Source organism: Candidatus Protochlamydia sp. W-9, from assembly GCF_001950615.1.
Taxonomy (GTDB): Bacteria; Chlamydiota; Chlamydiia; order Chlamydiales; family Parachlamydiaceae; genus Protochlamydia; species Protochlamydia amoebophila.
This window is the reverse complement of the sequence record NZ_BCPZ01000179.1, coordinates 1-55657: the sequence shown is the minus strand read 5'-3', so window position 1 is coordinate 55657 and position 55657 is coordinate 1. Positions and strand designations below refer to the sequence as shown.

41 protein-coding genes, 2 tRNA genes and 2 pseudogenes are annotated in these 55657 nt (G+C 35.1%); 9 read left to right on the top strand and 36 right to left on the bottom strand.

The genetic code is table 11. The features are described 5' to 3' along the window. Positions 1-191: 191 nt before the first annotated feature. The 23 genes from BU804_RS05880 to BU804_RS05770 form a co-directional block, all read right to left on the bottom strand. Positions 192-455, bottom strand: a complete 264-nt coding sequence (locus BU804_RS05880; RefSeq protein ID WP_075883356.1) for a transposase — start codon at positions 453-455, stop codon at positions 192-194. Between the two features lie 89 nt (positions 456-544). Beyond that, a complete protein-coding gene (locus BU804_RS05875) occupies positions 545-2134 on the bottom strand; it encodes a protein kinase domain-containing protein (protein WP_075883355.1) in 1590 nt (529 codons plus the stop codon). 75 nt (positions 2135-2209) lie between these two features. Beyond that, positions 2210-3547, bottom strand: a complete 1338-nt coding sequence (gene sctQ, locus BU804_RS05870; protein WP_075883354.1) for a type III secretion system cytoplasmic ring protein SctQ — start codon at positions 3545-3547, stop codon at positions 2210-2212. Positions 3548-3850: 303 nt separating this feature from the next. After that, the gene (locus tag BU804_RS05865) at positions 3851-4888 is read right to left on the bottom strand and encodes a hypothetical protein (RefSeq protein ID WP_143298936.1); all 1038 of its coding nucleotides are present in this window, start codon (positions 4886-4888) and stop codon (positions 3851-3853) included. Positions 4889-4913: 25 nt separating this feature from the next. Continuing rightward, a complete protein-coding gene (locus tag BU804_RS05860; RefSeq protein ID WP_011175947.1) occupies positions 4914-5411 on the bottom strand; it encodes a hypothetical protein in 498 nt (165 codons plus the stop codon). Between the two features lie 13 nt (positions 5412-5424). Next, positions 5425-6741 carry a flagellar protein export ATPase FliI gene (fliI, locus tag BU804_RS05855; protein WP_075883352.1) on the bottom strand — a complete coding sequence of 439 codons (1317 nt, stop codon included), beginning with the start codon at positions 6739-6741 and terminating at the stop codon, positions 5425-5427. Between the two features lie 105 nt (positions 6742-6846). Then, positions 6847-7698, bottom strand: coding sequence for a hypothetical protein (locus tag BU804_RS05850; protein ID WP_075883351.1), 852 nt, complete (start codon positions 7696-7698; stop codon positions 6847-6849). Between the two features lie 145 nt (positions 7699-7843). Beyond that, complete coding sequence (locus BU804_RS05845; RefSeq protein WP_011175944.1) at positions 7844-8122, bottom strand: DUF5407 family protein; 279 nt, start codon at positions 8120-8122, stop codon at positions 7844-7846. Positions 8123-8432: 310 nt separating this feature from the next. Continuing rightward, on the bottom strand, positions 8433-9116 hold the full coding sequence (locus BU804_RS05840) for a galactosyltransferase-related protein (protein ID WP_079988629.1): 684 nt from the start codon (positions 9114-9116) through the stop codon (positions 8433-8435). 8 nt (positions 9117-9124) lie between these two features. After that, positions 9125-9589 carry a tetratricopeptide repeat protein gene (locus tag BU804_RS05835; protein ID WP_039359943.1) on the bottom strand — a complete coding sequence of 155 codons (465 nt, stop codon included), beginning with the start codon at positions 9587-9589 and terminating at the stop codon, positions 9125-9127. An 87-nt stretch (positions 9590-9676) separates the two neighbouring features. Further along, positions 9677-9919, bottom strand: coding sequence for a DUF5398 domain-containing protein (locus BU804_RS05830; RefSeq protein ID WP_075883349.1), 243 nt, complete (start codon positions 9917-9919; stop codon positions 9677-9679). A 46-nt stretch (positions 9920-9965) separates the two neighbouring features. Continuing rightward, complete coding sequence (gene sctD, locus BU804_RS05825) at positions 9966-11828, bottom strand: type III secretion system inner membrane ring subunit SctD (RefSeq protein WP_075883348.1); 1863 nt, start codon at positions 11826-11828, stop codon at positions 9966-9968. Between the two features lie 64 nt (positions 11829-11892). Beyond that, positions 11893-12279: a type III secretion system chaperone gene (locus BU804_RS05820; RefSeq protein ID WP_075883347.1), complete on the bottom strand. Its 387-nt coding sequence runs from the start codon at positions 12277-12279 to the stop codon at positions 11893-11895. 252 nt (positions 12280-12531) lie between these two features. Then, positions 12532-13614: a hypothetical protein gene (locus BU804_RS05815; RefSeq protein WP_075883346.1), complete on the bottom strand. Its 1083-nt coding sequence runs from the start codon at positions 13612-13614 to the stop codon at positions 12532-12534. 31 nt (positions 13615-13645) lie between these two features. After that, positions 13646-14605, bottom strand: coding sequence for a hypothetical protein (locus BU804_RS05810; protein WP_075883345.1), 960 nt, complete (start codon positions 14603-14605; stop codon positions 13646-13648). A gap of 21 nt (positions 14606-14626) precedes the next feature. Further along, complete coding sequence (locus tag BU804_RS05805) at positions 14627-15301, bottom strand: hypothetical protein (RefSeq protein WP_075883344.1); 675 nt, start codon at positions 15299-15301, stop codon at positions 14627-14629. Positions 15302-15303: 2 nt separating this feature from the next. Next, positions 15304-15897 carry a SycD/LcrH family type III secretion system chaperone gene (locus BU804_RS05800; protein WP_039359925.1) on the bottom strand — a complete coding sequence of 198 codons (594 nt, stop codon included), beginning with the start codon at positions 15895-15897 and terminating at the stop codon, positions 15304-15306. Between the two features lie 12 nt (positions 15898-15909). After that, on the bottom strand, positions 15910-18159 hold the full coding sequence (sctE, locus tag BU804_RS05795; protein WP_075883343.1) for a type III secretion system translocon subunit SctE: 2250 nt from the start codon (positions 18157-18159) through the stop codon (positions 15910-15912). A 118-nt stretch (positions 18160-18277) separates the two neighbouring features. Next, entirely contained in the window at positions 18278-18850 is a 573-nt protein-coding gene (locus tag BU804_RS05790) for a SycD/LcrH family type III secretion system chaperone (RefSeq protein WP_075883342.1), read from the bottom strand. 129 nt (positions 18851-18979) lie between these two features. After that, positions 18980-20281: a hypothetical protein gene (locus BU804_RS05785; protein ID WP_075883341.1), complete on the bottom strand. Its 1302-nt coding sequence runs from the start codon at positions 20279-20281 to the stop codon at positions 18980-18982. Between the two features lie 95 nt (positions 20282-20376). Next, positions 20377-21819, bottom strand: coding sequence for a hypothetical protein (locus BU804_RS05780; RefSeq protein ID WP_075883340.1), 1443 nt, complete (start codon positions 21817-21819; stop codon positions 20377-20379). Between the two features lie 99 nt (positions 21820-21918). Next, on the bottom strand, positions 21919-23157 hold the full coding sequence (locus tag BU804_RS05775; RefSeq protein WP_075883339.1) for a hypothetical protein: 1239 nt from the start codon (positions 23155-23157) through the stop codon (positions 21919-21921). An 80-nt stretch (positions 23158-23237) separates the two neighbouring features. After that, a complete protein-coding gene (locus tag BU804_RS05770) occupies positions 23238-25841 on the bottom strand; it encodes a hypothetical protein (protein ID WP_075883338.1) in 2604 nt (867 codons plus the stop codon). 193 nt (positions 25842-26034) lie between these two features. Here BU804_RS05770 and BU804_RS05765 point away from each other — a divergent pair, with 193 nt between their 5' ends. Beyond that, a complete protein-coding gene (locus tag BU804_RS05765; protein WP_075883337.1) occupies positions 26035-26958 on the top strand; it encodes a GNAT family N-acetyltransferase in 924 nt (307 codons plus the stop codon). Between the two features lie 4 nt (positions 26959-26962). On the opposite strand, the gene BU804_RS05760 is transcribed toward BU804_RS05765, so the two are convergent. The 6 genes from BU804_RS05760 to BU804_RS05735 all read right to left on the bottom strand — a co-directional run bounded on the left by BU804_RS05760 (position 26963) and on the right by BU804_RS05735 (position 32016). Beyond that, the gene (locus BU804_RS05760) at positions 26963-27856 is read right to left on the bottom strand and encodes a GNAT family N-acetyltransferase (protein WP_075883336.1); all 894 of its coding nucleotides are present in this window, start codon (positions 27854-27856) and stop codon (positions 26963-26965) included. A gap of 50 nt (positions 27857-27906) precedes the next feature. Then, on the bottom strand, positions 27907-29148 hold the full coding sequence (gene clpX, locus BU804_RS05755) for an ATP-dependent Clp protease ATP-binding subunit ClpX (RefSeq protein ID WP_075883335.1): 1242 nt from the start codon (positions 29146-29148) through the stop codon (positions 27907-27909). 237 nt (positions 29149-29385) lie between these two features. Further along, the gene (locus tag BU804_RS05750) at positions 29386-29979 is read right to left on the bottom strand and encodes an ATP-dependent Clp protease proteolytic subunit (RefSeq protein WP_039360024.1); all 594 of its coding nucleotides are present in this window, start codon (positions 29977-29979) and stop codon (positions 29386-29388) included. Positions 29980-30446: 467 nt separating this feature from the next. Continuing rightward, entirely contained in the window at positions 30447-31754 is a 1308-nt protein-coding gene (gene tig / locus BU804_RS05745) for a trigger factor (RefSeq protein ID WP_075883334.1), read from the bottom strand. A 30-nt stretch (positions 31755-31784) separates the two neighbouring features. Further along, a tRNA-Gly gene (locus BU804_RS05740) sits at positions 31785-31856 on the bottom strand. An 88-nt stretch (positions 31857-31944) separates the two neighbouring features. Further along, positions 31945-32016 (bottom strand) — tRNA-Gly (locus tag BU804_RS05735). A gap of 360 nt (positions 32017-32376) precedes the next feature. On the opposite strand from BU804_RS05735, the gene BU804_RS05730 reads away from it, so the two are divergent. Further along, positions 32377-35862 (top strand): DEAD/DEAH box helicase, encoded by a 3486-nt coding sequence (locus BU804_RS05730; protein WP_075883333.1) that lies wholly within the window; start codon positions 32377-32379, stop codon positions 35860-35862. A 234-nt stretch (positions 35863-36096) separates the two neighbouring features. On the opposite strand, the pseudogene BU804_RS12025 reads toward BU804_RS05730, so the two are convergent. Together BU804_RS12025 and BU804_RS15310 are read right to left on the bottom strand one after the other, a co-directional pair. Continuing rightward, positions 36097-36207, bottom strand: a pseudogene (locus BU804_RS12025) (IS982 family transposase); the annotation flags it as partial. Between the two features lie 714 nt (positions 36208-36921). Continuing rightward, positions 36922-37050 (bottom strand): hypothetical protein, encoded by a 129-nt coding sequence (locus tag BU804_RS15310; protein ID WP_255371571.1) that lies wholly within the window; start codon positions 37048-37050, stop codon positions 36922-36924. A gap of 576 nt (positions 37051-37626) precedes the next feature. Between BU804_RS15310 and BU804_RS05725 the strand changes: the two genes are divergently transcribed. Beyond that, positions 37627-38463, top strand: a complete 837-nt coding sequence (locus tag BU804_RS05725) for a site-specific integrase (protein WP_226996147.1) — start codon at positions 37627-37629, stop codon at positions 38461-38463. 164 nt (positions 38464-38627) lie between these two features. Here the strand turns inward: BU804_RS05725 and BU804_RS05720 are convergent, their stop codons facing one another. Beyond that, entirely contained in the window at positions 38628-40601 is a 1974-nt protein-coding gene (locus BU804_RS05720; RefSeq protein ID WP_226996146.1) for a BTB/POZ domain-containing protein, read from the bottom strand. 694 nt (positions 40602-41295) lie between these two features. Here BU804_RS05720 and BU804_RS12015 point away from each other — a divergent pair. The 4 genes and pseudogenes from BU804_RS12015 to BU804_RS14745 all read left to right on the top strand — a co-directional run. Next, positions 41296-41439 (top strand): annotated as a pseudogene (locus tag BU804_RS12015) (IS982 family transposase); the annotation flags it as partial. A 485-nt stretch (positions 41440-41924) separates the two neighbouring features. Further along, entirely contained in the window at positions 41925-42983 is a 1059-nt protein-coding gene (locus BU804_RS05715; RefSeq protein ID WP_162831837.1) for a rod shape-determining protein, read from the top strand. A 24-nt stretch (positions 42984-43007) separates the two neighbouring features. Further along, positions 43008-44783 carry a phosphoenolpyruvate carboxykinase (GTP) gene (locus tag BU804_RS05710; RefSeq protein WP_075883332.1) on the top strand — a complete coding sequence of 592 codons (1776 nt, stop codon included), beginning with the start codon at positions 43008-43010 and terminating at the stop codon, positions 44781-44783. Positions 44784-44793: 10 nt separating this feature from the next. Further along, a complete protein-coding gene (locus tag BU804_RS14745; protein ID WP_226996145.1) occupies positions 44794-46242 on the top strand; it encodes a LysM peptidoglycan-binding domain-containing protein in 1449 nt (482 codons plus the stop codon). Between the two features lie 238 nt (positions 46243-46480). On the opposite strand, the gene BU804_RS05700 is transcribed toward BU804_RS14745, so the two are convergent. The 3 genes from BU804_RS05700 to rpsD all read right to left on the bottom strand — a co-directional run bounded on the left by BU804_RS05700 (position 46481) and on the right by rpsD (position 48668). Then, on the bottom strand, positions 46481-47605 hold the full coding sequence (locus tag BU804_RS05700) for a glycosyltransferase (protein WP_075883330.1): 1125 nt from the start codon (positions 47603-47605) through the stop codon (positions 46481-46483). Positions 47606-47708: 103 nt separating this feature from the next. Further along, entirely contained in the window at positions 47709-47957 is a 249-nt protein-coding gene (gene yidD, locus BU804_RS05695; protein WP_079988626.1) for a membrane protein insertion efficiency factor YidD, read from the bottom strand. Positions 47958-48047: 90 nt separating this feature from the next. Beyond that, on the bottom strand, positions 48048-48668 hold the full coding sequence (gene rpsD / locus BU804_RS05690; protein ID WP_039359831.1) for a 30S ribosomal protein S4: 621 nt from the start codon (positions 48666-48668) through the stop codon (positions 48048-48050). Positions 48669-49424: 756 nt separating this feature from the next. Between rpsD and BU804_RS05685 the strand changes: the two genes are divergently transcribed. Together BU804_RS05685 and BU804_RS05680 are read left to right on the top strand one after the other, a co-directional pair. Then, positions 49425-50699 carry a two-component system sensor histidine kinase NtrB gene (locus BU804_RS05685; protein WP_075883329.1) on the top strand — a complete coding sequence of 425 codons (1275 nt, stop codon included), beginning with the start codon at positions 49425-49427 and terminating at the stop codon, positions 50697-50699. 24 nt (positions 50700-50723) lie between these two features. Beyond that, positions 50724-52049 (top strand): sigma-54-dependent transcriptional regulator, encoded by a 1326-nt coding sequence (locus BU804_RS05680; RefSeq protein ID WP_075883328.1) that lies wholly within the window; start codon positions 50724-50726, stop codon positions 52047-52049. A 180-nt stretch (positions 52050-52229) separates the two neighbouring features. Here BU804_RS05680 and BU804_RS05675 read toward each other — a convergent pair whose 3' ends face one another. Continuing rightward, complete coding sequence (locus tag BU804_RS05675; protein WP_075883327.1) at positions 52230-55607, bottom strand: RasGEF domain-containing protein; 3378 nt, start codon at positions 55605-55607, stop codon at positions 52230-52232. Positions 55608-55657 lie beyond the last annotated feature (50 nt).

The window sequence follows — 55657 nt, the reverse complement described above, 5'->3', positions numbered from 1 at the left end:
ATTCTTCGATACCCAAACCTTCTTCTTTCATGAGCTATCGAAATCATTTTATCCTTTACTTCTGTATCATTCTTCATTTTATGCTTATAGCGCCCAACAGACCTATCGAAAGCAAGTAAACGACAAGCTCTCCTTTGATTGATGCCATGGTCGATGGTTAGATCATTCATAGCCTTTCTTAGCCTGCGGGCCTACCACTTTTTTGACAAAAGATCCTTCAAAGCCAAATTATCAAGAGCATAATCAGCTACAAGCCTTTTTAATTTCTTATTTTCTTCTTCTAGAGTTTTTAATCTTTGTGCCTCAGATACACTCATTCTGCCAAATTTGGCTTTCCATGAGTCATAAGTGGCGGGAGCTATGCTGTATTTACGATAAACTTCAGCTACTGCTGAGCTTGCTTCTGCTTCTTTGAGTATTTGAATGATGTGTGCTTCTGAAAATTTTTTTTTCATTGGTTCGTTTCCTAAAATTTATCTATTTTAACACGAACCTCTATTTCTTCTTGGATGATTTTTAAGGGGCAAGGTCAATTAATAAAAATTTATTCGTTTCTTAGAAGATTAAGAAGAACAATAGAGCGTTCATCGGAGGTACGGCTAAGCTCAACCTTAGCTTTTCTAAGAATAGTATCTACTTGTTTTTGAGGAGATGTCATAGAAGCTTCTTGAAGGCTTGATAACAATTGCTCATTTGAAAATAAAGGTTTTTTGGCAAAAGTATCGGAAGAGCATAAGGAACCATAAAAAAGAATTGCATCTCCAACATTCCATGGATGTTCGATTTCTACAAATGAGTTTAAATGATTAATTCCTAGAGGAGAATTTTCAGAATTAATGAGTTCTAATTGCAATTTTTCTTTTGGGAGATACCATAAGTGTCCACATCCACAAGAAATAAACCGGAAGAGATTTTCTTGAGGAGAAAGAATAAGATAACTAAAAGAGAAATTTTGCTTCATAGGATCATTTAACAAGAGTGCATTGAGGACCGTAGCCATTTCTTCAGGCCTTTGAGTAAGTTGACAAAGAGCACGAACCATTCCTCTTAAAACTGAAGTATAGACAATTCCTGCTGAGCCTTTTACGGAAGGTTCTCCAATGATGATTCCATAGCCGTGATGGGGGAGATTAAAAAAATCATAATATAAACTCGATATTCCCAAACTTTTATAAGAAGCAAGCCCTATATCAATTTTAGACCATTTGGGAGGATTATCTGGAACTAAAGAATGCTGAGCGTGACGCAAGCTTTCTGAAAGATCGCTTAATGGATCTAATTCTTTGTTTTCTTTAAGCAGAGCTGGAGAATAAAGGTAAGCAGAGACATCTGTCATAAAATCAACGATATCTTGATACCGATCCTCGGGATTTAACTGTAAAGCTTTGGCTAATATTTTTTGAAGTCCTTTAGGCATGATAGAAAGATGAATTTGCCCATGGCTCAATTTTCCAAGCACGAGTTCATAAGTGATGATACCTAATGAGTAAATATCTGAAGGATATGAAGTTGATTCAGGATTGTTTTTTTGTTCGGGACTCATATAAATAGGAGTTCCAATTAAACGGCGTTGAGATTTTGGATCTGTTTGCCCTTCTGTTAAAAGCTGAGCAATCCCAAAATCAATAACTTTGACTCCTCCTGATTCTGTCACTAAAATATTTTCAGGCTTGACATCTCGATGAATCACACCATGAGCATGAAGGTGGCATAGAGCCATTGAAATTTCCATAACTAGCTCTAAAGCATGCTTAAGAGAAATTAGATTGCGTAAAAGATATTGCCTTAAAGAAATGCCTTGGATAAATTCCATGGCAATATAAAGTCCGCCTTCCCACTCTCCTTGCCCATACAACTTAACAATGTTTGGATGATCTGCAAGCCCAATAATTTCAGATTCACGCAGAAATCGTTGAACCATTTCTGGATTGGAAACAAATTCTGGAAAGAGAACTTTAATAGTGATAGGGTCCTTGGTATCTGGGTGTGTGGCCAGATAAAGAATACTCATACCGCCCTTTTCGAGTAGAGCTTCTACTTGATAAGGGCCAATTCTTTCAGGAATTTTAACAATATTTTTAGTTGAATCAAGGGCGGTTGGTAAAGTTATTCGTTTACTAGGATCTAATTCCACTGTATTAACCTAAAATATCAAAAATCAATTCTGAGTAAAATCTATGTCATTTATTCATTAAAAAATAATCGGTAATCAATGACCTAATTCTAAAACTCTTACACCTAAAACTTCCCCAATACGAAGTAACTCTCCTCGTCCGACAATTTTTCCATTAATCGTTAAATCGACGCCATCTTCCGGTTTAATGTTTAATTCAAGCATATTACCGGGTTCAAGTTTGAGTAAATGATCCATAGACATTTGGATACGGCCGACTTCTACAGTCAGATTGACCGGAATTTGGTTGGGGGTAATGAGACCTGTTTTTGTGTTTTCTGTAATAGAAGAAGCGGGACTACTTTGAGATGAATTGTTTTTGGGAGAAGTTTGTTCTTCTTCTGTTACTTCATCTAAAGTAAAATTTTCATCATCATCATCATCTTCAGCTTCTTCCTCGTCGTCTTCGAAATCAAAATCTTCGTCTTCATCTTCAGTAAAATTTAAGTCACTTAAATCATCATCATCTTCTTCTGATTGTTTTACCATAGGGAGTTCCTCTTGTGGCATATTTAATTCTTGTAAAGGTGTTTCAATTTCTTGGATGAGAGGAGTTTCTAAAATTTTGATAACACCATCTTTGATTTTTCCTCGATGGGCAGGTTTTCCGTTAACCGTCAACATAAGACGGCCTGTCAATTCTTGAGGATCTAATGAGCAGCTATCCAAAACAATAAAATCACCTAAGCAAACTGAAGACCACTCTTTTAATGAAAGTGTCGTCTTTCCGGCTTCTAAATGTACTTGAATATCAATAGCTTTGGCAAGTTCAGTCGTCAAATGAGAAGGGCCTCGGGAAGCAAAGTGCTCGACCCAGGAACGTCTCAAATCTTTTGAAATAATTAATCGACCCCAGACTATTTGTTCTTGAAATTGCAGACAGATATCTAGACATAAAGCGCTTTCATTAGGTAAAGAAGTTTGATTAGTGAGGATAGGAGTAATTGATTTATCGAAGTTAAGCTGATTGGTGTGGTAAAGAACTTCAAGAGCAAAAAATCGATAAAAGCTTTCACTTAATGCTCGATCTTGAAAACTAATAGGGTGAGACTCTTTAGTTAAAAGCCATGTCTCTAAAATAGCCATTTCCTGTTCCGGCATTATCCAACAAGCTTGTCCTTGTAAAGTTGGAATTGCAAAATGTAAAGGAAATGGGGAATCCCCTAGTCCTTCATATAAATTTTCTTGAGAACGCCAAACCAATTCTTTGGGTTGAATAAATAATCCTTCTCGATCAAAAGATTTTGCAATGCGTTGAGAAAGCTCTTCCCAGGGAAAAGGAGGAGCAGATCCTGTTAGGGGAATCTCATCTAAATTTTTTAATTCTGGATCAATTGTACGAATCCAATCATAGGAAGCTGAAGGAGTTGCCATTTTGTCTAACCTGAGTTTGTATTCCCTATGCAATTTATAGTAGGCGTTAAAATTAATTTTTTTAAAATACTATTTTCTCATATTTTTCTCAAAATTTGGAGAGAAATTTTGTCATTCATGTCAAATACTAATATGTACAATAAAAATGGATTAGAAAAAAGTGAATAACTTATCCATGCATGAAAAGTTTCTTTTTTTATCCATCCGTAGAAATGTCGGATGAGGGTTGTTTAATAAAAAAAGATAGCCAATAAATGCATTGGCTATCTATGAAAAAAAATAAAAATTTTTTAACAATTAAGTTTACTCTTCTTCTTTTTGGTCTTGGGCTTGTTGATCTCGTTTTTGTTCTCGCTCTTCCCTAGTGAAATATTTATAAGAGTCCGTATCAGCATTCGCTTCAGGAAGGGTCGTTGTGGTTAAAACGTTAACAATAATATCTTGCCGCGCAAGGTTTTCTACTAAAGAATCTTCAACAATTTTACGATCTAAAAATCGCTTCGCTTCATCAGTTAAGTTGGCAAAAGCGACATTGAATTCTCTCGCGGCTCCTTCAAAATTTGTTAAAGTGACTGTTGCTCCTTCAAAAATAGGGGGATATCGAAGTGTGACAACTGTATCTGTCTTTTCACCTGTTTTAATAATCTGCATTTTTTCTACAATTTGGGCGACGATATCTTTAATTGACGATGAAGTTTTTGGTTCTTCAGCCAATTCCGCTTTATCTGCTAAAAAGGCGATCGGACGCTGTTGTGAATTAATGGCTGATAAATCTACCTGTTCTTCTCGTGCTTCGAATGGAGTTCGGCTAAGTTTCTGTTTTTCTTTTTTAGGAGAGGGAGCAGCACTGTCAGTTGCTAAAGCAAAGGAGCTGTTTTTTTCTTTTTTTCCTTCAATGACAGATTCACGAACAATTTCTCCGTGAAGGAAAGTATCTTTCAAGGGTTTTTCAGTGGAGTTTTGCTCAAGTTGAGGATTCTTATTTTCAGCCATTTCCAAAATTGGCTGTTGGTTGTTTTCTTCTTTTATAAAAGGATTTTTTGCAACCATACTAGGGGATTTGCGGGTTGATTTATTTTTTGCTGACAGATCAAAAAGAGAGAGGGGAGCCGCTTCATTTTCTTCTTCCAGTCCGGCTAATTCTTCTTGTTCTTTTGAGGGATCTTCATCATTACGAACAAGTTTTTTAAAATTTTTATCACTGCGTGGAGTGCCTTCAGGGCGACTTCGACCAAGGCTTGAAGAATCAGACCTTGGATTAAATCTAACTGGGTTGATTTCATCAGATGATGGCATATTACACTCCTTTTCCGTTAAATAAGCTGCTAACCGCGCTTTCACTTTTTTGTTGCTTTCCTCAGAGAACTTAAGAATTGCGTCTTTGATTAGAGACAAAAATGATCGAACCTAATTCATCTTGTTCCCTGCCTTCCACAATTTCAAGTTCTTTACGCATTTCCTTTTCCCAGTCTTTTTTATGACTTAAGAGCTTATCTACTTCTTGTCTTTTTATACGTAATTCTTCTTTCGCTTGATCCAAATTTTTTTGAGCAATTTTAACCTGCTCTGCTTGGTCTTTAACTTTTTTTTCCTCGATTGCTAATTTTTCTTCCACGACTTTAATGTAAGCTTTCATTTGAATAACTTTTGGGCTAGTCGTTCCTTGATCTAATTGCTCTCTTAATTGATTCAATTTGTCTTGTTTGTGACTCTTTACTTTATTTCTTTCCGCTTCTCGTTCGGCTAACTTTTCTTTTTCTTTTTCCAGTGCTAATTGCTTTTGTTTAACATTTTTTTCGGCTTCTTCAACGCGCCTTTGTTTAACTTCAATGACTTGTTTTAAAGGATAAACGATTTTGCTCATAATTTAACCAATTTTATCTGAAGAGAGATTTCAGGAGTTGGACAGTCTCTTGAAATGAGCATTTTTCGTCGACACCTTGTTTGAGAAATTTTAAAACTTTTTCGATATAGTCTATGGCAAAATCTCCTGCTCTATCCGCCCCTCTTTTGTATTCGCCAATTTTAATTAATAGCTCGTTTTTTTTATAATTAGCTAAAACTTCTTTAAGTTTACCAACTAATTGCAAGTGTTCTTTGGGAACAATGGCATTCATGACACGACTTGCAGAGGAGAGAACATCAATGGCAGGATAATGATATTGACGTGCGAGTTCGCTAGATAAAATAATGTGACCATCCAGAATAGAGCGTACTTCATCAGCAACGGGTTCATTCATATCATCTCCAGCCACTAAGATAGTATAAAAAGCTGTAATACTCCCTTTATCAGAATTTCCCGCTCTTTCCAATAGTTTAGGAAGCGTTGAAAAGACTGAAGGAGTATAACCCGCTCTTGCCGGAGGTTCGCCTGCTGCTAAGCCTACTTCACGCAGAGCTCTTGCAAATCTCGTCACCGAATCCATCATTAAGATGACAGATTTACCTTGATCTCTAAAATATTCAGCAATCGCAGTACCAACGTAAGCTGCATTGAGACGAAGTTGGGAGGCTTGGTCAGAGGTCGAGACCACAAGGACAGATCTTTTTAGTCCTTCAGGACCTAAATCCTTTTCAATAAATTCTCTGAGTTCTCGCCCCCGCTCCCCAATTAGACTGATTACATTGACATCTGCGACTGCGTTGCGAGCAATCATTCCCAGTAATGTTGATTTACCACCACCTGCAGCAGCAAAAATTCCTACCCTTTGTCCGAGGCCTGTAGTTAATACGCCGTCAATAGCCCTTATTCCAACGGAAATAGGGTTATGAATAGGCATTCTTTTGACAGGGTCAGGAGGAGCTTGAATAACAGGATAGGTCTCTTCTAAGATTAAAGGGCCTTTGGTTTCTTCGTCTAAGGGTTCTCCTAAACCATTTAAAATTCTCCCAAGCAATTGAGGGCCGACTTTGATGTGTAAAGGGAGATGAGTGGGAATGACTTCAGAAGAGGGGCCGATACCAGTCATTTCTCCTAAAGGAGAAAGAAGGACTTCGTCTTTTGTAAAACCCACCACTTCTGCGCGTAAAGGGTCACCTGCTCTTTTGATTAAACAAACTTCCCCAATTTTTACTTGAGGCACTACAGCTTTGATTAACATTCCAACAATTTCGGTAATGCGGCCATTTACCGTCGTAAGTTGGAGTTCATCTAGATCATCCAGAAGTTTGTCAATTTGATCATTAAAAAACATGAAATTTACCCTTAGTTGGAAACAATAGTAGATAGAAAATAAGGACAAAATATTCCTTATATCAAGATATCAAGAATGAAGAAACCAACCAATATTTTTTTTGCTTTAGACTTGAACGTTCATGATTGTTTTTGTCGATTCTAAAGCTTTATTTAATAAACTAGTGAACAACTCAATTTGTTGTTGAATATAACCAACTTTAATTTGTATGGCGAGCATACTAGCAGGGGTCATCTGAACTTTAGTAAGATTTAAGTGTTCAATTGTTTGGTTCAAATGTTCAAGTTGATATTGGCTACTTGTTAAATATCCAATAAAGCGTTTAATAGGGTTAGGGCTGTTGATATCAGTAACTTGTGCAGCGGGAGGAGTGTATTCAACACCTGCTTTAGATAAAGCAATTTTTAAATTATCGTCGATATGTGTTAAGCGGTTACGGAGTAAATTTTGATAAGAAGGCTTTATTTCTGCTTGAGTTTGACTAAGTTGTGTTTTGACTTGGTCTATTTGAGCAATAACAGATTGAGCCTGATTTCTTAATTCTTCCGGCGTTAATGTAGAGATTTTCGCAACTTTTGTATTGAGTTTTCTAACCTCTTCTATGAGAGAAGAAGAAGTTGTTTTTTTATTGGTTGTGGCAGCTATCCCTTCAATCTCATCATTTTGAAGCTGTTTTTTCTTTTTGTTTTCCTGATCCGTTGCTGTTCCATTTCTTTGTACAGTGACATTTTCATCTCCAAAAATGGGATTTTCCACCGAATGAGCTTGTTCGGGCGCAACCACTGACCCATCTAATCGCTGAAAAGAGGGTTGAATTGTAGAAGGAGTATTTAAAAAGTTTTGAAAATGCTCTTTATTGGGAGCCACTCGTTCTAGTTCTTCATGAACTTGAGGCTGCTGCTTATTAAGTGCTTCGCCCACTTTTTTTACTGCTTCAATTTTTTGTTCTAATGCCATGGCAAGCTTCCTTCACCTTTAGTGTTTAAAAGAATAATGAATGACCCAAGAAAAATTCAAACTCCTAATTTTAGAAAAAACTTTGAAGGTTAAATCCTTCTTAGGGTCAAGTTCGGGGTTAGACTGAAGTCTAACTAACCGACAATTATCCTTTAACGTTACGAGCCATTGATGAGATTGCTGAATTGGATGCACTCACAACAGCCGTGGACATCTCTGATAATTGAGATAGGTGATTCATCAACATTTGCATGTCGAACATATCAGCAATACTGATAGAACTACGTCTTGCCTTCAAGATTTCCAGTTTTCTTTTTGCACTAACTGTCGCATCGTTAACGATGCTAATCAAAAAGTCAACTTTAAATCCTTCTCCTACATAGTTACCTTGAAAATCACCACTACTTCCTCCACCAGTCGCCATATTTCCTCCTACTACTTCTGCTTATTAATGTTAATAAGTTCAGTAGGGAATTCAGATTTGGGAAATTACACTTCCTGAAGTTTAAAGAGAATTAGAGTCTCTTAACCCACTTCTTTTCTGAAACGCTACAACACTTAAATATTTTACCAAATTTTTTGAGGACTTGTATTCGAGGTCTTTTAAAACCTCTTTCTTCCTACTTTTAATGATAGCAAATTCTAATAATTAAATCAATATAGTGAATATTTTATTAAATAAATAATTTGTTTTTAGATAATTAAAATTTATTTAAAAACAAACGATTAATATTTTAAATATCTACTAAATATTGGGTATAATTAGAAAATATTTTGCTGTTTAAAATCTGATACTTGAGATCAGATAAACCTGACAAATCTTCTTCTAAATTTTTTAAAAGATTGATGAAGCGAGTTTTATTTGCTTGATGTTCTGGGGTACCTCCTGAATAAGCATGAGTGAGGCTTTCATACACACCTGGTTTACGAGCCCACTGTAAGTTATTTTCAACCACACGAACTATTAAATCATCGTCTTCAACTCCATATCCCCAATAATGATTAGAATACCCATTAACTTTAACAAAATCTGCTTTGTTGAATAAAACAACTCCGCCAAAATAATTTTTATAGGCAAGTCCATTACCCATCCATTCTCGAAACTGACTCACGTCAGCTGCAAGATGAGTAGGAACAATTGGATAAGAATAGTCTGAGGTAGTTGGTAACATATCTACATCATGAAAGCAGAAATAATCAAAATTTTCTTGTGTTAATGTATATCCAACATTTAAAAGTTTACCTCGATTAAAAAGTTTACCCTCCGCTTGCTCGATGATAAAAATAGTATATTGAACATGAGGAGATATTTTTTGCATCTTCTCTGGGAACTCTGTGAGAAATATTTTTAGATGCTCTTCTCGATTACGATAAGGAATGATAAGAGCCATCTTTTGCATCATTTCACCATAACCCAAAAAAGACCTTATTCTTCGCTTTCATTTTTTTCTTGATTTTGTTTGGTGAAAAAGGGAGCTTTTGAAACTTTAGATAAATCTTTTTCTGCCCATTCGAGTGAAATTGCTCCTAAATTTTTAATCGTAGGATCAGTTGTTTTCTCAATGGCTTCATTGATCAGTTTTTCCCCTTTTTTTCTCTTTGTTTTATTTAAAAGAAAACACATTCCTAAAAATGTTTGAGCGAGATAATTATCAGGTTCTGCAGCTATAATGCCTTCAAAGATACGTGTTGCTTCTTTTAACTCAAGCTTGTTTAAAGCAATGTATCCCAAACCAATTTGAGGAGCTGTGTTATGAGGGCTTAAAGCTTGAGCAGCATGAAAAATGCGAGTTGAACTTGTTTCATCTAATTGTTTTACGGCCAAAAAACCTGCTTCGATTAGTAAAGCAAAATCATCTTTAAATGCATTTATTTTTTCTGGATCCATCATCAAGTCCTTTTGTTTCCGTCTATGATAAACTCTAATAATATCTTTAAACTAGATCATAACACCAATCAACAACCTTTATACCTATACCTATTTAGGATTAAAGCGAGAAATTACTTTCAGCAATGAAGTATATCCATGGAGAAGTAATCCAAAGCGGTCAAATTCTTCTTGATTTTCGCCGGATCTTAAAGCTTCTTTAATTTTTTGAATTTTTTCTTCCACTTGCTGTCGAATTTCTTTATTTTTTTTGGGATTCTTTAAATCTTTCTCTAGCTCAAAAACAAATTCTTCTGAAGTTTTTTTCTTTTTTTGATCTTCTAAACCAAACATTTTGACCTCACAAGTTGGGCTCTAAATTTTTACTTTTGTAACAAATCTACTTATAATCAATTCTGTATTTCGTTCCATCTTTTTCTAAAAAAATAACTTTCTCTTTGATAGAAGTAATTGTCATACTATCTAAATTATCTCCTTGAGATAAAATACGTCCATTAATGACAACAGTATAACGATTTCCAAGTTTAGATTGCCCGGTCACTTCATATCTATCAGAAAGATTAATAATACCCATTTCTGGAGCATCCGCTTTGATATAGTTATTAACGATTCTTACTCCGGGAAGGCCTTTAATTTTAGAAATCAAATGAGTTATTTCTCCTGCTTTATCAGAAGGGGCATTTCCTGATAAAGTAATTTCTCCACCATTTCCCATTTTAACCGTTACACCGCGAAGATTATAAGTTTGCAACCAAACATTAATTTGTCCAATCACATCTTCTTCTACAATGACCTGTTTCTTGAGTAGATCTAAGTAAGGAAAATTAACGCTAATATAGTCGGAGAGCTTCTCAGCTTGTTTACGAGTTTCTAAATAACCGGATAAAATAAATTGCCCAGCTTCAGGAGAATGAACGGTAATCCCTCTCCAAGAGGGATCTTTAGATAATATCGAATTAATTTCTCTCCAAACATATTCATCAATAATAATGCCATTGTCATCAATATGTTTAATAAATTTTAGACCTTGCAGGTTATACATCAGCTGGTTTTTATCTGCAGAATTACTAACGTGTCCTAATAACAGAAGATTTCCTGCGTTTTTGTTAAATGAGTAGCGAACGGCCGGAAAGGGGGCAATTGCTTGTTGGACTACTTCAGCTGCATTTTCTTGTGTATTGACAACCACTGGTTCGCTTTTAAATAGAAAATATATTCCAATCCCTGTCAATAAGAAGAGACCTGATATAATAGCTAGCAAAACATAAGGCCCAAATTGTGATAGTGTTGTTTCAGGGGTGGTTGGAGAAGGAAGCATTTTTTCAGAAACAGGAATTGTAGGCTCTTCTTTCGGCTTGGCTACTTCTTCTTCATTTTGTAAAACTTTAACAATAGAGGGGAGGAGAGGAGAAATAATTGTCTGCATTTCTCCTTCTCGATCATAAATAACAAAAGAAGTTGTACCTAAAGTAACAATTACACTAGGAGAAAGATTTTGTTTAATCTCTAATGGTGAACCACTAACTAAAACGCCATTACGACTTTTCAAATCTTCAATTGTCAAGGTATCTTCTAACGAAACCGCAATTTTGGCGTGTTGGCGGGAGACACTTGTATCATGAAAGACAATATCACATGTATGAGGATCAGTTCCAAGAATATAACTATGTCCTGCTTGCATATAAAATTCAGCGCCATTATTTGGTCCACCGATTACCTTAAGAAGCCAGCGCCCTGTTTCTGCAATTCCAAAATTAATTTCTGCTAAATTTGAAAAATTATCTTCTTCGTCAAAAATCGTATCAATCTCTCCTTCATTTTCAAACAAAGATTGAGAAGAAGCTGGGTTGGGGCGATCTTCAATTTCTATAGGTAGAGGTTGTTCTTCTCCATTCGAAGAAATTTCTGAGGGAAAATTTTCATCTAGTACATTGGCTGTGAGGTCTGCATAATAACGAAAAATTTGATTTCCAATTTTGAGTGTATCTCCTTGTTGAAGAAGGCGTACTTGTTCACCAATTTCTTCTTCATTAATTTGGATAGGATTTGTGAGGCTTAAATTTTCAACGGAAATACCTTCAGATGTTTGTCTTGCTACAAGATGAGTACGCGAAGTTAACGGATCTTCAATAACGAGCTGGCAAGCATCAGGATCTCTCCCAATAATCCAGCTCTCGCCATTTTCTAATGACAGAACTAATCCTTTCAAGTCACCTTCTTCTACAACTAGTCGCGCTACCATAATTTACCCATTGAGTTAAAGAAAAGTATTTTTAAGTCAGCTTATCACAGTGATAAGAAAGAATCTATCGATGTTTTAACGCTTCTTTTCGCCAGAAATCTAAAATACTTATGAAATCTTCCAATCGTTCTCTAAAATTTTTATAAGAAATATTGTAATCTAGCTCAAGTGAAAGCGTCAATAAATTCTCTTCTTTGTTCAAACCTATTCCTGCCCCTCTCGTGCCGCGACCAAATAAATTTGCTTCCATTACTTTGAGAAAATATTGATCCAGATTGTTTTTCGGACAAGCTCCAATATTTCCTTTTAATAAATAACTTTGGTGAAACTGCGTCACATCAACCTGAATATCATCTGCAAAAGGGATAGTAAAATAATTAGGCTCTGGAGAAATAATTAAATCTTCTATTTCAAGTTCACGAGCTAACTGATGCACAAAAGAGTCTAACATAAGTTTTTCCTAAGACATCATAGGTAAATGATATTATAGACTAGAAAGTCTAGAAAATTGGACAGGCAAAAGTTCTCCCCATAAGCTTTGCTCGGCTTTTTATCGATAAAGTCCCATTTTACAATGGCTTATCTACGTCTGCTCATCTTATGCAATAAATAAATATATTGTTAAGCTCAAATTTGATTCGCGCGAAAAACCCTGTATTTAAAAAGTTTAGCTTAACTAACTTGTTTAAATACAGGGCAATTTTTAAGCAGGGCCTAAAGAGTGAGCCTTAAATACTGAATCTACAATTTTATTCACAAAATCTAGAGTTTTGTCAAAATCAGCTTTTGCTTCATCTCTTGATTTAGCTGTTGAATCAGCATATTTTCGCAGCACATCTAAATAGCCGTCATTCATAGTTTTTAAGGAGTCGATAGCTCCTTGTTCGCTAATAAGGCCGGCTTGCAGGGATTGACTAATCCCATTCACAACGTTTTTCAAAATTTCATTTTTAAATTGAGTTTGCGTGTTCAAGATTTGTCTTTCACTTTCAAGAACTTGCCTAAAGTAACCAGGTTTTTCAAATTCTTGAATATTTTCTTGGTGTTTGGCAATTTTCTTGTCTAATGCAGTATTTTCTTTTTCAATTTCTTTTAATCGAGTTTTTTCTGCATTAGTATAGGGACGAGGGGTCATATTATTTGGATCTGTTCCAACTAAAGGCCTATTTTCAATGCCAGCCTTTTCAGTAGCAAGCGCTGCTTTTTTGTCCTCTGCGGATTTCATTAAGCTTCGTTCATGGCTAATATTGTTATCGACTGTTTTTTGCGCATTTCCTCTCGCAATTCCCGTGTTTGCCCATGTTTGAGCTAGTGAAAGGCCCGCAATTCCTGCTTGCACGAATGAAGTAATCGCTTCAATCATTTTTTCTTCGGCTCTAGAATCATAAAGCGCTTTGGTCAATTCGGATTGGGTTGTGCTAATGGTAATAATCAAACTGCGTTGTTTAAGCTCGACTTGAGCTTCCAGATAATGGGTGTTGCGTTGGAGATTCAATAATTCATCCATGATTGATTGAAAACTAGCCAAAAAAGAGGGATTAAAAAATGGATTAGATTTTAAATTTCCATCCACACTAGTATTAAAAGTCATTGTCAACACAGGAACTGAAGGATCGCCTGTTGTGCGTAAATTCTGACTTATATTAAAATCGCTTCTTTCTGTAGTATCCAGTGTACCCTTATCTTTTTGGATATTAGTATCTTGAGTTGTTAGATCGCTTGGGTCAATACCAAGATTTTCCATAACAAATGAACTTCTATTAAGATTACTATCAATTTCTGCCATACTTATCTCCTTTATAAACGACAACTCTTATTTATGCCGATTGTGTCATGCTTGTCGTTGTTAAAACTGATTGATAAAAAATATTTTTTAAACTCTCATTCAATTGTTTACAGATTGTGATTAATACCTGCATGTCAGTTTTTAACTGTTCATATGAAATTTCAAAATCTTCAAAACTAGTTTTTAAAGCCTGTTTAAAAGATTGTATATCTTGCAAATCAACGCTATTTATTAAAAATCTCAAAGCCACTAATAACTTTTGCTCTTCAGGAGTTGGATGGGGATTTTGATTTATTAATGTTTCCATATTTTTTAAACTAGGACTCATAAAACTTTGAATAACGAACAAAAAATCGTCATGAAGTTCCAGAACATCCTTCACGATGATCAATAAAATGAGAAAATGGCAAAGTCCAATATCACTTAAATGCTTTTGAGCTTGATCATCTAAATTTAAATGATCGCCAAGTTCTGCATAGAAAGATGGAATTGCTTTGGATCCAAGGATAAAAGTAATTCCCAGTTCCCTTAAAAGTTCGCCCCCCTCCTTAGCTGTGCCGAAATCATTTAAAGGAAATAGATCTTTCCAATTTCCTAAAGTTTGAGAGGAAACAAAAACCATTGCCCAAGTCATGGCTTGAGAAAAATGCAATAGCAAAGGGCAAAGTTTTTTATCAGTAGGTTTCAAAAATTTTTCAATTAAAACTTTCATTCCATATTCTAATTTTTCTAAGGCAGGGCCTATAAAACCTGCTTGAGAATCGCCTGTTTTATCTCCAATCAACGCTAATTCAAACGTTTGACTAAATCGTGATAAGGGCCCCTCTCTTGACCAATCAGTTTGTCTTTCAAGATGATGTAAAAATGTCTGTAGAATTATTAAACGGTTTCCCACTGAAGGATGGTCTGCAAGTATCTTTTTATTTAAAGATAATTGATTGCCTAACCTTTTTAATATTTCTTTGTATTGGTTTGCATCCATCTGCGCCATCGTAATAACTCCAAACTTGATCTAATCAGACATGTCTTTAAGCTTGAGCAAGTATGTGGTCTCCTTTATAAGATTTGAAACATTTAATAAACGGTCATAATCAGGATCGTTAGGTCCAATCTGACTTAAATGGTCATCTAAAAAATTGGTAATGGCACCACTAGTTTTTATCATTTCTTGCCCGATAGCGTCTGGTAGCCCTAAATATTGCTGGGCTGCTATCTGTATGGATTCATCTGTCTTAGAAACTGAAAAAGAGTCCCTAAAAGCAAGTAGCTGAGCATCAAATTTTAAACTAGCATCTAAAGCTAATAGATCCGGATCGCGATCTTCAAACTCCTTTTGTTTATCGAGAGTTAGCCTGGCCTGTAGTTCAAAGGGTAAGCCTTCGAATCGACTTTGGTAATAGCTTAAAGCTAAATTCTCCGTTTGATTATTTTCGTCAGCAAATCGAGAACGAAATAATGGAGAAAGAGTAGGTCTTCCAGCACTTGCTCGATCAATATTGATACCAAAAGCCACTTCTAGAGGTACTTCTAAACTATCTTCTGTTAAGATTACTCCAGGATTAGTTGGAGCGCCTTGTTTCATTTTTGAATTAGTGAGGGTTTGAGATTTCGAAAGCGCGTTTAAATCATTATAATCGGGTGATGTTGGACTATTAGAAAATCCATATCCTACTGAAGGATTATTCATAATTAATCTCCCTCTATATCAACGAAATCCTTGTCTAAATTCTCTTTGTCAAAATTTTCTTTTAAATATTTTTTTAGATCTTTTTTGAAAGATTTGTACTCTAATAAAGCTCTTTCTTTTAATTCGCTATCTCTAGGATTTAACTCGGCTAAAGCTATTGTTTCTTTGATGGCTTTTAAAGCAGACATAGGAAAGTTTAATTTGACAAAACAATCGTAAAGATGAAAGTGGGGAACAGGATTTAATCGATCAATGTAAGTGCAAATAATGTAATTGGCTGCTGCTTCTGAGTATTCTTGTTTAAATTGGTGGCAAGCTGCAATAGCAAAGGAATAGTCAAAATTTCCTACATCAATTTGTCTAAGAAATGTAAAAATTTTTAATGCTTCATCGTAGCGCCCTGCTTGAAATTCATTGAAACCGTGGCGATAAATTTGATTCATCGCATTTTCATCGAATCCTAAAGCTTCTTTAGGAGGGATATTCCCTCCTAAAATTTTTCCGATGGCTTCTTCTGTTTTTTTCTGCATATTAGGAGACAGATTGATGTCAGCTTTTTCAATAGCTTCACGAATTTGATCTTGTGAAATTGTCATAATTTTTTCTCCTTATCCCTGAAGGGCATTGAACATTTGATTTTGAGTTTTTGCAGCGGCATCATAAATGCTTGTGTACATTTGTTGTAGCTGAGCAATAAAGTCATCTCGATTATTCATTCCTTGCTGAATATTTTTTAAAAGTTTTTCTAAAGCTTGAATTAACCCTTCAAGTTCCTCTTCCGCAGATTTTATTTCACCCACTTCTTTTAATAAACGGCTGACTTTAAGTTGCATAGATCCTGTTATGCATCCTCCAGTCATTTGAACAGCTAATGGAGCACTTTGTGCAACACCGTTTAAAACGTCCCATTTATCAATATTTTTAAAACCTTGCATCATTGATTTAAATTCTTGTTGCATAGTCTCTGGAAGTTTTTTTATGGATTCTTTTACGTTGTCTAATTGCGATTTAAAATCTTTTAAAGCGTCTGTGGCTCGCTGAGTCACAGTTTTGGCGGCTTCTTTTGTGACTCCTTCCGCGGCATCAGCAGCTTTTTGCTCAGTTCCACCCGTTTTTGCACCTCCAACTTTTGCCATAGCAATGACACACGCAATAAGAGTGATAGCCATGACAACCATCTCAACAATTTGTTGAGTTTTTTTATCCACCCCAGAAGCTTTTAAAATGCCTCCGACTAACTCTGGTAAAACATTACTGCTCATAATAGCCATCATCATTGCCTGCATAGCCATTTGTTTAATCGCTTCAGTAACTGCTATACGAATGGTTTGTTGAACAGCTTGAGATGCCGCGTTAGTTGCTGCTCCAGCTCCACTACCTGAAGCCATAGCAAGAACAATAATGACAGCTAAAATAGCTACAACAACAGCGACAATTAAAGCTTTAACAAGAGCTTTAGCCCAATCCGGTGAATCAGGCATCAGTTTATCCAAGGCATCTTTAAAGGCGGTGATAATTTTTTGGGTGACACCAGTTACAGAATCTGCGATTGCATAGGCTGTCATTGCAACACCCACTGTAACTCCAGCTGCAATTATAGCGACCGATGCAGCTGTTGCTGTTCCTAAAGAAGCAATGGCAATGAGGGTTCCTATAATAACTGATAAAGCAGCAATAATAGGCCCGATAATTTTCATCGCAATGCCCATTGATTTCATTTCCTTTTGCTTCTTCATCATTTTTTCCATTTTTTCTGCTTGCTCTTGCGCTCGGAGGCGCCTGTCAGCCAACTCACCAAATTTGGCTTTTGCATTTTGTTTTGATTTTTCAGCATCGTGGACTTGGATCTCCCGAAGAGTTGCTTTTAAATCTTTGATAGCATCACCAATAATCTTTAAAAATTCTGTTAAAGCAACTCTTCTTGGATCATCCGCAGGAATAGGAGGAGGGCCATCTAAAAGCGCATTTGCTGCGGCGGAAATGTCTGTGAATACGGCTTCAGCATTTCCAAGTAATCCTTCTAAACGAGCATTAGCGACTTTGGAAGGAGTGATTAGGCCTACATTAATAGGTTTCCAATCATCTACAGAGGTTGTGCCTTTAAACCAACTATTTGGTAACCCAAAAGCTTGTTGAGTTTCTACTCTTGCTTCAGCAGTTAATTGAATGTATATGTCTGCAATATCAGAAGATACTTCTCCTGTTTGAACAGCTTTCATTAAATTCATGGCTTGATCAGGATCTAGTTCTAGGGCATGCTCTTCTAAATATGTTGTCACTTTATTTAAAACAGTTTGATCATAATATTCATTAACTTGAGCTTGCTGATCTGATCCATAAGGAAGAATGGGTAAAGGAGTCCAGTCTTTAGCGTCTGTGGAGGTTAAAGTCCAAGAAGCAGGTAAATTACCTTCGGTAATTGTTTTTGCAGTGACATTTTTGCTAATTTTTTTTGCAATTTCTGCAAGGTTTGGATCAGCAGGAACTGTTCCACTCATAATTGCTTCATAAACAGTCTCAGCTTGTTCAGGAGTTAACCCTTGTCCCTTTAAAGCAGAGATTACTTGATCTGAAAAAAACTTTTTAATCATCCCTTGTTCTGTTGTTCCGTAAGGGAGCTGTTCACCGGTTTCTTCGGTTTCCGGAGAAGCAAGTGTGGGAACAGAAGCATCAGCAGTGTAAGTAGTCGGTACAAAAAATTGAATACTTGAAAAGAAATCTGCAGACGCAATTGTATCGTCAGTGAGAACAAATTTAAATTGAACAGAATTTGATGTTTCTGTGCCTGTATTAGGAGGAGATTGAAATGCATAATCAGCAGATTGATAGTTATTGCCATCAGAAATAGTATTTCCCATAGTTAACCTCTTTTAGGGTTAAGTAAATTTATGATTGTCTAACCAGATAAATTAATGATGATTGTAAAGACTTAAATTTTACCTTTAATTCATCTGTATAATATTTTAAGCAGTTTATTTAAAATTCGTCTTCTTCCATTTTTATGGGTTGTGATGGGAGATTTTGTTGTTTTAAACTTTCTAAACTTAAAATCGCACGTTCTTTAATTTTTGCAAATTCAGGCTTATTTTGAGATTTATCAATAGCCAATTGTAAACAAAGCATCGCTGATAAATAATCTTTCATTTGAATAAAGCAATCAGAAGAGTGATAATAGGGGATAGGTGTATTAGGATCGATCGCACTACACATCGTATAAGTTTGTATGGCATTTTTATATTCTTTCATCATATGAAAACAAGCGGCTAGTCCTAACACATACTTCGATTCTGCATAGTTCATCATAATTAAAACACGAAACAAATGAACGGCTTCAATATATTTTCCTGTATTATATAGGCGGTAAGCTTGTGCATATACACTTTCTAAAATGTTGCTGTTTACCCCCATGGCATCTTTGGGTGTCATTCCTTCATTGAACATACGTCCCATGATATCCCCATAAGCTTTTTTGAACTTCTCATCTTCAACCATCGAAGCATTTAAGGCATCTTTTTTCATCTGACTTTTTACTCCACGAGAACCTTTCATGGTCTCCTCCTATTTCTTATTCTTATGTCTTTAATTTAATGAGAAAGTTCTTTTTTACACTCTGAATGCTTCATATCATTAATCTAGTGAATTTTGCGTTTATTGAGTGAATGCTTAATTTTTTATTTCTTAACGTAAAATTGCGTTTAAAAGGGTTTGCATTTGTTGAATAAACGTTGATACCATATCTGTCTGTTGGTTTACTGCATCGTTAGTTGAATTAACTTTGGATTGCAATTTTTTAGCATTATCCTCTTGAATTCCTCTTAACGATCTTAAATTATCAGTTAAAATACCGTTAAAAGAAGAGTTTAAGTCATTACGAGTTTGCCCAGCTTCTGTTGAGGAACCTCCTAATGGATTGGAACCGTCTTTTAAAAAGACAGGTATTTGTGTTTGTAAAGCTGTATAAACGTTTTGATATTTAGTAAGGTACGTTAGTCGATTAGCTTGCGCAATCCCCACATCCTGTAAAGTTTTTATAAGTGAAATCAATAGCAATATAATTCTATTAAGAACAAGAGCTTTTTCTGAACTATTTCCTGCTAGAGAAGAACCAATTAATTCCAAATTCATGTTGACATTGTTTTCATTACGAATGGCGGTGACCCAATCTGTCAAACTTTGGCTAGGCATAAAATATCCTTTGGAACTCATTTCTTCTTGGTAAAATTGTTTTAAACGTATTTTAAATGCTTCATCTGATGGATCTTTGGCATAAGCTTTGTAAATCGCTTCATAGCTTATTAAATTTTGAAAGTTGGCAGGAGTGCTTGAATCAGGAGTATTGAGTAAACTAATATTTGATAAATAGGAATGCCATTGATCTAGAAAGTTTTTATAATAAGCTAGATCTCCTGATAAAGGCGATTGCGGATAAGTATAAGTACTCAAAAAATTGTTGAAAGCGCGAATAAAAGGATTATTTGCACTGGAAGCACTAAAATTGACAGCAGGGCTGACAGCAGGGGTACCGGTCAAAATTTGCCAATCACCCCCTGTAACGTTTCCTGAGCTATCAATTTGAATGTTTAATGCAGAGGTAAATTCTTGTAATAAACTGTTGTATAATCCATCTTTTGAGCTACTTTCATGCATAAAATCCACATACCAAGCTGATGCTAGACCGGATAAACTTGTAAACGTTTTAGTCGGAATAACAGCTCCTGGAGTATTTGGAAGGCTATATTGTGCTAAAAAACCATCAAAATCTTCTGCCGTAGTACGGGGAGTTTGGCCTGGAAATTCTGTCGCTAGTTTGTATGGTAAGATACTCGTAGGTAAAGCTGTAAGATTATTACTTGCATAATAACCAGCAGGTAAGCCCGTAATGGGAATATCATTACCCAGAACGGCATTAGGGGTGTACTGCAGACCATCTAAAAAACTTGTTTGATTATATCCATCGTCAAACGTAATATTATCAGCCATATTCATCCTCCTTAAGGACCTCAAGGAAATAGCTTTATTTCAATTTTCATATTTTTAATTTCTAAAGCCTGTTAATAATCCAAAAAATATGTTAATTATCTAGATATTCCTTGCGCTAATTTTTCTACAATTTGGGTCACTTTTTGTAAAACAGTACTTGCGGATTGATAGAATTGTTGAAAAACAAATTGATAGTTTCTAACGTTTTCTTTTTCTGTATCGTTTAAAGATTGTGCGGCTGTAATTGCCTGCGTAATTCGATCTTGGATCGAACCTACATTATTTCCAGCCTGTGAGCTAATTTTTTGATTTTGATTATCTATAATCCATTTGGAAACTGCAGTTTTTAGTTGTTCTGGCGTTGCTGTAGATGCATCGAGCCCAAGAAAAGCGGAACTAATGTCTTGTACCACTTTAAAGATCATACTGGCTAATGTGCCCTCGACAGAGCGTGTGTTAGCTGGAGAAATAGCTTCTAAGTCTACCAGGCGCTGATATAATTTTTGTTTGGCTGCCAATAGCTCTGTTGCTGCTGTACTAGTCGGTGTAGCAACTGGAAACACTTGAGTAAATTGTGCACTTGCAACAACTTTATAAATTTTTGTGTAATATTCAATTTTCATGTTTTCTGTAGAACTATCTTTCCCACTTCCTTCGGATTTTGTCCACTCATGAAGGACAACGTCATTCATAATCTTAGAGGCATTAGTTAACTTACTAAATTCAGTGCTAAATGTCGTTCCATTTGCAGCAGCATATTGTTTGGCAGCGGCTACAGCACTGTTATAAGTTTTTTGGAAATTTTTCATTCTGTTAATCAGATCACTCGAATCTTGTCCGTTTGCAATTTCATTGAAAGCTTGTTGAATTTGTGCAACGGCTGTAGAAGGAATTTGCCAGTTATTCGTAGGAGGAAAGGCAAAATCTCCTTTATTTGTAATAGTAACTTGATTTGAAATTCCTTGAATGAGAGCTAAGGTATCTAAAATTCCTTGGGTTGTTTTCAAACTTTGCTCTAAAGCCTGAAATTTTACAGCCAAAAGGTCATTACCTTGTTTGACATATTCTAGCTCTACCATACTTTGCAAAGTGCGAGTGGAGCTTGTGGAAACACTTGTAGCTGCATTCATGATTTGCTGAACGCCAAATCCAGCCAGGCTTTGCCAACTTTCTAGCAGAGTTGTTTTGTCAGAAGAATAGGTAACATCAAGAACGATGCCTGCTGCTTTTAAAGATTTAAAAACTAAATCGAGATTGGTGGCCATTTCTGCAGTTAAATAGAATGTCAGAGGAGGATTCCCATCAGTTACCCCATTCTTAGCCAAATCTCGTAGCTTATTCATAGCTGCAATTAAATTATCAAAGTCTGTATCACTTAAGGGAGAATTACTACTGTTTGGATTGCTACTGCGTCTATTGAAAATTTCTGCAATAATATTGATACTTTCAAGATATGCTTTGACAACAGACCCACTCGTATATTCTGCAACATTCGAAGGAACGGAACCAATTCCATCAATTGTAAAGTTAGCACTCATATTCAAACTCCTTAAATTACTTACTTATTAACATGTAAGTAAATAATTAAAAATTTCTATAATTTTATTATATTATTAATTATTTAATTAAACAAATAATTACTCTTTAAATATTCCTTTATTAATTTTGTCAAAAATAGTTCCCAGTAATTGAATCATACTCATGGCAGATTTATAAAATTCTTGAAAGAGTAGTAAATAACGGCGAACATCTTCTCTTTGGCTCTCTTCTAAATTTTGAGCAGTTGTCATTGCAGAGGCAAGTCGATCTTGAATTGCACCTGCATTTTTATTACTTCCCGCTTCGTCAATGCGAACATCTTGGTTATCCATGATCCATTTTTTTACAGAAGCAAATAGTTGATCCTGAGCATTGGCAGCAGTTAAATCAACCCCGACAAAAGCTGCGCTAATATCTTGAACAACTTTGTAAACTGCATTAGCAAGTGAACCTGTTACATTGCGTCCACTAGTAGGGTTCGCAGCTTCAAGGGCTACCATTTGATCCCATAAGGTTTGTTTGAGATTTAAAAGTTTTTGAGCAGAATCGGCAACTGGTTCAGCGGTAGGAAAAATTTGAGCAAAATAGGCACTTGCTTGTTGTTTATACTGTTTTTTATAGTCATCTAAATCGGCAGTATTGGGTAATCTGAAAGGAATTTTATTGTAAACTTGAATTTGGTTAGAGATATTTTGAATTCCTGTTAAAGTCGTCAAAATCTTTTGAGATAAACTTAAAGCTTGCTCCAAATCAGCCATTTTACCAGCCATTTGAGTATTGCCTGCGCCTATATACTCTAATTCAAGCATACTTTGCAGAGAGCGTCCTGGCGAGGCTAATACTGTTAAGGTCGAAATAATTCCTGTCCCCGGATTTTCAATATTGACAGTATATTGATGAGCTTCTAATTGTATCGATAACGCTGCATTCAGTGGCCCTAGAACATCAATTTGGAAATTAGGTAAGGATTTCCAACCCATGAGAGTGGCTATTTTTGCTGAATCACTTAAGGGTCCAGCATTGGGATCTGGAGGAATTCCTACTATCGATAAAGTTTTCATAATATCATTTAATGGTGTGACCATGGCCTGATTCATAAAACTTTGATAAGTATCAGTTCCGTTTGTGTCTTGGACACCTTCTTTTGCTAACTGTTTCAGACTATCCACTTGTTTTAAAATTAAATCATAATCTTCAGCCGTTAATTCGGAAGAGTCTTTTGAAAATATCGTTTTTAGAGGGGTGATCAAATCTGTATACTTTTGTAAGACATTGATACTATAATACTCTGTGAGGCTGACAGAGGCGGCACCTAGTCCTATAATGGCCACTTCCATACACACCCTCCTTACATTATGATTTATGCTTTGTTTTATGCATTGTCAATAAATTATTTTATTTATTACATCTCCATTTATTAGACAATGATATCTATAGATTTTCTGTAATTTTCCGGCTCTTGCCCTGCATACATTAAGCCAGTTCCAACGGAATAAACTAAGGAATAAGCGGGATCCATTACTTGTAATGAAAAGGCATAAAAATCTGTCGTTGTTAACAAAGTTGCCTTAAATGCTTCAGAGACTGCTTTTGCAGATTCGTTATTTTGATCAATTTCAAGTTTATTCAATTGATCATTGACTAAATTAATCAAAGACAAAGGAGATTTTAAATTGGCAATATCTCTAGTATCTGGATTAGAATGGCCAAACAAGGTATTTGCAATTTCTGCGCTAATAAGTTTAGCTAGTTGTCCTCCACCTAGCGGAACAAGCGAACTGACAGATTGCTCAATCAACTGAGTCAAATTAAGCTGTTCTTGATTAAATGCATTTTGAGAAGACACTAAAATAACATCTTTTAAAATTTCATCAATCTGACTAGAAGGAATATTCAAATCTCTTAAATTCGATTCAAGATTGGCTTTAAATTGAGTCGAAGAAATAATAGCTCCTTCACTATCACTTAGTGTTCTTGAAACAACTTCATTTGCAATTGCATCAGCTTTAGCCAAATCATAAATTTTAGAATCGGACAAAATTAAACTTGCCTTGATTGAATCCGTTAATAATTGCGTATTTAAATTATCCTCAGAAATAGAAGTTGGCGAAGGTCTTAAAATGTCATTTTTAATCATTTCTTGCCCTAGATTCGCTAAAAAAGCAGCTTGATCTTCTGCAAAACCTTGTTGGATAAAATTAGCATTAATCTGTGTTTTTAAATCGGCATTCAGTTGATCACTTTGTATAGAAGCTTGACTAATAATGCTTGAAGATAATTCAGGAGGAAGTTGAGAAAGAATAAGTTGTTGAGAAATGCCTGGTAATCCTAAACTCGATTCTAATAATTTAGAAGAAGTAAGTAATAAACCTAAATTTAAATTGGCTGTTAGGGTGGCAATATCTGCTTTACTTAAATTTTGAAGAGCTGGGATGCCACTTAAAAATTCTTTAAGGGATTCTTCTGTCAATCCATGGCCAGTTAATTCATTAATACGGTTAGCAAAAGAAAGGGAAAATGAAAGGCTAAAAAGAGGACTATCTTGAGGAGTTGTTTCTAGCTGAGATAAAATAGGTGCTAAACTTGGTAAGAGTGCATCAATGCTACTTTGAGCGATTAAATCCGAGGATAAAAGCACAAGATTATTTGAATATTCTTGGATTTGCTCTTCCGTTAAATTTAAGTTTGCATTTCGAAGAGCTTGTGCGAAGGCTGCTTGCCCTAAAATAGCTGTAATGTGAGGATTATCTAATCCGGCTGATTCAACTGTAAGCCCTCCTGCTCCTTGTGCATTATTTCCTTGAATGGGTTGCATAGCTTCCACAATTGTGTTAGGTGAGATTTTCTTGGCTAATGGTTTAAAATTTAGCAAAGGATCCGGAACATAATCTCGATTAGGATTAAAAATGCTCAAGACTCGTAAAAAACCCCAATATTGGGAATTATAAATGATATCGGAGTCCACAGGTTTAACAATTTGCGTATAATATCCATCTTCAATGACTGGTTTGACTTCATTTTCATTAAGTTCTTGATAGTCAGGAACTTTCCCAATAGCCAACGAACGGGTTCCATTGGCAACTGAATAAGCATAGGCAGATGGAGTAGGAATGGCCACAACTCCTGCGGCAGCAGCAGCGGTAGGGGCTGCTTCTTGAGGAATTTCTGTGGTATTCCTAGTACCAGCTGCCGCTTGTAAAGGAACTGTTAGTTGATGTTTATCTAAATATTCTTGTAGAGCAAGATCTTTTACTAAGTTATTGATCCATTCATTATTCGCAGTTGCCGTTTGATTATAAGAATTGGTTGTGTTGTTATAATTATTCAATTCGTTTTTGCGGGATCCTATATAATTATTGAATCCAGCTACTTGTCCAAAATAAGTCTGTGTGAGGGAGTTAAAGATATTAACCTTGCCATCAGGAATTGTAGCGGTTCCATTGCCATTGATCGTAATGCCATTTTCAGCAAGTTTAGCTACATAAGAGTTATAATTATTAATCAACTCTTGGTATTTTGATTTTTCTTGGCTATTTCCATTGTTAATATTATCAATGGCATTATTTTGACCATTAATTTGATTTTTTATCGCTTCATTAAGATTGTGAATTTCTGCCATTTTTGCTTCAGTGGCTTCTTTTGTTTGCTGCAAAGCAACTTCTCTCCTTGCAAACTCACCGACGAGGCCTAAAGCTTGAAGACCCGCTTCTCGGCTATCTTGTCGTCTTGTTAACTGGTCAATAAATTCAGCAGTACGAAATTGAAGATTAAGCTGTACTTTTGCTTCACTTAGTACTTTAAAAAAGTTGTCTAATGAACCAGAAATATCATTAGGAGCTAGAAGTGAAGGGATACTAACGGTTGCATTTGCAAATCTTTCATTTAATTCTTCTTTTGTGAAAGATTGAATTAGGCTATCTTGAACCGAGGATGGAAGGCTTTGAAAAACGGGATTATCTGTATAAGAAGAGTAAGATTGCAGGCCTTGAGTAGTTCCCCCAATGTTGTTAATATCTGACATGACCATTCTCCTTGTGTATGTGTCTCAGATTTTCCTCGCCAATCAAAAACAATGTCTATTATGAACGAGTAATAAAATTAATTAATTGTCAGAAATAATAATTCTATGCGCTTATTTTTATTTTAACATAGAATTAATTTTATTTTAGTTAGTTGTGCGAAAATAAATAAAAATATTAATATTTAATAAAATTATGAATATCAAATACAGTATAATTATATTTTCTCAACAAAACCCTTCTGAATTATTGAACTATCAAGTTTTAACAATTCCCATAGCAAGAAATCATTTAAAACAAAAAAACAATTATATAGGTATTGAAGCATGTTTTGAGGAACAAAAAATTGGTTTTATTTTTGCTCAACTATTTAAAAATCAAACAGCTCAAATTTTTTCTTTATTCGTTCAAGAACTTTTTAGAAAACAAAAGGTTGGACAAACTTTATTCGAACACTTAATTGATCTCTTAGTAAAAGAAAAAAAAATGGTGGCAGTCGGTTTTGAATATGAAGACCTATTTCCAGAATCTCTCATCATTGAGAAAATTTTGGCAAGACAAAAAAATTGGCATGTGACTCAACCTTACTTAATTCGTTACTATTTTGACAGTTATCAATTTGATCCTTCCTGGCTTTATTTACCTTTTCACCCTTTAGAGACTATAGAATTTTTTAAATGGAGTGATTTAACAGACAAAGATCATTACATTCTCCAAGAAATGAAGCAAAACAATGAAATCCCTTCTTTACTTTGGCCATTTCGTGGAGAAGAAAAAATTGAATATCGGACTAGTGTAGGTTTGCGCTATAAAACCCAGCTTGTCGGTTGGTGTGTAACTCATCGTTTAGAAAATACTCTCCGTTATTCCATTTTATACGTACAAAAAAACTTGCAACGTTTTGGTTATGGGATTCAGTTATTAATTGAGTCTATCAAATTACATGACCAATTGATGCATGGAGAGGATCCTATTCCATTAGCTTTGTTTGAAGTGAGACCTGAACAAATCAATTCTACGTGGGCTCGTTTTATAGAAAAACGACTCCTCCCTTATGCCATTAAAGTTAGTAAAAAAAAATGGGTCGTGAAATTCTATAATGAAAATATTTTGGTTTGAAGAATTAAACGTAGCTATTAAAAGCCCATTTGAGTCGTTCTACACGATAAGAAAGAGGAATTAGTCGTTTTTTTATGAAACGAAGCCATGAGCGATCGATTTCTTCAATATTTGCTTCAAAAATAGCTTGTGGAATGGGTAAACGTTTGTGTCTGCGGATAGACTCATTAAGGATTTGTATTCCATACCCAGAATGTAAAAATGCATGGTCGATGTAAAGAGTATTATACCGGATGGTGTTAAGATTATCAGAATGAGTGATACACCATCCAATAATGGTGTCCAAATAGCGCAGGCCTACACTAGTTCCTAAATGAACGTGCTCCTCTTCTTTAAAAGGCGAAAGGCTAGGTAAGAATTGTCCTTGCTCTGCCTTATATTGAATATATTCTTTCTCTTTAAGAGTGAGCTCCTGCCAACTAAAAAGTTTGAATGTCGATGGCAAACGAGTGGGTAAATGAATCCAAGGTGGATCGAAAGTATAAGCATCAAAATGGCAACGAACCAGATAAAGTTTGGGGGGAAGCCACTGTTGATAAGACAGAATTTTTTCTATGGCGGGGGTAAATAGATCATTCTTTTCGTATTCAAAGCCAAAGGCATATATCTTATTTTCTTGTTTGAGATCGTTTTCTAGAAATTGAAAAAGAGCAAACCCAAGTCCCTGTTTTCTAAACTCTTCTTTGACAAATAAAGAGTATAGTTGTGCTGTTTGATTGATAAAAAATACTTGAGCTACCGCGCATCCTACCATTTCATTTTCTACAAAAGCGGCGCAGGGGACAAGGTATCCCTCCTGTGCGGAAAATTGGTTGAAAAAGGGAAGGGTAGCAGGAACAATTAGATAAGACGGGATGGAAGAGAAAGGAATTTTTTTAATTGAAAAAGAGTGTATCATGATCACTTTTTTTAAGGAACGCTGGACTATATCCAGCGCCAGGAAAACGGTTAAGCTATTTTTTGATCATGTCGTTTAATAATAGGAAGTTTTTTCTCTGTAACTGTTTCTTTTTCAATCAGAATTTCACTGATTGTTTCATCGGAAGGAATTTCATACATTAATTCGCGCATCAAGTTTTCTAAAATGAGGCGCAAAGCTCTAGCTCCTGTCCCTGCTTCAATTGCTTGTTGAGCAATAGCCGCTAGTGCATCTTCAGTGAATTGGAGTTTCACTCCTTCGGCTTCAAACATAGCTATAAATTGCTTAATAAAAGCATTTTTTGGCTCTGTTAAAATGTTAATTAAATCAGGCAATTGCAACTCATTACAATTCGCGATGCTATTAAATCGGCCGACGAACTCAGGGATCATTCCAAATTGAATAAGGTCTTCAGGTTCGACTTTGGAAAGTAGTAAACTTTTTTGAGTTGGATCAACCACTTCTCGATTGCTTCCATCAAAACCAATTGTATTTCGTCCTAACCTTTTTGCAATAATTTTTTCTAAATTAACAAAAGCACCACCTACAATAAAGAGAATATTTTCTGTATTCACTTTAATATACTCTTGATTTGGGTGCTTACGGCCTCCTTTAGGAGGGACATTAGCAATTGTTCCTTCAACAATTTTGAGTAATGCTTGCTGAACACCTTCTCCAGACACATCCCGGGTAATTGATACATTTGCGGTTGTTCGATTGATTTTATCAATTTCATCAATATAAATGATTCCTTGTTCAGCCTTGGCTACATCGTAATCAGCTGCTTGCAAGAGGCGTAAGATAATGTTTTCTACATCTTCGCCGACATAGCCTGCTTCTGTTAATGTCGTGGCATCTGCAATCGTAAAAGGAACATCTAAAATAGAAGCTAAAGTCTTTGCGATCAAAGTTTTACCTGAACCTGTTGGGCCAAAAAGTAAAACATTAGATTTGCTAAATTCAATTCCATCTGCTTCTTTATTTCTAGACCGGATTCTTTTGTAGTGGTTGTAGACACCTACTGAAATAGTTTTTTTTGCGCTTTCTTGACCGATAATGTACTCGTCGAGCTTCTCTTTGATTTCTTTAGGCTTGAGAATTTTAAATTCATAAGTGGAAGGAGCTTTTTTATCTAAAATTCCTGTGCATAATCGTACACATTTATCACAAATATATACATTAGGTCCTGAAATGAGTTTTTCAACGGCCTCTTCAGTTCTGCCACAGAAAGAGCAGCTAGCAAGTTCTTTTGTTAAAGACTTTTTACTCATGGGTGATTACTTTATCTAAAGGTTAAAAATTAAACTCTTTGTATTTATCGTTTAATGTGTTCATATAAAAGAAAGAGCTTCATTTGGAGCGGTGTATTTAAATTTATGTAAAGAGCAGCCGATCTCAAAGACAGCCGTAGAGTTTTTATTTAAAGCAAGTTTGAGGATTTCTAAAACTTGCTTTTGAGAAAGAAGATCAAATTTTGTTTTCAGTTTATACACCCTAGGTAAATTCTATCATGTTGTCTTTTTTTTGGGGACGACAACTTCATCAATTAGGCCATAATCTTTAGCTTCCACAGCACTCATGTAAAAATCTCTCTCTGAATCCGCAGCAATTTTTTCTAAAGGCTGTCTTGTGCTATCAGCCATGATATGATTCAATCTTTTCTTCAATTCGAGAATTTCTTTAGCTTGCAATGCAACATCGGCAGAAGTTCCACCGACACCACCATAAGGTTGGTGAATCATGATACGGCTGTTTGGTAAAGCAAATCGCTTACCTTTTGTTCCCGCGGTCAAAAGTAAGGCTCCCATCGAGGCTGCTTGCCCAATACAATAGGTATTGATATCACATCCAAGATATTGCATAGTATCGTAGATCGCAAGGCCTGAAGTGATATATCCACCTAAAGAGTTAATATAAATATGAACATCTTTCTTAGGATCTTCCATTTTCAAAAAAAGTAGTTGAGCTACAACAACGTTTGCCACTTGATCCGTGATTTCAGTTCCAATAAAAATAATGCGGTCTTTAAGTAAACGAGAGTAAATATCCATGGAACGTTCGCCACGGCCTGTATCTTCAATAACATAAGGAGTTAAAGACATTTCAGGTCTTGGATGAGAAGAGTGTGACATATGAATCCTCAATTAAAATCATTAGCTTCAGATAAGTATTGAATGTGTTTTTAACAACTGTTCAATCATCTACGATGTATATGATTGCCAAACAATAAAAGATTTGGGTGAATTTATCAAGTTGATGGTGAATTTATCTGAAAAATAGCACCTATTAAAAATCATTAGCTTTAAAAAAAATAGAATTGGTGATTTTCTTTAAAAAAACAGGCATTGTCTAAGCAAATTAAAGTTTATGCAGTTTTTTCTGAATTTCCTTTCCAGTTTACTTGTACGTTTTTATCAAGGTAAAAAATTCTCTTAATTTTAAATCATTTGAAAAATTTGATTGATTAGATTTAGTCAATTTGTATTTTTCAAATGATTCCTATTTAGGTTTTTCCAGTTTTTCGTTTAAGTTTTCCTGTCTAAATCAGTATCTAAAATTTAATTAATAATTAAACCCATTGTGCTTGATCTAGTAAGAATTTTTTAATTTTGCGATCTAACGCTAAATTATAAAGCTGCTCACGCAATTTCGATTTATCACCATAAATATCAATTTGACTTTTTCCGCTAGGAATAAGAGCAATTTGCTTTGATAATTCTTGAGAAACTTCTTCTTCTGAAACTTCAAGTTTGTTATCTGCCGCCACGCGACGGAGCAGGAAGTAAAGTTGAAGACCTCGTATCGTGCTATTTTCGATCATTTTCTCAATTTCTTCGTAATTTTGCGGAAGCTGACTTTCTTGACCTAATTGCTTCAAGTAGTCATCTAAACGCGCCTGTTTATTGGATTCGATATAAGAAAGGGGAAGATCGAAGGGATATTTTTCGATAAGCTGATCTTCTAAATGATGAATGTGTTGTTTATAAATTTCTTCTTGAGCTTCTTGTTCTAAACGTTCGTTTAATTTTTGATATAATTCATCAACGGTTTGTAAACCTACTTTTTTAGCTAGTTCGTCATCAACCGTAGGCATGTTTCCTTGCCATATCGTTTTTACAGTTACACGAAAAGGAACAGATTTAAAATCTGGATCCGGGGATTTTTCGTTAGGCTGAGTCATTCCTTCAGCGCTAGCTCCCGCATTTAATCCAATGACTTTTTCTTGTATCCAAGAAGGTAAGCCAGATTGATTAACTTGAGTGCGTTGATTGTCGATAATGAGACGAGGTGTTTCTTCTAAAATTGTGACATCAACATTAATAAAATCTCCTTCTTGAACAGGGCGGTCTTCAATTGGTTGATAGGTCGTAAATTGTAAAAGAACTTGATTAAGAGCGTTCTTTCGTTCTTCGTCTGTCACCTGTACAGGAGCTTGGTGGTGTAAATGTAATTCTTGTGGTTGAACAGAGGGGATAGTGGGGCGTGCTTCAAACTCTAAAACAAAATGGGCTCCTTTTTCTTGAGTGCAATAATGCACGATAGGGCGTTTTATATGGCCGTCTTTTAACGGGTGGATATGAGTGAGTTGTAAAGCATCATTGAATCCAGTTTGTAAGACGATATCGACACATTCTTTTTGAACATTAGATCCATATTTTTCTAAGATTAATTGCTGAGGAGCTTTTCCCTTCCGAAATCCTGGAATATTGATTTCTTTATTGATCGTTTTCAAAGCTTTTTGATAAGCAGCGACAACGGCTTCAGGTTTTACTGTGATGTCAAATTTGACTTGACAATGGGTGCCTCGGGTAATCTGAACGTTAAGATTATCATTATTAATGGTTTTTGAACCAGCTTCAGTCTCTTGATTTGACACGGAAAACCTCTTTGCTATAGATCTTATAAAAGCGGGTGATGAGATTCGAACTCACGACTCTCACGTTGGCAACGTGATGCTCTACCACTGAGCTACACCCGCATGTCATTAATAGATGTGAACAAATTTAGCTGAACTAGCTTAAATTTGCTTCAAAAAAGATCACAAGTATGATGTGATCTTGACTTTTAGCGGGTGATGAGATTCGAACTCACGACTCTCACGTTGGCAACGTGATGCTCTACCACTGAGCTACACCCGCAGATTCTTAATAAAATTCAGTTTAAATTAAACATAAGTCTCATGTGGAACGCATAATATAAGAAGGTAAGCTTTTTTCGGCAAGTAAAAAGTCTTTTTTAAAATTTTCAAAAAATAGACCAATTAAGCCAAATTTAATTCATTATTCTTGGAAAATTACAGAGAGGAAAAAGGAAAATATAAATTTTTGTTCGCATATTTAATGCTTTTTCGCTAATAACGAGCTTCCATCAAGAAAATGCTTTTTTAGTACTAATTTACAAACTCAACTTAAATATGCGAAGAGGAATAAGAAGCAAAAAATTTTGTTTTTTGTCACCTGCTTATGTTTAAAATGAGTTACAAATTGAGATAATCACATATGTTAAATTTTCGAAAGCTAAAACACGATTTTTCACCCTCCGTTATTAAAGAAGGGAAAACACTTCAAGATAAAGGAATGGTCGTTTCTGTTAAAATTTTAAACTTAAAACCCGATGTAGTGCGATTGAGCTGTCGCGTGATGGGGAGTTTTGATAATTCGTATGAATCAGAGCTTGAAATTGATAGAAATGAATCAGTGATTATTGATTCCGATTGTGACTGCACTTATAAATATGATTGTCAGCACTTAGCAGCTGTTTTGTTTTATTTAGAAGCTCATTTTAATGAAATTCTTGTTGCTTATTCTAAAGAAACAGATTTAGAAAAAGATGTTAGTGTTGATGACCAGGAAAAAGAAAACTTGAGAGAAACATTTAAAGAAGCAGAAACTAAAGAGCATGCGAGGCAAGGTAAGAAATTCCAAAAAGAACTTTTAGCAGAATATATCAATGCTTCTCAGGTTTTAGGGCAATCTTCATTTTTTCTTCCTGAAGAAGAGATTATCCAAGATAAGGCGGAATTGGCTGTGATCTTTTTAAACCCTCAGAAAATGACTGAACAAGTTGAAATTCAATTAGCGCTACGTCTCCCTTTTCGCTCAAAAGCTTTAAATATCTCTCAAATTAAACTTTTTATCGATGCTATTCGTTATAATGAAGCTCTATACATTGGTAATAAAAGATACTTTTTTTCACTTAGTTCTTTTGATGAAGCCAGTGCAGAAGTTCTCAAGCTGATTATTGATTTTGCCAGATTTATTGATAAAGGAGATAAGCAACAACGATCGGCATTTATTGATACGGAAGCTTTTGGAACCCTATTAGCTGTTTCTTATGGGATTGCTGAATCAAAGTTTGCTTTAGCAGGCTCTTTGAATGAATTAGAAACAGAGCTTTATCCGATGCCTTGCATGTATCGCGGTACTTTAGAAGAACCTCTTCGATTAGCAATTAGTCCAGCACTTCTAAGATTTGAATTAAACTATTTAGAAGTTAATGCACCAAAAGTGTTATTGAAACCAAAAATTGTTCTACAAAATGAAGCGGTTATCGATTGTGATGAAGCGATATTATTTGAATGTGCAAAACCAGGTATGATTCACGGAAATACCTATTATCGTTTTCAACCTTTGATAAAAAGGAAACATTTGCGTAACTTACCTTCTATCCGAGATATGACGATTCCGGAACCATTATTTGGTACTTTTGTAGAAAATTCTATGACAGAGCTTTCTCGTTTTGCAGAGATTGCTAATAAAGAAATGATCGAGCGGTTTGTAACACTTCCTTTTGTCGAAAAAGTAGCAGCAGAATGCGATATTCAATATTTAGACGGAGAATTAGAAGCTTCTTTAAATTTTGTCTATGGAGGTGTCAAGGTTCCAGCAGCTTCTTCCCAATTAAAAGTATCTCATATTTCCACTTTTGTGACTCCTGAAGGGATTTTAGCACGCAATTTAACAGAAGAACAAAAAATTATTGATCTTCTATTTCAAGATTTCGTTTATGATCCATCTCAGGGCCTTTATAGTGCTAAAAATGATAAGAAAATTGTCGAATTTATGACAGAGGTTATTCCCGCTCACCAAGATCAAGTAAAATTCAACTGCCCTGAAAATCTTTTGGATCAATTCATCTATGACAATTCCGTATTTCATTTGAATTTAAAAGAATCGAATCGAATTGACATGTATGAAGTCGAGGTCAAAGTTGATGGTTATTTAAATAATGTGACGGTTGATTTGCTTTGGGATTGTTTGTCATCTAAACGAGCTTTTATTGAATTGTCAGTCAAAAAAGGAAGTAAACGTAAATCTAAAACTGAAGAAAAAGGAACATACAAAATTCTCATTTTAGATTTAGAAAAACTTGCTCCTGTTGTTCAAATTTTCGACGAAATGGGAATTAATCGTTTAGATGAACATAAAGAATTACGACCTCTTTGGAGTTTAGCTAGTTTAGATATCGAACAATTTGCTAATTTGCCAATTCATTTTTCCATGTCTGATAAACTAAAAGAAATTCAACAACAAATGTTAGGAAATCTTCCTTGCCCTTCAAGAGAGATACCAAAAACGATTAAAGCATCTCTTCGTAACTACCAAATTGATGGAATCCACTGGTTGAATCGATTAAGAGGCATGCATTTGAATGGGATTTTAGCTGATGACATGGGACTTGGTAAAACCCTCCAAGCCATTATTACCTTAACGCAATATAAAATGGATCATCCGAAGCAGCCTTCGATTGTTGTATGCCCAACTTCCTTAGTTTATAATTGGCAGGAAGAGATTACTAAATTTAATCCTAAGCTAAAAGTTTTGCCAGTTGATGGGAATCCGAGCCAAAGGAAAAAACTTTTAAATGATCTCGATTATTATGATGTCATTATCACTTCTTATACCCTTCTTCAAAAAGACATTGAATTTTATAAGACAGTTCCATTTGGCTATATCATCTTAGATGAAGCTCAACACATTAAGAATCGCGGCACTCGAAATGCCCAATCAGTCAAAATGATTCAAGCAGCTCATCGCTTGATTTTAACGGGTACCCCTATAGAAAACTCTTTAGAAGAATTATGGAGCCTTTTTGATTTTCTCATGCCAGGACTGCTCAGTTCTTACGATCGTTTTGTGGAAAAATACATTCGACAATCGACAATATCGCAAGGGGGTAAAAATCTGGATAATTTACGTCGTAAGGTGGCTCCATTTATTTTAAGAAGAATGAAAAAAGATGTACTAGATGATTTACCACCGGTTTCGGAAATTGTCTATCACTGTCATTTGTCTAATATTCAACAAGAACTTTATCGTTCTTACGCGGCTTCTGCTCGTGAGGAATTGTCCCAGCTCGTGAAAAAAGAAGGATTTGAGCGCGTTCAAATTCATGTTTTAGCGACGTTAACAAGATTAAAACAAATTTGTTGTCATCCAGCCATTTTTGCCAAAGATCGGCCAGAGAATGGGGATTCTTCTAAATATGAAATGCTTCTTGAATTGTTGCAAACTTTGATGGAGAGTAAGCATAAAACAGTTATTTTCAGTCAATATACTCGAATGTTGAATATTATGCGTGAGGATTTAGAGAAGCAAGGCATTCGATTTGAGTATCTGGATGGTTCAAGTAAAAACCGATTGAGCATCGTCAAGAAATTTAATGAAGATCCGAATATTCCTATCTTCTTAGTTTCTTTAAAAGCCGGAGGATCTGGACTTAACTTAGTCGGAGCCGATACTGTCATTCATTATGACATGTGGTGGAATCCAGCTGTCGAAAATCAAGCAACCGACCGTGTTCATCGTTTAGGACAAAAAAATTCTGTGTCTTCTTATAAGTTGATCACTTTAAATACAATTGAGGAAAAGATTTTAGAACTTCACAATCGCAAAAAAGGATTAGTTAAAGAAGTGGTTAGCCGTGATGAGGACATGATGGCTAAATTGACTTGGGAAGAAGTCTTAGAACTCCTTCAAACTTAATCATCAACCTTTTAAATTTATTCTTCTCCATTCTTCTTAGCAGATCTTTTTGATTATCAATAAGATCTGCGTATTTCCAATATACGATGATAAATTAAACAAATTAGTTAAACTGAATTTTGGGTTTCTGCCTTTGGTAATGAATAAGAAGAATAAAATTTAAATGACAAAAGACTTCCACATGATTTAAAACATTTGTTTTCATTAAAGTTTAATAACCTGAATTTTGGGTTTTTAGGCAGCCATTAACAACAAGTGATGCTGCTCTGATAAATTTATAGATGGCTTTTTAGGTTGGTGAGTATAAGCAACAATCCTAGCTAATAGATTAATTAAAAAATTTCCGGTTTGCAGCATCTAGATTTAAGCCATTGCGGAGGACTTACCGATGCAGGATTGATCCATTTGAAACTCTTGACGGCTTTGCAGCGTCTAAATTTAAACAGTTGCGAGAACTCACCGATGCAGGATTAGCCCATTTTAAAATTTTAGCAGATTCACTCAATTTAAAAATTATTAAAACCTTCAGTTGAGATTTTAAATGGGTTAGGAAAAAATCATAGATGCTTTACAAATTACTTTGAATATGAAAATTGCAAGTTAACTTTTTATTTTTTGCGTCATTTTTGGAAAAATCTGAGAAGCATTCATTCTTAAAAAGAAGAGTAGCTGTTTGATACAATCCCACTTTATTATAAGAAGGAAAGGGCTAAATATTGAGTGAGATTCAAAGAAACAGCCTTATTTAATTTATAAAGAAGAGATGAGCCAATCACTTTAAACAGAGGCTTAGCTTTGATCTCAGCAAGTGTTACTTTGAAGCCCTTTTTGATAAAAAACAATCTGCTTCTTGGATTGCTTTTTTATAGTCAAATTGTACGTCTTATCAGACAAGTATAAATTCTACGGGCTTTTTCTGTTATGCTCTAAAGACTAATGCTATTTACCTTAAAATTTCTTTAATCTATTAATAATTAAAGATACATATCATCACAGTTAATTCATTCAGTTCAGGTAAGAAAAAAGCTCTCTAGAGATAAATTAAACCCTTTTGTTATTTTAAGGTTCAAATTCTGAGCTTATTTCATCAGTAGCTGTGTCAATAGTTACATTATTAAATGCATTAATTTTTTCTAAATCTTCTACAGGGACAAAAGCACCTACGGTTTTTCCATTACGAGTAATCAAAAATCTTTAGCCTTTATATTTTGCTAAGTTAACACATTCTGATAAGTTTTGGCGGAATTCTACGAAGCTCATTACTTTTGCTTTTCCATATCATTAACCTATATACTTTTTAACTAAATTTAACTATTTATTAGATAACACGTTTATGAATATAAAAATATAGTAAATAATTGCATTGGTAAATAGGTCATCATATCTCAAATGATATAAATTGTATTTAGTGATAAGGTAAACTATTTAACTAATTACATAAGTGTACATATTTAGCAATCTCTAAAAAATTATTCTAAGTTCCGATAATCCATTATTATCGGTAGTTAGAAAAAATAGAAAAATAGACAATGAAAAATCAAAGTGTTAGCAAAATTTAGGTCGGTAAAGATGGTCAATATGGAAAATCAGTTAACAATACAAAAAATTGAGAATTTTGAAGTTGGCGAATATCTTGATTTGGTCAAAACAGCAAAAGAATAGGCGACTTTTGCAAGGTCTTTTAATACTAACAAATCTTATCGATCTGACTGGAATGATTTTGTTTTTTGGTGTCAGGAAAAAAATTTAAGGTCATTACCAGCTTTGCCTCAAACGATTGTCGTCTATTTGATTAGTCGAGCAAATAACGCATGGGTCAATCAACAAGGGAAATTACAAAAACCTCTCAAAATTTCTAATTTAAGCCGAAGACTTACCTCTATTAGCCAAGCTCATAAATTAGCTAAACAGCCTTTCGACAAAAATTGCCCCGAAATACAGGAAGTTTGGAAAGGAATAAAAAATAAATTAGGATCTGCCCAAACCCGTAAAGACTCGATTTTACTAAATGATTTACGCAAGATGATCGAATCAATCAATAATGACAATAGTAAAGCAAATTCGTTGTCAGGAATGCGTGACAAGGCTTTATTGTTACTGGGATTTGTAGGCGCATTTCGAAAATCAGAATTAGTTTCTTTAACGATTGATGACACTAAATTTGTTAGAGAAGGCTTGCAAATTACGCTTAGGAAATCGAAAACGGACCAAGAAGGGAAGGGGAGAGTCATTGCTATTCCTTATGGATCAAACATTCTCACTTGCCCTGTCAGAACTTTAAAAAATTGGATTAATTGTTCTAAAATTAGCGAAGGGCCATTATTTCGACCGATCAATCGGCATGGTCAAATCATGGATAAAGCTCTAACTTCCAAATCCGTCGCATTGATTATTAAGAGGAACAAACATTTAGAAAAGCAGAAACATTTATTCTCAGGACATAGCTTACGGGCTGGATTTGCTACAACCGCTGCCATCTTTGGTGTTCCTGAGCATCTGATCATAAAGCAAACAGGCCATAAAAGCTCTGATACCATTAGAAGGTATATTCGATTGGGAAACATGTGGACGGAAAATGCCGCCACTAAAATTGGTTTATAAGCTTAATTTCCATCCTATAATACATCTTATAGTGGATATTTTTATTAAATAAGCGTCTCAATGGAAATTAGTCAACTTTAATGGAATTTTATCCTTGATTCTCCTAGGACAAAGTACGCTTTTATTTTCGGCGCCAGAACTCCTTCTTTTTTATGAAGGTTCTTTTACCTATCAATTTCTAAATTGAGTGAAGCTGCTACAGTTTTAAAATATGCTAATCCTTCATCAGTGAGATTATTACATTGGCTTAGACCTAGATACTGCAAACTCACTAAAGGTGTCAAATGGGCTAATCCTTCATCAGTGAGATTATTACATTGGCTTAGACCTAGATGCTGCAAACTCACTAAAGGTGTCAAATGGGCTAATCCTGCATCGGTGAGTTTCCAGCATCCCGCCAGATCTAGACGCTGCAAACCCACTAAAGGTGTCAAATGGGCTAATCCAGCATCAGTGAGTTTGTAACATCCCGCCAGATCTAGACGCTGCAAACCCACTAAAGGTGTCAAATGGGCTAATCCAGCATCGGTGAGTTTGTAACATCCCGCCAGATCTAGACGCTGCAAACCCACTAAAGGTGTCAAATGGGCTAATCCAGCATCGGTGAGATTCTCGCACCAAATTAGATGGAGATACTGCAAACCCGTTAAGGGTTTCAAATGCCTTAAACCTGCGCCGGTGAGATTTTTACAATCGCTTAGATTGAGAGACTGCAAACTCGTTAAGGGTGTCAAATGGACTAATCCGGCATCGGTGAGTTTCTGACAACCGCTTAAACCTAGATGTTGTAAAGCGATTAAGGGTGTCAAATGCGTTAAACCTGCGCCGGTGAGCTCATCACAATTGCTCAGATATAAATGTTGTAAAGCCCTTAAGGGGGTCAAATGCGTCAATCCTGCATCAGTAAGATACATCCATCCACCCAGATTTAAATGTTTTAAAGCCACTAAAGTCCTCAAATGGGCTAATCCAGCACGGGTAAGTTTCCAACAGTCACTTAGATCTAGATGCTGCAAAGCCAGTAAGGGAGCTAAATGCGCCAAACCAGCATCAGTGATTTTAGTGCACCTGTTTAGATTGAGATGCTGCAATCCCGTTAGGGTTCTCAAATGCGCCAATCCATCGTCCGTAATAGCCTGGCATGACATTAAATGAAGCATTTTTAAATTTTTACAGTCTTTTAATGCTAAGAGGTGAGCATCGGTTAAATAAGCATTGTTTGAAAAATCAAGGCTTTCTATCCCTCCTTCTATCTCATTTGAAAATAAATTTAAAAATTCTTCAAATTCCGTTAGATCATCGATCTTGTTTAATAATACACTCACAGCGGCGCATTCTAAATAGTTTTTCAAAGTGTTTAATCGACATTGCTGCGTGAGATTTAAAAGTTTTTTTAAACTGACTAAACTTTCTTCAGTGAAGTTAAAGGGTTCAAATCTCTGAGATTTATATCCCTCTACCAGCTGTGCTTCTAAATTTTCCACCACTTCTGTCAGTTCATAATAAGCGGCTAGTTGAATGGTGGAAGTAATCTCTTCTAAAGGAACATTAAAGTTAGCATCCGTCAGGCAATTGAGCAAAAGCCTAAAGTCTTTTTGTGTTAAATCGAGAGGGTGTTGCAGGGTTTCTTGAAATTTCCCCGACCACAGATTGTTAAAGTAGTGCGATTTTTCCCTTAACAAAGCTAGCTGAGAATGAGAAATAATCAGAGAAGTTCCCTCTTGAAAGCTTAGTTGAATTTCTTCAGATGAGGGTGAAAGAGCGGAAGCTGGAATCGTTGGCGCACTAGTTTCTTCTAGATTAGACAAAGAATTGTCTAAGGGGGTATTTTCATTCTCAAATTGTTCTTGTTGTCGATTTATCTCATTTAGTTGTAATCGTAACACTTCTTTAAATTGAGCATTTTCATTGGTAAGATTCTTAATTTTTCGTTTAAGATTAATGTTTTTATTTTTCAGATTCTGAACTTCTTCATTACATGTCGAAATTAATTGAGAGGCGTCATCAATTCTTTTTATTAATGCTGTATTTAATGCTGCATTTTTCTTTTCTTGTTCTAGAGTTTTCTTTTCCACAGCTTCTTCAATTAATTTCATGAATTGATCTGGTGTATAAACGTCAAAAGTTTGAAGTTGCATAATATCGCGACTTTTAGAAATGTTTAAATTTAGCCTAAAAAGCTAGTTGTGTATATATTTACTTGGCTATCCATATCAGAAGTTATTTATATGACCAATAAAAAACTTTACTTTCTTTTTAAACCAACAATTTTTTTTATTTCAAGAATAAATTTACATTTATTTAATTATTGTTAGTTTTTATTGGATCAAATATTTTCACTTATCCTTTACGAACCTTAAAAGATTAGCTTGTTTGTTTTAAAATCATCGAAGAAATATTATTTCGACTGATCAATCCGCTTAAGTCAGATAATTGATAAAGCTCTGACTCCTAAATTCGTCGCATTGATTATATCAAGCGAAACAAACGTGTAGAAGATCAGAAAAGTTCTTTTTCCTAGGTATATTCTACAGGCTGAATTTGTTACAACAGCTGCCATCTTTGAGTACTCCCTTAACTTAGTACAAAAAGACCTTAAAAATGATGATAAAAAACCTCTAAAAAGTTTTGGCTATTTGGTAACAACCTTGAGAGCGTAAAACTCTTCCCAAGGGGGACATACTGAGCCATTTATACGGCAAGTTTTAAAGAAGCTCTTTACGTGTTACACGTCTTTCAAAAAAATCAAAGAGTGGAATTAAGATGCCTAAACAAGATATTGATTTAATTGAAAGAAGATGGAAAGATGCACAGCGTATTCATAATGAGCTAACAGTGAACGATCCATTAAAAAATATTTCTCAGATTGAACAGACACGCCACAGAAATACCGGAAATTTTTAATTAATTAGATTAGCTGGGATTGTTGCTTATACTCACCAACCTAAAAAGCCATCTATAAATTTAGCAGAATAACATTGCCTATTGTTAATAGCTGCCTAAAAATCCAAAATTCAGGTCAATTAAGATATTTTAATGAATTGTCAAAATTGAGACTAAAATTTTTTAAATATTTCCTTTATTTATTAAAATTTGTGGTAATTTTCTTAATAAATCAGAACTTGAAAAAAACATCAAAGCTCAATCTATTGAAAAATTAATGGTTTTTGAGAGACTTTTCTGGCAAAATTGAAAGGCAAATAATATACCTTATACAATTTAACCATTCAAAATTCAGATTAACAGAAAAACTACAAATTATAGAGGCATAAGGGGGAACAACATGGAAAAACAACTGCTTGTTCTTGGGTTAACGAATCATTTAAAAATTTATTATGTAGTTAAATTAAAATAAATTCCAACACCACAGATAATGAATAAGGGATTTATAGCAAACAACGGGGGGTTGAATCCCGATGGGAAAAACAATGACTAAAAAAAATCAAGCCAGTTTTACAGGCATGGCTAATCAACTATATCGTTCTGCATTTGGACAGCTTAATAAGTTTAGAGGGGTTTTTTCTAACGATATAGGGATCGACCTAGGAACTGCCAATACACTGGTTTTTGTGAGAGGAAAAGGAATTGTTTTGGCTGAACCTTCCGTGGTTGCTGTCGACTCGGTGACAAATGAGGTATTGGCTGTTGGTCATAAAGCTAAGGCGATGCTTGGTAAAACACCTCGTAGAATCCATGCTGTAAGGCCTATGAAAGATGGTGTTATCGCCGATTTCGAAATTGCAGAGGGAATGCTAAAAGCTTTAATCAGAAGAGTAACACCTTCACGGAGTTTATTCAGACCAAAGATTCTTATTGCGGTTCCTTCCGGAATCACAGGTGTTGAAAAAAGGGCAGTTGAAGACTCGGCTCTTCACGCTGGGGCCCAAGAAGTTTTTTTGATTGAAGAACCGATGGCTGCGGCAATTGGTGTGGACCTTCCAGTACACGAAGCTTGCGCGAGCATGATTATTGATGTTGGAGGGGGGACAACCGAAATTGCGATTTTGTCGCTTGGAGGAATTGTTGAATCTCGCTCGTTACGCATTGCAGGAGATGAATTTGATGAATGTATCATCAATTATATGAGACGTACTTATAATTTAATGATCGGTCCTCGTACGGCAGAAGAAATAAAAATCACCATTGGTTCAGCTTATCCGCTTGGTGGAAATGAATTGGAAATGGAAGTGCGTGGGCGAGATCAAGTTGCAGGGTTACCTGTTACTAAACGCATTAACTCTGTTGAAATTCGAGAATGTTTAGCAGAACCTATTCAACAGGTTGTGGAAAGTGTTAAATTGACTCTTGAAAAATGTCCTCCTGAATTAGCTGCTGATCTTGTTGAACGAGGAATGGTGTTGGCCGGAGGTGGCGCACTGATTAAAGGTTTAGATAAAGCTTTAATTAAAGAGACAGGTTTACCTGTTATTGTTGCCCCTAACCCTTTATTAGCTGTTTGTTTAGGAACAGGAAAAGCCCTTGAGTACTTAGATAAATTTAAAAAACGTAAAGCAATTTGAGTTTTTTAAGAGGAATTTTTCAGCATGAAATATGAAGAATTAAAACCTTGGATTCAAGAAATTGCTGAACTTTGTCAACCTCAAATTGTGCATATTTGCGATGGGTCTGAAAAAGAATACGAAGATTTATGTGCTTTAATGGTTAAAAAAGGAACTTTGATCCCATTAAATGCAGCTAAACGTTCTCAAAGTTATTTATGCCGCTCAGATCCTCATGATGTGGCTAGAGTTGAAGATAGAACGTTTATTTGTTCTAAAAATTCTGAAGATGCTGGACCTACTAATCTGTGGCGTGATCCTTTAGAAATGAAACAAACTTTGCGGACCCTTTTTAAAGGTTCAATGCAGGGAAGGACGCTATATGTGATTCCATTTTGTATGGGTCCTTTAGGTTCTAAGATTTCCCATTTAGGAGTTCAAATTACTGATTCACCCTACGTCGTTTGTAATATGCGATTAATGACGCGCATGGGTAAACAAGTGGAAGAATTATTACCAAATCAAGAGTTTGTTCCCTGTCTTCATTCCGTCGGAATGCCTTTGAAAGATAATTTAAAAGATGTCCCGTGGCCTTGTTCTAAAGATAAATATATTGTTCATTTTCCTGAAAGTCGTGAAATTTGGTCATTTGGAAGTGGTTATGGAGGAAATGCTCTTTTAGGAAAAAAATGTTATGCTTTGCGAATTGCTTCTGTGATGGCTCGCGATGAGGGATGGCTAGCAGAGCATATGTTGATCTTGGGCATAACAAATCCTCAAGGGAAAAAAAAATATTTAGCAGCTGCCTTTCCCAGTGCTTGTGGAAAAACAAACTTAGCTATGATGAAACCCACCTTACCTGGTTGGAAAATTGAAACAGTTGGCGATGATATTGCTTGGATAAAATTTGGGGAAGATGGACAGTTATACGCGATCAATCCAGAAGCTGGTTTTTTTGGTGTAGCAAGCGGAACAGCCATGCAATCAAATCCCAACGCCATGTTGACGATTGATCGTCAAGCTATTTTTACTAATGTAGCATTGACAGATGAAGGAGATGTGTGGTGGGAAGGGATGACAGAAACGCCTCCTCAGCATCTAGTCAATTGGTTAGGGCATGAATGGACACCTCAATCTAAAGAAAAAGCAGCTCATCCTAACTCTCGTTTTACAGTTGCCGCTAAACAATGTCCGATTATTGATTCTAAATGGGAAGATCCTAAGGGTGTCCCCATCTCTGCAATTTTATTTGGCGGACGACGCTCACATACCATCCCTTTAATTTGCGAAGCTTTTAATTGGCAGCACGGAACTTTTTTAGGCGCTTCTATTTCCTCTGAGACGACAGCAGCTTCTACAGGAGAAGTGGGTAAGCTTCGTCATGATCCTTTTGCAATGCTTCCTTTTTGTGGATACCATATGGGAGATTATTTTAATCACTGGTTGAAAATGGGCCTAAAAAAGGGGGTTAAGCTACCCAAAATTTTTTACGCAAATTGGTTTAGAAAAGGAGATAAGGGGGATTATCTTTGGCCTGGCTTTGGAGAAAATTGTCGAGTGTTAAAATGGATTTTTGAACGCACTTCCGACAAAGGTAAAGCCATTCGAACACCGATTGGGTATCTACCAACCGAAGAATCAATTGATACACAAGGGCTTGTTCTCAAACCTCAAGTGATGAAAAAACTTCTTCAAGTCGATCGAGAAGCTTGGCAAAAAGAAATACAAGAGATTAGACACTATTTTACCCGTTTTGGGAATAAACTTCCTCAAGCCATTCAAGAAGAATGGCAGCAATTAAAAGATCGCTTTAATGGATAAATGAATTTAAATGATGTCCCTTGATCCTTCTCCTCTTAAAAAAATTAGACGTTTAAGCCAAGCTTTAATGATAAGTGGTGCATTAAATATTGGAGTTCTTGGCTTTTTAGCTTATTGGGTTATGCGAGAAAGGCCTCCAACTCCTTATTGTGAACTTAAACCCATTGAAGGATCCAGGCAAATTTCCCTTACTGATGAAAAGGGGATTGCTGAGGTGATTACACATCTTTTTAAACTTCCTTATTGGGAATTAATCAGCCGTTTAGAGCATCAATCTGTGATAGAAAACGGCTATGCCGAAAGAGATTTAGCGCTTGCTTGTCTTGTCACTTTTCACGATTTTGATTTATTACGTGCATTACCGCGACAAGCTCAACCTCAGCAAAAAAGGGAATTTGTATGGAAACTGCACCCTTCAGAACCTCCTTTGATTTTGACGGTCTACCCTAGCTTGACTCAACAGCAATATGATCAAATTATCCATTTTGCAAAAACTGAGCAATGGCCCATGACTTCCAAAGGATTATTTAAATTACTGAAAACACAAAAAAAAGACTCCTTAATGGACACATCTCTTGCAGAAGCTTTTTTTTTAACACCAGAATTTTGGACAGTAGAAATTTTGTTTAATCGGCTTGAGACATCTCTTTCTAAACAAAATATTTTAGATATCTTGGTAGAAAGCGATTGGGAAGAGTTCAAAAAATTTGTTGAACAGCAAAGACAAAAGCATGATTTGTCTGATGCACGCCGACATAAGTTTTTATTAGATTATATCCAATTAGGATCTTCTTCAGCTGCCTCATTTCTTGTCAAAACAGACTTTGACTTTGCAATAAAAAAATTGACAGATGCTCAAGTCATCCTTCTTTTGCAACTTTTAAAAAATAAGACAGAAACGAATGTTCGATTTGCTAAAGAAATGCTTAGAAGTCCTCGCAGCGCTAATGTTTGGAAGTATGCAGCAGCAGCTCTCTATGCTTATGAAGGAGAAGCGCCTATTTCCTGGAACTATGAAATTGCCTTAGCTCGTTTTTTGCCTGATCAATTACCCCTTCAAAAAAAAGAACCTCAAACTAAAAGTCAGGGTATTTCCGTTGTTTCTAAACTTGTAGAGACCGTATCACCTTTAAAGGCTTTAACTAAAGAGAATGTGTCCGAAAAGAAAAACAAAAAAACCGTTGCTTCGACACCAAAAACTACTCTTAAAAATGCAACAAAACCTTCTAATTCTTTAATAACAACAATGGTTACTAAAGATGCCCCTAAAAAAGGAACATTATTATTTTCATCCAGCCAACCTTCCCCCTATCTAAAACAGCGTTTATATACTGTACAAGATGGAGATTCCCTTTGGAAAATCGCCAAACAATTTAGCGTTGAAGTAGATGTTTTAAGAACGTACAATCAATTATCATCCGATGCCATCCGTCCAGGAACTGTCTTAAAAATTCCCTAAAAGTTAAGAAATTTCGATTTTTTAGAGAAATTTTAAGAAAATTAAGGATAGAATTAGGAAGAAATAAATGGGAGAAGCTATTAAAGCAAAATAACAGGTTTGTAAAAAAATAGATTTAGAAAATATCAAACATGGTTGCACTTTTACTTTTTCCAGTTGATCCTCTATCAGAGTAAAATCATTAGAATTTGTCAAATTGTATCAATTTTTTATATTTGCAAATACCAGAGCAAATTTATCAATGATAAACTAGCAAATCCCTTCTCAACTCTCTCCATGTATAACGCCACTCAAAAGATTGTTTAAAATGATTTAAATTTTCTTTGGCATCTAAATAACCAGGTTTAAGAGAAAGGGCTTTTTCCCAACAAAATCGAGCATCTTGCCATTGTTGACCTTGAGCAAAAATATTTCCCAAATTGTTATAGCAAGCCGCATTTGTTGTATCTAAGAGAAGGGCTTGTTCGTAAGCGCTTTTTGCAGATTTCCTATCTTGTAATTTTACAAAGCAATTTCCTTCATAAAATCGAGAAAAAGAGTCGTTGAGTTGTTGAAAATAAATCAAAGCTTGAGGACACCTTTCTTGATTAAATAAAATTTTACCTTTTAGCAAAGTCTTTTCATCCCTAGGGAAAGAAGTTTGATCAACAATCGCTTCAATTTTCGACTGGGTATATTGTTGAATCACCTTTAATTCCGCTTGCCTGTGAGCTTTTAAATGATTAGAAAGATTATTTAGATGTCTTCTGTAGTATGTTAGAGGAAGGTTAATATATTGAAATCGATAAAAATGAGCTAACCGAATCATGAGCTCATAATCTTCCGCATGAACAAAATGTTCATGATAAGGATGTGAAGTTAAACATTCTCGTTTGGCCATGATTGTACTAGGCCCTGGAATGACATTTCGAAAAAGAAGTGTGGCTAAAAAATTTTCTGGATTGATTTCTTGTCCATGCATTTCTCCGATTGTACTGCCATTGCTATCGATTAAAAGAAGGGCAGTATAAACAATATCAAGTGTAGGATTTTCTGTTAAAACCTTTAATTGAACGGCAATCCTTTGAAGATCCATCCTATCATCTCCATCAAGTAAGCACAAGTACTCTCCATGCGAAGCCGCAATTCCTCGATTACGAGCAGCAGAGGGGCCTTTGTTAGTTTGATATAAATATTGAAAACGAGAATCTTTTTGACAGAATTCTTGGCAAATAGATGCTGTACCATCTGTTGATCCATCATCGACGATCAGAACCTCGAAATTAGAATAAGTTTGTTGTAAAACACTATTGAGAGATTCAAAGATAAAAGGAACTTGGTTAAAAACGGGGATAAGGATGCTGACTAGAGGAGAAGAATGCATAAACATTTTCCAATTGATAAATCCAAAACCAATTAAATAACATACAGTATTATATCAAGTCCATCGTTGAGATAATTTCTCTAATCAACTGTAGAAATCGATTTTATTTAACCGATTTTTTCTTAGAAAGAATGGTGCTTTCAGGAACTGGATCATGACCGCCCGGGTTCCAAGGGTGACAACGGCAAATGCGTTTTACTCCTAAATAAGCTCCTTTCATGGCTCCGTGTTTTTGTAAAGCAAGAATCATGTATTCAGAGCAGGTGGGATAAAAGCGGCAAGTTAGTCCTAGTAAGGGACTTAAGGTATATTGATAAAAGCGAACAAAATAGATTAATAGTTTTTTTATCATGACAACTTAAATAACTTACCTTATGTAAACAAAAAGACGACTACAAGTAGTCGCCTTAAACAAAGGAGTGAGTGTTGTTAATTGCGTTTCTTAGGTCGAATGGGCTAAGAAGTCACAAATAACTGGAAGACTAATTTCAATCGGCCAAGGCATTTGTTCAGGTATTGGTTTAGCAAGAAGCTGTCCAGAAAAATGCTCTTTATCAGATGAAAGATATTCGGGAACAGAGCGTGCTGGATTGTCTAACGCTTCTGCAATAATTTTGATTTTACGTGATTTTTCCTTAACAGAAATCACCATTCCAGGTTTGACTTGGAAAGAGCGGCGGTCAACTTTTTTTCCATCGACAAGAATATGACCGTGAGCAACGAGCTGTTGAGCTGCAAAAATTGTGTGGCCAAATTTCAAACGATAAACAAGGTTGTCGAGTCGGCATTCTAGCATTTCGGCAAAATGACTAGCTGTATTACCTTCTAAGCGAAGAGCTTTTTTGTAATAAGCCACTAATTGCTTTTCACTCAACATTCCATAAATTGCTTTAAGTTTTTGTTTTTCTTCTAGTTGAAGGCCAAAGTCAGACTTTTTACGCCGGCGAGCACCGTGTACGCCTGGTGGATTTGGCTTATGTAGAAGAGGATTGCGTGCGCGCCCAAATATATTAACACCATAACGTCGGGCAATACGATTTTTGCTACCTGTATAACGAGCCATTTGTTCTCCTAACGATTTCGAGTGCGACCGATGGTTTTAATGATCGCAAGTGCGAATTATGGCAAAAGAAATGATTTTTTTGCAATCAGAATTAAATATTTTCCATTTTTTATGAAATAAGAGAATTTTTATGTTTTTTTATTAATTGAAATAATTAGTTGTGGTTAATTAAAATGGTTAATTAAAATATAGATATAGTTACATTTAAAATAATTATTATTTTATATATATTTCAATAATTGATGGTTTTGTTAATTAACAAGATAAAAAAGAGTTCGTAAAAAATAAACGGATAGAACTGATCTTTATAGACAATTTTTTAAATCTTTGGGTGAAAAAATAGCAAATAAGGAATATAGGAGCAGAAGAGGAAGTAAAAAAATCTTTTTATCAAGTATATAAAGTCAATTTTCTAAATGCTTTTGTAAATAGTGATGCAATTCTTAATTTTTCAATTAGCTGCAAAAGTAGCAGTGGCTTCGGCTTTTCATAGTAGCTTTTTGTTTAGAAAAAATATGGATAGAATAATTTGAAGTTGAAGAAGTTAGAGTTAATAATGTGGATTCCAACTTTCAGAATAAAATTGGCAGCTTATCCCATGGCTTAGATTTTATTTTTGATTTTTAAAAATAAATTTTATTAATCCTGTAGAAAAATGAAGTGAAATGTTTTATAACCCGAACTTTGGCTTTATAGATGGCCTATTGCGTAGATTATATATTGCGTTATGTGAAAGCCTTTTAACGGTGAGAATAGATGGCAGAGCGATCAGAGTTTGAAATGGAAGAAAAAGAAGATGTGCGACTGGGGCAGGCTTTTAAACAATTTTCTTTGGAAACAGAACGATTGGAATTTGCTTATCAAAGTTTGCAAGAGCAGTTTAAAAGTGTTCAAAAAAGTTTGCAAGAGTCACATACGAAACATTCAGGAAAGCTAGCAGAATTAGATTTTGTCACGCGTTATTTAGAAACAATTCTTAACCATATCTCACAAGGAATCCTTTTTATTGATCTTAATGGAATTATTACGACTTGTAATACAAAAACGGAAGAAATTTTGAAAGTGCAAGCTAGTCGGCTTCTTTTTCATTCATTTAGTGATTGTTTTGAAGATATGGCCTTTGGATTTTCTATTCAGGAAGTTTTACAAACAAAAACTTGTCCTCGCATTTGTTTTGTGACACGAGCTTTAGAAAATGATTTAAAAATTGAATTAGAAATTGAACCAACTTTTGTTTCGATGAGTGAGCACTCTTTTCCATTAGATCATCGGCAACCTTCTTCCCCTCCTGTTCAAGGACTTTTAATTTTAATTCGTAATATCACAGAAGTTAGAAGATTGCAGCAAGCGGCTAATCAATACAGTCGTCTAAAAGAATTAGGAGAAATGGCGGCTCATTTAGCTCATGAAATTCGAAATCCTCTAGGAGGAATTAAAGGATTTGCCACCCTTCTTCAGCAAGATTTAGCAGATCGACCCGAACTTCAACAAATGGCTTATCATATTATCGAAGGAACCGATAGCCTAAATCATTTTGTATCAAGCATCCTAACATATACAAGACCCTTTCAAGCTCGTTTTGAACATGTCAATTTGAAAACTTATCTAGAAGAAATCGGACTTCTTTTACAAGCTGACGTGAGTTGGAACGCTTCATTCTCCTTCAATCTCAATACTCATCTACCAGATCTTGTCCTTTCAATAGACCCTCCTTTATTAAAATCAGCAATTTTAAATTTGTTGGTTAATGCTATGCAAGCGATGCCACAAGGCGGAAAAATCACTGTCTCGATAGAAAAAATGCAAGATGAAGTCATCATCATTATTTCTGATACAGGAATTGGAATTTCTAAAGAAAATTTAAATAAAATTTTTTCCCCCTTTTTTACAACCAAAGAAACAGGAACTGGTTTAGGGCTGGCAGAGGTTCAAAAAGTTATTCAGGCGCATCAAGGAACAATTGAAGTAAAATCTGAAGTTGGTAATGGAACTTCTTTTATCATCAAACTTCCTTTAAAAGTCGTTCAATAAATCATTCAATGTAAGGGTAAAATTATGACCATTGAAAAAATTTTAATTGTTGATGATGAATTGATTATGCGAAATTTTCTTACAGAAGCTTTAAAACGAAAAGGAATTGAAGCCATTGCCGCAGAAAACGGGGAAAAGGCTCTTAAAATTTTCCAAGAGCAATCTTTTGATATGGTTATCACAGATATGAAGATGCCTGGATTGAATGGTATTGATGTTCTTCAAAAAATTAAAGAACTATCTCCCCAAACACTGGTTATTGTGATGACAGCTTTTGGAACAATTGAAAATGCTGTAGATGCGATGAAATTAGGAGCTTTTCATTACATCATTAAACCGTTCTCCTTAGAAAGCTTAATGGCTAATATTGAAAAGGCCAATCAACACGTGGTATTAGTCGAAGAGAATCAATACCTGCGGCAACAAATTGGGGTGAGTTCTTCCCGTCATGTAATTGCTGAAAGTCCTGCAATGCAGCAAGTTTTAAAAGATATTGAAAGAATTGCTAAAAGTAATGCCAGTGTCTTTATTAATGGGGAAACCGGAACTGGAAAAGAGGTGATTGCGCATCTCGTTCATTATAGTTCTCCAAGAGCTAATCAACCCTTTATTAAAGTTAACTGTGCGGCAGTGCCTGATACCTTAGTAGAATCAGAATTTTTTGGGCATGAAAAAGGAGCTTTTACAGGAGCAGCTAATAAAAGGCTGGGTCGCTTTGAGTTAGCAAATGGAGGAACGCTTCTCTTGGACGAGGTGACTGAAATTCCTCTTGTTTTACAATCAAAGCTTCTTCGTGTAACGCAAGAACAAGAATTTGAAAGGGTAGGGGGAGCAAAGCCTATTAAAGTCGATGTCCGTTTGGTTTCTACCTCCAATCGTGATGTGAAAGAAGCTATTGCAAACAAATATTTACGAGAAGATCTTTACTACCGTTTAAATGTTGTTCCACTTTATCTTCCACCATTAAGAGAAAGAAAAGAAGATATTATTCCGTTAGCCGAGCATTTTATCGAGAAAATTTGCCAAGAAAATCATACCGAGAAGAAAAAATTAAGTGAGAGCGCACAAAAAAAATTACTCGCTTATCGTTGGCCTGGAAATGTTAGAGAACTTGCTAATGTCGTTGAACGATCGGTTGTCATGGATCCGGGTAAAATTATTCAAGGCGATCATCTTTATTTAGAGGGACCTGGGGTGAATGTCATAGCAGGAAAAACTATTCAAGAACTAGAAAAACAATTAATTGTAGAAACGTTGCAAATGCATCAAAATAGAACAAAAGTAGCAGAAACACTAGGAATTAGCGTTAAAGTATTACGAGATAAACTTGAAGAATACAAACTTGTCTAGTCACTACAAAATAATGATTTAATCGAGACATGTTGTTTGCAGGCAAATTAACTTTTACCACAAAGCTAAGCGGAGGAGGCTGAGAGGAATGAAATTCTATTTTTTTCTTTCTCTATTGCCTGTGTGAAAGGAAGATTTAAATTTTTATTCATTCTTCGAATGGCTAATTCCAGTACTTCTCTATTTAAAGGCTTTAAAGCGAGCTTCAATTTCATTTAACTTACCATTGACAAATTCATCTTTTATCGCTTGTTTTTCGGTATTATCCATTTGAATATTGTTTCGAATGGCATTGTCTTTGATTAATTCTTTCGCTAAGTCGTTCATCATTTCTGCGTAAGGATAGAGATTGAGTTTAGCAAATTTTTCTAATTGGTTAAGTTGTTCACGAATTGATTCTGAATGAATATCACCTTTCATGATCTGATCAAAATCGGCTTTAAATTTTGCATAATTTTTTCGATAATGATCAATAACTTCTTTTTGATAATCTTTGGCCTTAATTTTGCTATTCTCCGTGTAAATTTCTATTTCGTGATTAGGATTAAGTTGTTGAAAAGCATTTAAAAAAGTTGGAGTTTCAAAAAAATCAGACCATTTCTGTCTTTCGACTATTTGATCTCGGAAGGCGGCAAAATTATCTAATGCTTCAAACATCATTTTAAGTTTAGGGTCATTTTCTATCATTGTTTTTGTTGGTTCTCTTCCTGCTAAACGGCTCAATAATAAAATTAATCGATCATCTGTTGAACCTGGGATATTATTTTCTCCTTTCTTAGCAAGTTCAAACACGATTTCTGCTGTAACATGTAGGGCGTTGGAAATTTCTTGTTTATGGATATATTTGTTTAGTTTCAAATCCTGACTAGGAACAGCAAAAAGATGTCCATCTCTTAGAATTAAAATATTTCCTCTTGTATTAAAAAATGATTTTAAAGCGATAGATGTAGATTCGGATTGATGATTGACCAGAAAGGAAGCAATTTGTTGTGGAGTGGGTTTAGAACTTGTTTTCTTTTTATCTGCTTGAGAAATAGAGCCTGCTTTACTTCTAGGATGGATTTCCTCTTTCCTCGCATATAGTTGATCTTCTGAAGGTAATTTAGATTGTAAAATTTGTCCTATAATATTGAAATTGAGATTTTGATTTAACGGTAAAGCTTGAGCCTCATTTTCAATTCTTCTTTGTTGTTCTCCTAAAAGTTTTAATTTCTTCAAGTTTAATGAAATACCATCACTTTTTGTCTCAGGATTACCCTCGTCAAGAAATGTAAAGTCAGTTAGATAAACTCCTGTTTTTGGCATATAAGGAGTTGCTTTACTTTGAAGACCTTTATAGGCATCTCTAAGCGCTTTAGAATTAAAATCTGTTGATAAAAGGGTTTGAAGTTTGTTCAACGTAGCTTTAATCTCATCTGAAATAGGCTCTTTTTGCATAGTATTAAAGACGGGAGCTGCATTTAATCCTGCTGTGATTGCTGTTGTCATTTCATAGTTTCTAGGGTCGTCATTCGCAAAGCGATCTGCCATTTTGACGAAGGCCTCATAAACCCTCATGCGATCTTTTGAGGAATAAGTAGGATTCATAAGAATCTCTTGACCGACAAATCTAGCTATTTGATTAAAAAAGGCAATATTTGTTGTTATATTTGGAGCATTATTTCGTTTATCCTCAGCAGTTCCTTTATTCCATTTGAGCCCATGAAATTCTTCTGGCTGAATTGCTTTAAAAATTGCAGTAGAAGCATGATTTAAATCACTCATGAATGCGGAAATGAATTGTTCTTCTTCTTTTGAACTCATTTTTCCTTTTGCCAAAGCAGAAAATTGCTCGGAAAGTTTAATTGCAGGGTTAGCAACTTGCATTTGAGAGACAACATCAATTGGGGAATTACTTGGAGTTGTCAGAACAGAATTAAGGGCTAAAGCATATTTACCTGATAGATTTTCTCGAATTGTTTGATTTGTGTCCTTTTGAGCAAGTTCTAATAGCTCATGAAAGGCTTCTTTTTTTACTATTCCTCGTTTGACGAGTTGAACCGCAAAATCTAAAACCACTTTTTTTTCTTCAACAACTTCTGAATTGAGAGCGTATAAAGGATTTCCATCAGTTTTGGCTTGCTTTTCAAGTTCTGCATGCTTTTTAAAAACATCTATTAATGCCTTTGAGAGTATTTCGATATTACTCCCATCATCTTTTTTAATAAAATTCATCCATCCAGCTCCAAATAAAAAATCTTGCCTTAATTGAGTTTGATCTAATTGAAGAAGGAAAGAAACCAATGTTTCCATTGTTAAAGGTTTACCTTCGGTAGTTAAAGCAGTTTCTATTTTTTCAATATAAGTCTCTTGGCGTAGAAAAGTTGCTTTAGCTTGATCAATTTGGGCGAAAACGGCGTCAAATTCACTTTTAAACTTTGCTGATTTATCTAAGACATAAAGTTGTTTTAGAAGATTCGCTTTTAAATTTTCTAGTTGAGGAATATCGTTTTGAAAAAAAAGATTTTGCTCCAAACATATCTTTAATTGGGAGATCACTTGTTCGGCAGTTTTTAGTGCAGTTTCGCTTGTCCCTTTTCGAACTTTAAGACCGATTTGTCTTTCAATTAATTGAGGATGTCCATTTTTCATTGAAAGTTTATGTGATTTTTGTTTGGTACTCAGTTCATTTGTGACACTTATTAAAGAATCAAAATTTTGTCTATATAAGCTTTTGTCAGCTATTTGACTTGGTGTTGCATTTTCATATGTCTTTAGTTGATCTTGTAATTGAATTTTAAGAGAATCCAGTTGTTCAGCCCACATGATAGCTATTTTTTCAACACCTTTTCCCTCTAAACCCGGAAATTTGTGCGCATTTACAATATCTTTTAATTTTTTATCGATCCATTTTAGTTCGTTTTCTATGCTTTGTCGAGCTTCTACCTGATTCGGATTTTGAATAGCTTTAGCAAAGTTATCACTAATTTTACTATAAGCCAGTCGAACTGTTTCAAAAAATGCTTGTTGGTGAGAATTCATTTCTTTTACTGTCATTTTTGAAGAAGATTCTTCTACTTTTGAACGGTCTCTATTTATATTAGAACTAGGAGAAGCTTTTACCCACTTACTTGAAGGTTTAGCCTCTTCCAATTGTGAGGCGGATGAATTGGCTGGAGCCTGGTTGAAGACATTTTGACTTACATAATCGCAGAGTTCTGCATACATTTTTTGAGCAGGGTCGTTTTTATCGGCAAAAGTAGCAATTTGTTGCCCTTCTAAGTTTTGAATTCCTTTTTGATTAATACGAGCGCCTGCAAATTCACCGTTTAGGAGTTGTTTATTTAGTAACATAATAGCCACTTTACCAGACAAATGTTCCAAATCTGTGGATTGAAGAGAGAGGTTAGGATTAGCTAATCGGACATAAAATGTTTTTTCTCCAAAAGAAATAATTCCTGTGTTTGGAGTAGATTCAGAGGTTTTAATCGAAATTTTATGTTGAACTAGGAGATTTTTTTCAATGTTTGACAAGGTTGGAATTTGTACCTGGTGAGTAGGATTCATGTCATTATTCATTTATCCTCCTGGAAACTAATAATTAACTAATTTAATTAAATTTAATTATA

Excerpts from the sequence above, each read along its gene's own strand:
- BU804_RS05880 (WP_075883356.1), bottom strand. The coding sequence starts at position 455 with ATGAAAAAAAAATTTTCAGAAGCACACATCATTCAAATACTCAAAGAA.
- sctQ (WP_075883354.1), bottom strand. The coding sequence starts at position 3,547 with ATGGCAACTCCTTCAGCTTCCTATGATTGGATTCGTACAATTGATCCA.
- BU804_RS05860 (WP_011175947.1), bottom strand. The coding sequence starts at position 5,411 with ATGAGCAAAATCGTTTATCCTTTAAAACAAGTCATTGAAGTTAAACAA.
- fliI (WP_075883352.1), bottom strand. The coding sequence starts at position 6,741 with ATGTTTTTTAATGATCAAATTGACAAACTTCTGGATGATCTAGATGAA.
- BU804_RS05850 (WP_075883351.1), bottom strand. The coding sequence starts at position 7,698 with ATGGCATTAGAACAAAAAATTGAAGCAGTAAAAAAAGTGGGCGAAGCA.
- BU804_RS05845 (WP_011175944.1), bottom strand. The coding sequence starts at position 8,122 with ATGGCGACTGGTGGAGGAAGTAGTGGTGATTTTCAAGGTAACTATGTA.
- BU804_RS05835 (WP_039359943.1), bottom strand. The coding sequence starts at position 9,589 with ATGATGGATCCAGAAAAAATAAATGCATTTAAAGATGATTTTGCTTTA.
- BU804_RS05830 (WP_075883349.1), bottom strand. The coding sequence starts at position 9,919 with ATGTTTGGTTTAGAAGATCAAAAAAAGAAAAAAACTTCAGAAGAATTT.
- sctD (WP_075883348.1), bottom strand. The coding sequence starts at position 11,828 with ATGGTAGCGCGACTAGTTGTAGAAGAAGGTGACTTGAAAGGATTAGTT.
- BU804_RS05820 (WP_075883347.1), bottom strand. The coding sequence starts at position 12,279 with ATGTTAGACTCTTTTGTGCATCAGTTAGCTCGTGAACTTGAAATAGAA.
- BU804_RS05815 (WP_075883346.1), bottom strand. The coding sequence starts at position 13,614 with ATGGCAGAAATTGATAGTAATCTTAATAGAAGTTCATTTGTTATGGAA.
- BU804_RS05810 (WP_075883345.1), bottom strand. The coding sequence starts at position 14,605 with ATGGCGCAGATGGATGCAAACCAATACAAAGAAATATTAAAAAGGTTA.
- BU804_RS05805 (WP_075883344.1), bottom strand. The coding sequence starts at position 15,301 with ATGAATAATCCTTCAGTAGGATATGGATTTTCTAATAGTCCAACATCA.
- BU804_RS05800 (WP_039359925.1), bottom strand. The coding sequence starts at position 15,897 with ATGACAATTTCACAAGATCAAATTCGTGAAGCTATTGAAAAAGCTGAC.
- sctE (WP_075883343.1), bottom strand. The coding sequence starts at position 18,159 with ATGGGAAATACTATTTCTGATGGCAATAACTATCAATCTGCTGATTAT.
- BU804_RS05790 (WP_075883342.1), bottom strand. The coding sequence starts at position 18,850 with ATGAAAGGTTCTCGTGGAGTAAAAAGTCAGATGAAAAAAGATGCCTTA.
- BU804_RS05785 (WP_075883341.1), bottom strand. The coding sequence starts at position 20,281 with ATGGCTGATAATATTACGTTTGACGATGGATATAATCAAACAAGTTTT.
- BU804_RS05780 (WP_075883340.1), bottom strand. The coding sequence starts at position 21,819 with ATGAGTGCTAACTTTACAATTGATGGAATTGGTTCCGTTCCTTCGAAT.
- BU804_RS05775 (WP_075883339.1), bottom strand. The coding sequence starts at position 23,157 with ATGGAAGTGGCCATTATAGGACTAGGTGCCGCCTCTGTCAGCCTCACA.
- BU804_RS05770 (WP_075883338.1), bottom strand. The coding sequence starts at position 25,841 with ATGTCAGATATTAACAACATTGGGGGAACTACTCAAGGCCTGCAATCT.
- BU804_RS05765 (WP_075883337.1), top strand. The coding sequence starts at position 26,035 with ATGAATATCAAATACAGTATAATTATATTTTCTCAACAAAACCCTTCT.
- BU804_RS05760 (WP_075883336.1), bottom strand. The coding sequence starts at position 27,856 with ATGATACACTCTTTTTCAATTAAAAAAATTCCTTTCTCTTCCATCCCG.
- clpX (WP_075883335.1), bottom strand. The coding sequence starts at position 29,148 with ATGAGTAAAAAGTCTTTAACAAAAGAACTTGCTAGCTGCTCTTTCTGT.
- BU804_RS05750 (WP_039360024.1), bottom strand. The coding sequence starts at position 29,979 with ATGTCTTTAACTCCTTATGTTATTGAAGATACAGGCCGTGGCGAACGT.
- BU804_RS05730 (WP_075883333.1), top strand. The coding sequence starts at position 32,377 with ATGTTAAATTTTCGAAAGCTAAAACACGATTTTTCACCCTCCGTTATT.
- BU804_RS05720 (WP_226996146.1), bottom strand. The coding sequence starts at position 40,601 with ATGCAACTTCAAACTTTTGACGTTTATACACCAGATCAATTCATGAAA.
- BU804_RS05715 (WP_162831837.1), top strand. The coding sequence starts at position 41,925 with ATGGCTAATCAACTATATCGTTCTGCATTTGGACAGCTTAATAAGTTT.
- BU804_RS05710 (WP_075883332.1), top strand. The coding sequence starts at position 43,008 with ATGAAATATGAAGAATTAAAACCTTGGATTCAAGAAATTGCTGAACTT.
- BU804_RS14745 (WP_226996145.1), top strand. The coding sequence starts at position 44,794 with ATGATGTCCCTTGATCCTTCTCCTCTTAAAAAAATTAGACGTTTAAGC.
- BU804_RS05700 (WP_075883330.1), bottom strand. The coding sequence starts at position 47,605 with ATGCATTCTTCTCCTCTAGTCAGCATCCTTATCCCCGTTTTTAACCAA.
- yidD (WP_079988626.1), bottom strand. The coding sequence starts at position 47,957 with ATGATAAAAAAACTATTAATCTATTTTGTTCGCTTTTATCAATATACC.
- rpsD (WP_039359831.1), bottom strand. The coding sequence starts at position 48,668 with ATGGCTCGTTATACAGGTAGCAAAAATCGTATTGCCCGACGTTATGGT.
- BU804_RS05685 (WP_075883329.1), top strand. The coding sequence starts at position 49,425 with ATGGCAGAGCGATCAGAGTTTGAAATGGAAGAAAAAGAAGATGTGCGA.
- BU804_RS05680 (WP_075883328.1), top strand. The coding sequence starts at position 50,724 with ATGACCATTGAAAAAATTTTAATTGTTGATGATGAATTGATTATGCGA.
- BU804_RS05675 (WP_075883327.1), bottom strand. The coding sequence starts at position 55,607 with ATGAATAATGACATGAATCCTACTCACCAGGTACAAATTCCAACCTTG.